The organism is Flavobacterium glycines (genome assembly GCF_900100165.1).
Lineage (GTDB): Bacteria > Bacteroidota > Bacteroidia > Flavobacteriales > Flavobacteriaceae > Flavobacterium > Flavobacterium glycines.
In genome coordinates this window covers 1-57,671 of sequence record NZ_FNEO01000005.1, presented here as the reverse complement: position 1 = coordinate 57,671, position 57,671 = coordinate 1, and the positions used below count along the sequence as shown (strand labels likewise).

General features: G+C 34.4%; 47 protein-coding genes (1 of these 47 running past the window's edge). 20 read left to right on the top strand and 27 right to left on the bottom strand.

Annotation, left to right across the window (positions count from 1 at the left end; genetic code table 11):
• Together serC and BLR17_RS12105 are read right to left on the bottom strand one after the other, a co-directional pair.
• Positions 1 to 891: the 5' portion of a 3-phosphoserine/phosphohydroxythreonine transaminase gene (serC, locus tag BLR17_RS12110; protein ID WP_066330059.1), read on the bottom strand. It extends 180 nt beyond the left edge of the window; only the first 891 of its 1,071 coding nucleotides appear in the window; the start codon lies at positions 889 to 891; the stop codon falls past the left edge of the window.
• Positions 892 to 983: 92 nt separating this feature from the next.
• A complete protein-coding gene (locus BLR17_RS12105; RefSeq protein WP_066330058.1) occupies positions 984 to 2,042 on the bottom strand; it encodes an acyl-CoA reductase in 1,059 nt (352 codons plus the stop codon).
• A gap of 135 nt (positions 2,043 to 2,177) precedes the next feature.
• Here BLR17_RS12105 and BLR17_RS12100 point away from each other — a divergent pair, with 135 nt between their 5' ends.
• On the top strand, positions 2,178 to 2,528 hold the full coding sequence (locus BLR17_RS12100; RefSeq protein WP_066330057.1) for a 4Fe-4S dicluster domain-containing protein: 351 nt from the start codon (positions 2,178 to 2,180) through the stop codon (positions 2,526 to 2,528).
• Between the two features lie 43 nt (positions 2,529 to 2,571).
• Here BLR17_RS12100 and BLR17_RS12095 read toward each other — a convergent pair whose 3' ends face one another.
• Entirely contained in the window at positions 2,572 to 3,315 is a 744-nt protein-coding gene (locus BLR17_RS12095) for a class I SAM-dependent DNA methyltransferase (RefSeq protein WP_066330056.1), read from the bottom strand.
• A gap of 324 nt (positions 3,316 to 3,639) precedes the next feature.
• On the opposite strand from BLR17_RS12095, the gene ychF reads away from it, so the two are divergent.
• The 12 genes from ychF to BLR17_RS12035 all read left to right on the top strand — a co-directional run bounded on the left by ychF (position 3,640) and on the right by BLR17_RS12035 (position 18,592).
• A complete protein-coding gene (gene ychF, locus BLR17_RS12090; protein ID WP_066330055.1) occupies positions 3,640 to 4,734 on the top strand; it encodes a redox-regulated ATPase YchF in 1,095 nt (364 codons plus the stop codon).
• Positions 4,735 to 4,737: 3 nt separating this feature from the next.
• Complete coding sequence (locus BLR17_RS12085; protein WP_066330053.1) at positions 4,738 to 5,445, top strand: porin family protein; 708 nt, start codon at positions 4,738 to 4,740, stop codon at positions 5,443 to 5,445.
• An 88-nt stretch (positions 5,446 to 5,533) separates the two neighbouring features.
• Positions 5,534 to 6,061 (top strand): NADPH-dependent FMN reductase, encoded by a 528-nt coding sequence (locus BLR17_RS12080; protein WP_066330051.1) that lies wholly within the window; start codon positions 5,534 to 5,536, stop codon positions 6,059 to 6,061.
• Positions 6,062 to 6,212: 151 nt separating this feature from the next.
• On the top strand, positions 6,213 to 8,720 hold the full coding sequence (locus BLR17_RS12075) for a PAS domain S-box protein (protein WP_074517189.1): 2,508 nt from the start codon (positions 6,213 to 6,215) through the stop codon (positions 8,718 to 8,720).
• Between the two features lie 4 nt (positions 8,721 to 8,724).
• Positions 8,725 to 9,126, top strand: a complete 402-nt coding sequence (locus BLR17_RS12070) for a response regulator (protein WP_066330047.1) — start codon at positions 8,725 to 8,727, stop codon at positions 9,124 to 9,126.
• Positions 9,127 to 9,243: 117 nt separating this feature from the next.
• Positions 9,244 to 11,106 carry a DNA topoisomerase IV subunit B gene (locus BLR17_RS12065; protein ID WP_066330046.1) on the top strand — a complete coding sequence of 621 codons (1,863 nt, stop codon included), beginning with the start codon at positions 9,244 to 9,246 and terminating at the stop codon, positions 11,104 to 11,106.
• A gap of 18 nt (positions 11,107 to 11,124) precedes the next feature.
• On the top strand, positions 11,125 to 11,535 hold the full coding sequence (locus BLR17_RS12060; protein WP_066330045.1) for a nucleotidyltransferase substrate binding protein: 411 nt from the start codon (positions 11,125 to 11,127) through the stop codon (positions 11,533 to 11,535).
• Positions 11,535 to 11,837, top strand: a complete 303-nt coding sequence (locus BLR17_RS12055; RefSeq protein ID WP_066330044.1) for a nucleotidyltransferase family protein — start codon at positions 11,535 to 11,537, stop codon at positions 11,835 to 11,837. Before BLR17_RS12060 ends, BLR17_RS12055 begins: the two co-directional genes overlap by 1 nt.
• A 16-nt stretch (positions 11,838 to 11,853) precedes the next feature.
• Positions 11,854 to 14,586, top strand: a complete 2,733-nt coding sequence (locus BLR17_RS12050) for a DNA gyrase/topoisomerase IV subunit A (protein WP_066330042.1) — start codon at positions 11,854 to 11,856, stop codon at positions 14,584 to 14,586.
• A 155-nt stretch (positions 14,587 to 14,741) separates the two neighbouring features.
• The gene (locus tag BLR17_RS12045) at positions 14,742 to 15,854 is read left to right on the top strand and encodes a sensor histidine kinase (protein ID WP_066330040.1); all 1,113 of its coding nucleotides are present in this window, start codon (positions 14,742 to 14,744) and stop codon (positions 15,852 to 15,854) included.
• Positions 15,847 to 16,533 (top strand): response regulator, encoded by a 687-nt coding sequence (locus BLR17_RS12040; RefSeq protein WP_066330038.1) that lies wholly within the window; start codon positions 15,847 to 15,849, stop codon positions 16,531 to 16,533. The genes BLR17_RS12045 and BLR17_RS12040 overlap by 8 nt, the downstream gene beginning before the upstream one ends.
• A gap of 112 nt (positions 16,534 to 16,645) precedes the next feature.
• Positions 16,646 to 18,592, top strand: a complete 1,947-nt coding sequence (locus tag BLR17_RS12035; protein ID WP_066330219.1) for a KUP/HAK/KT family potassium transporter — start codon at positions 16,646 to 16,648, stop codon at positions 18,590 to 18,592.
• Between the two features lie 50 nt (positions 18,593 to 18,642).
• On the opposite strand, the gene BLR17_RS12030 is transcribed toward BLR17_RS12035, so the two are convergent.
• The 10 genes from BLR17_RS12030 to BLR17_RS11985 form a co-directional block, all read right to left on the bottom strand.
• Entirely contained in the window at positions 18,643 to 19,299 is a 657-nt protein-coding gene (locus BLR17_RS12030) for a 3'-5' exonuclease (RefSeq protein ID WP_083189596.1), read from the bottom strand.
• Positions 19,299 to 21,236 carry a DUF294 nucleotidyltransferase-like domain-containing protein gene (locus BLR17_RS12025; protein WP_066330036.1) on the bottom strand — a complete coding sequence of 646 codons (1,938 nt, stop codon included), beginning with the start codon at positions 21,234 to 21,236 and terminating at the stop codon, positions 19,299 to 19,301. The genes BLR17_RS12030 and BLR17_RS12025 overlap by 1 nt, the downstream gene beginning before the upstream one ends.
• Positions 21,237 to 21,384: 148 nt before the next feature.
• On the bottom strand, positions 21,385 to 22,155 hold the full coding sequence (locus tag BLR17_RS12020; RefSeq protein ID WP_066330035.1) for a TerC family protein: 771 nt from the start codon (positions 22,153 to 22,155) through the stop codon (positions 21,385 to 21,387).
• A 42-nt stretch (positions 22,156 to 22,197) separates the two neighbouring features.
• Positions 22,198 to 22,572: a DNA topoisomerase IV gene (locus tag BLR17_RS12015; RefSeq protein ID WP_066330034.1), complete on the bottom strand. Its 375-nt coding sequence runs from the start codon at positions 22,570 to 22,572 to the stop codon at positions 22,198 to 22,200.
• 48 nt (positions 22,573 to 22,620) lie between these two features.
• Positions 22,621 to 23,193 (bottom strand): pentapeptide repeat-containing protein, encoded by a 573-nt coding sequence (locus BLR17_RS12010; RefSeq protein WP_066330033.1) that lies wholly within the window; start codon positions 23,191 to 23,193, stop codon positions 22,621 to 22,623.
• Entirely contained in the window at positions 23,194 to 23,415 is a 222-nt protein-coding gene (locus BLR17_RS12005; RefSeq protein ID WP_066330032.1) for a DUF6095 family protein, read from the bottom strand.
• A 61-nt stretch (positions 23,416 to 23,476) separates the two neighbouring features.
• Positions 23,477 to 24,295 (bottom strand): N-acetylmuramic acid 6-phosphate etherase, encoded by an 819-nt coding sequence (murQ, locus tag BLR17_RS12000; protein WP_066330027.1) that lies wholly within the window; start codon positions 24,293 to 24,295, stop codon positions 23,477 to 23,479.
• 67 nt (positions 24,296 to 24,362) lie between these two features.
• A complete protein-coding gene (locus tag BLR17_RS11995) occupies positions 24,363 to 25,280 on the bottom strand; it encodes a hypothetical protein (RefSeq protein ID WP_066330026.1) in 918 nt (305 codons plus the stop codon).
• Positions 25,281 to 25,283: 3 nt separating this feature from the next.
• Positions 25,284 to 25,979, bottom strand: coding sequence for a ZIP family metal transporter (locus BLR17_RS11990; protein ID WP_066330217.1), 696 nt, complete (start codon positions 25,977 to 25,979; stop codon positions 25,284 to 25,286).
• A 70-nt stretch (positions 25,980 to 26,049) separates the two neighbouring features.
• Positions 26,050 to 26,814 (bottom strand): class I SAM-dependent methyltransferase, encoded by a 765-nt coding sequence (locus BLR17_RS11985; RefSeq protein ID WP_066330025.1) that lies wholly within the window; start codon positions 26,812 to 26,814, stop codon positions 26,050 to 26,052.
• 159 nt (positions 26,815 to 26,973) lie between these two features.
• On the opposite strand from BLR17_RS11985, the gene BLR17_RS11980 reads away from it, so the two are divergent.
• Positions 26,974 to 28,131: a THUMP domain-containing class I SAM-dependent RNA methyltransferase gene (locus tag BLR17_RS11980; RefSeq protein ID WP_066330020.1), complete on the top strand. Its 1,158-nt coding sequence runs from the start codon at positions 26,974 to 26,976 to the stop codon at positions 28,129 to 28,131.
• 118 nt (positions 28,132 to 28,249) lie between these two features.
• Positions 28,250 to 28,486, top strand: coding sequence for a hypothetical protein (locus tag BLR17_RS11975; RefSeq protein ID WP_066330019.1), 237 nt, complete (start codon positions 28,250 to 28,252; stop codon positions 28,484 to 28,486).
• Between the two features lie 170 nt (positions 28,487 to 28,656).
• Here BLR17_RS11975 and BLR17_RS11970 read toward each other — a convergent pair whose 3' ends face one another.
• The 12 genes from BLR17_RS11970 to ilvD form a co-directional block, all read right to left on the bottom strand.
• Complete coding sequence (locus BLR17_RS11970) at positions 28,657 to 29,484, bottom strand: DUF6048 family protein (protein WP_066330017.1); 828 nt, start codon at positions 29,482 to 29,484, stop codon at positions 28,657 to 28,659.
• Positions 29,456 to 29,980 (bottom strand): DUF6452 family protein, encoded by a 525-nt coding sequence (locus BLR17_RS11965; protein WP_066330016.1) that lies wholly within the window; start codon positions 29,978 to 29,980, stop codon positions 29,456 to 29,458. Before BLR17_RS11965 ends, BLR17_RS11970 begins: the two co-directional genes overlap by 29 nt.
• Positions 29,981 to 30,074: 94 nt before the next feature.
• On the bottom strand, positions 30,075 to 31,487 hold the full coding sequence (gene rlmD, locus BLR17_RS11960; protein WP_066330014.1) for a 23S rRNA (uracil(1939)-C(5))-methyltransferase RlmD: 1,413 nt from the start codon (positions 31,485 to 31,487) through the stop codon (positions 30,075 to 30,077).
• Between the two features lie 255 nt (positions 31,488 to 31,742).
• Positions 31,743 to 32,471: a superoxide dismutase gene (locus BLR17_RS11955; protein WP_066330013.1), complete on the bottom strand. Its 729-nt coding sequence runs from the start codon at positions 32,469 to 32,471 to the stop codon at positions 31,743 to 31,745.
• Complete coding sequence (locus BLR17_RS11950; RefSeq protein ID WP_066330012.1) at positions 32,468 to 33,634, bottom strand: chromate transporter; 1,167 nt, start codon at positions 33,632 to 33,634, stop codon at positions 32,468 to 32,470. Before BLR17_RS11950 ends, BLR17_RS11955 begins: the two co-directional genes overlap by 4 nt.
• Positions 33,635 to 33,714: 80 nt before the next feature.
• The gene (locus tag BLR17_RS11945) at positions 33,715 to 34,563 is read right to left on the bottom strand and encodes a chromate resistance protein ChrB domain-containing protein (RefSeq protein ID WP_066330011.1); all 849 of its coding nucleotides are present in this window, start codon (positions 34,561 to 34,563) and stop codon (positions 33,715 to 33,717) included.
• Between the two features lie 164 nt (positions 34,564 to 34,727).
• On the bottom strand, positions 34,728 to 35,855 hold the full coding sequence (locus tag BLR17_RS11940; protein ID WP_066330216.1) for an efflux RND transporter periplasmic adaptor subunit: 1,128 nt from the start codon (positions 35,853 to 35,855) through the stop codon (positions 34,728 to 34,730).
• A gap of 67 nt (positions 35,856 to 35,922) precedes the next feature.
• Positions 35,923 to 40,251 (bottom strand): CusA/CzcA family heavy metal efflux RND transporter, encoded by a 4,329-nt coding sequence (locus BLR17_RS11935; protein ID WP_066330009.1) that lies wholly within the window; start codon positions 40,249 to 40,251, stop codon positions 35,923 to 35,925.
• Positions 40,252 to 40,373: 122 nt separating this feature from the next.
• Complete coding sequence (locus BLR17_RS11930; protein ID WP_066330008.1) at positions 40,374 to 40,766, bottom strand: hypothetical protein; 393 nt, start codon at positions 40,764 to 40,766, stop codon at positions 40,374 to 40,376.
• A gap of 255 nt (positions 40,767 to 41,021) precedes the next feature.
• A complete protein-coding gene (locus tag BLR17_RS11925; protein WP_066330006.1) occupies positions 41,022 to 41,519 on the bottom strand; it encodes a YdeI/OmpD-associated family protein in 498 nt (165 codons plus the stop codon).
• A gap of 30 nt (positions 41,520 to 41,549) precedes the next feature.
• The gene (locus tag BLR17_RS11920; RefSeq protein ID WP_066330004.1) at positions 41,550 to 42,872 is read right to left on the bottom strand and encodes a serine hydrolase domain-containing protein; all 1,323 of its coding nucleotides are present in this window, start codon (positions 42,870 to 42,872) and stop codon (positions 41,550 to 41,552) included.
• A gap of 187 nt (positions 42,873 to 43,059) precedes the next feature.
• Positions 43,060 to 44,748: a dihydroxy-acid dehydratase gene (gene ilvD / locus BLR17_RS11915; protein WP_066330002.1), complete on the bottom strand. Its 1,689-nt coding sequence runs from the start codon at positions 44,746 to 44,748 to the stop codon at positions 43,060 to 43,062.
• A gap of 195 nt (positions 44,749 to 44,943) precedes the next feature.
• Here ilvD and BLR17_RS11910 point away from each other — a divergent pair, with 195 nt between their 5' ends.
• The 3 genes from BLR17_RS11910 to BLR17_RS11900 all read left to right on the top strand — a co-directional run bounded on the left by BLR17_RS11910 (position 44,944) and on the right by BLR17_RS11900 (position 52,688).
• Entirely contained in the window at positions 44,944 to 45,393 is a 450-nt protein-coding gene (locus tag BLR17_RS11910) for a hypothetical protein (protein ID WP_083189594.1), read from the top strand.
• Between the two features lie 222 nt (positions 45,394 to 45,615).
• A complete protein-coding gene (locus tag BLR17_RS11905; protein WP_066330000.1) occupies positions 45,616 to 51,678 on the top strand; it encodes a PKD domain-containing protein in 6,063 nt (2,020 codons plus the stop codon).
• Positions 51,679 to 51,683: 5 nt separating this feature from the next.
• Positions 51,684 to 52,688, top strand: a complete 1,005-nt coding sequence (locus BLR17_RS11900; protein WP_066329998.1) for a PorP/SprF family type IX secretion system membrane protein — start codon at positions 51,684 to 51,686, stop codon at positions 52,686 to 52,688.
• A gap of 101 nt (positions 52,689 to 52,789) precedes the next feature.
• On the opposite strand, the gene BLR17_RS11895 is transcribed toward BLR17_RS11900, so the two are convergent.
• Both BLR17_RS11895 and BLR17_RS11890 read right to left on the bottom strand, forming a co-directional pair.
• Positions 52,790 to 53,776 carry an aldo/keto reductase gene (locus tag BLR17_RS11895; RefSeq protein WP_066329997.1) on the bottom strand — a complete coding sequence of 329 codons (987 nt, stop codon included), beginning with the start codon at positions 53,774 to 53,776 and terminating at the stop codon, positions 52,790 to 52,792.
• A gap of 10 nt (positions 53,777 to 53,786) precedes the next feature.
• Positions 53,787 to 54,431: an SGNH/GDSL hydrolase family protein gene (locus BLR17_RS11890; RefSeq protein ID WP_066329996.1), complete on the bottom strand. Its 645-nt coding sequence runs from the start codon at positions 54,429 to 54,431 to the stop codon at positions 53,787 to 53,789.
• A 150-nt stretch (positions 54,432 to 54,581) separates the two neighbouring features.
• On the opposite strand from BLR17_RS11890, the gene BLR17_RS11885 reads away from it, so the two are divergent.
• The gene (locus BLR17_RS11885) at positions 54,582 to 55,643 is read left to right on the top strand and encodes a sensor histidine kinase (RefSeq protein WP_066329995.1); all 1,062 of its coding nucleotides are present in this window, start codon (positions 54,582 to 54,584) and stop codon (positions 55,641 to 55,643) included.
• A gap of 200 nt (positions 55,644 to 55,843) precedes the next feature.
• Positions 55,844 to 57,671, top strand: a 1,828-nt coding sequence (locus tag BLR17_RS11880) for an Ig-like domain-containing protein (RefSeq protein ID WP_175444413.1), incomplete at its 3' end; no start/stop codon positions are given.

Here is a 57,671-nt window from a genome sequence, read left to right as displayed (position 1 = left end):
GAAAGTAACATTCATATTAGAACGGTCTTCAACAACAGCAGCACCTTTAAATAATGGATTTCTGTCGATTTCTCCGTAAAGTAATTCCGCTTTTGCGTTGTTTAATTTTTCAACAGCTGCAACTCCGCCTTTTTCTTTAATCCATTTCATAGTCAATAAAGAAGCGTAAACAGAGAAAACAGGTGGTGTATTGTACATACTGTCTGCTTTGATATGTTTAGCGTAGTCTAACATACTTGGAATAACACGGCCGTTTTTACCAAGGATTTCTTCTTTAACAACTACTAAAGTTGTTCCTGCAGGTCCCATGTTTTTTTGAGCTCCGGCATAGATAATGTCAAATTGAGAAAAATCAATTACTCTTGAAAAGATATCTGAACTCATATCGCAAACCATTGGAATATTAGTTTTTGGGAATGATTTCATTTGTGTGCCAAAAATGGTATTGTTAGAAGTACAGTGGAAATAATCTGCATCAGCAGGAATTTCATAATCTTTAGGTACATAAGTGTAGTTGTCTTCTTTTGATGAAGCAACAATTACAGTTTCTCCAAAGAATTTAGCTTCTTTAATAGCTGCAGTAGCCCAAGTTCCTGAATCTAAATAAGCGGCTTTCCCGTTTTCTTTCATCAAGTTGTAAGGAACCATTAAAAATTCAAGGCTTGCTCCACCTCCAAGAAAAAGAGCTTTGTATCCTTTTCCTTCTAATCCTAGTAATTCAAGAGCCAAAGCTCTTGCTTCGTCCATAACAGCAACAAAGTCTTTGCTGCGGTGCGAAATTTCTAAGATAGATAATCCTGAATTATTGAAGTTTAAAACAGCTTGTGCTGATTTTTCAAAAACTTCTTGTGGTAAGATAGATGGTCCTGCGCTGTAGTTGTGTTTTTTCATGGTGTATTTAAGTCCAAAAAATTAAAATGCAAATTTCGGTAATAGGAGTTGAATAAGCATTAAAATATTCGTAATAATTATTAAAATTTTTTCTATGTTATTAACAAAAACGATATAGTATCGACATTATCGGCATAATCCCATAATTTAGGCTGTTGTGTTTGTCCGAAAGCAATGCTGTTTTTAATTAAATTATTGCTAACTATACATTGGATATTATCAGTGTTTTGTTCTAGTTTTTTTTCAACCTCTGATAGGTCATCGTAATATTCATAAAAAATACTCGAAATAGGAGAGGCATGGCTATTATCTTCTTTGATAGTTAAAAAACCATTGTCAAGTAATTTGAAATTACTCATTAAAAAAACCGCTTTGTTATAGTCGTAATTGTTAGCGTATTTTTCATATTTGATGATATCCTGATATTCAAACATAGCTTCGAAAAAAGCATCAAAGTTATATCCTTTTGGAACAAAAAGTTTGGATACATTGCGGCAACCTAAGCCAAAATACCTGAAAATATCTTCTCCTAAAGCAATTAATTGCTCTTTGGTTTCTTCACCGTTTAATACAGCTACTGAATTGCGGCTTTTACGAATAATAGACGGTTTGTCTTTAAAATAATATTCAAAATAACGGGCGGTATTGTTGCTTCCAGTGGCAATTACAGCATCAAAATTTTCTAATTTTCCTTCAGTGAAAGTAATTTTATTTTCTAATTCAGGAGCAATATGAATCAAATATTTTGCTAAAAAAGGCAATAAATGTTGATCATTTGATGAGGTTTTTGCTAAAACATCATGACCGGTGATTAATACCGACAGGAAATCGTGAAAACCAACTAACGGAATGTTTCCGGCTAATATTAGTGCAATTTTCTTTGGTTTTACATTCGTAAAATCATAAGTGTTTAACCAGATGTTCAGGTTTTCTTCAGTCAGGGCATTTGCCCAGGATTGAATTGCATAATACACTTGTTCAGGTGTGTACCAGCCATTATGAGATTGAGATAAGTGAATTAAATCAACAAAGGAATCAAAAAAAACAGCATTGCCTAAAACGTCTTTTTTGGGACTATTTTCGGCTTCGGAAAATTGACTTAAAAATTTTCCCAATTCGATAAACGCATTTTTTTTATTTTCTAATGTCATAATGTTTGTTTATGAAATGTTTTGATTGTAATTTTGCACAAAAGTAAGATTTAATAAGTCGAAAGTCAAAAGTCTTCTATCAAATGTTTTTTTGGTTGTGTGATTTTAACTTTTAAAAAATAAATACAGAATAAAATGGCAATTATCATAACAGACGAATGTATCAATTGTGGTGCATGTGAACCGGAATGTCCAAATACAGCAATCTATGAAGGAGCTGACGATTGGAGATATAAAGATGGTACAACATTAAAAGGAAAAGTAGTGCTTCCTGACGGAACTGAAGTAGATGCTGATGAGGCTCAAACTCCAATTTCTGATGAGGTGTATTATATTGTTCCGGGTAAATGTACAGAGTGTAAAGGGTTTCATGACGAGCCACAATGTGCTGCTGTATGTCCTGTGGATTGTTGTGTTCCTGATGATAATCATGTAGAGGATGAAGAAACCTTGTTAAACAGACAGGCTTTCTTGCATAATGAATAGTTGATTATATATAATTTCAATTTAAAAATCCTGAGTGAACCACTCAGGATTTTTTTTGCGCTACAATTACAAAAGTATCGTAAGCATAAGTTTTTCTGTCAATAATTTCAATGATTTCAAAGTGGTTGAGATAGAGAAATAGCTGCATTTCGTTTAGTGTAAAGACTCTTACGGTGGCGTAGTCATTTGCAATTATTTTAGTATCGTCTATTGTATCACTATAATATTTAGCGGTCCATTCGAGTAAAAAATTGTCGTGCAGGCTTACTTCCCAGCTGCTTTTTCGACTATAATTAACACCTTTGTGTTGGGCTGAGTGAACAATAGGGCTGTTTTCTTTGATATATGGAATGAACCTGTTGGCGTCTATGAAATCAAAAATTATCACACCATCTGTATTAAGATTGTTATGCAGACAGTTAAAAGTATCATTGATGTCGTTGTTTGAAATTAAGTAACTCGTAGAACGACTGGTGATAATTATAGCATCAACTTTCTTTTCGAGATTAAAATCGCGCATATCGGCGTGAATAAAGTGACATCCGGGATTCCTTTTTTGTGCAATGCTAATCATGCTTTTGCTGTAATCAAGACCGATGTAGTTTTGTTTGTTTTCGATAAAGCGTTGAGCCAGATTCCCGGTTCCGCTGCCTATTTCTAAGATGTTTTTAGGTTTGTTTTTTTGCAGTAAGTTGTTGTAAAAAGTATATTCCCTGTCGTAGTCTATGAAGCTTTGATACATAGCGTCATATATTTCGGCCATTTTATCAGGATAAAGATTAGTCATAAATTATACAATTAATATTGTTGATAGCTTTGCTATAAAATCTTTAAATAAATCGAAGTTAATTCGGTTGAAAAAGGCAATTGCAAGATAAGATTTTTTGCTGAAAGCATTGGTTTTATAATCTTAAAATATCCGGCTCTGAATTAGAAAAAGAGATAAGAAAAAAGTGTTTGGACAGCTTGTTTTGCAGTCTTGAAAGTAGTGTTGGATTAATTTTGCAAATATGCTATCTATAGATTTTTATATCTTATATTTGCAACCGTTTAAATTAAAAAACTAAAAAAAAGTCTGGCTATAAAAAGTCCGGCTGTAAACAATACGATCATGAAAGCAGGAATTGTAGGATTACCAAATGTAGGGAAATCAACTTTATTTAATTGTTTGTCAAATGCTAAGGCGCAAAGTGCCAATTTTCCATTTTGTACTATCGAGCCTAATATTGGTGTGGTAAATGTGCCGGATCCAAGAATCGCAAGGTTAGAAGAATTAGTAAAACCGGAGCGTGTTCAGATGGCTACTGTTGATATTGTTGATATTGCAGGTTTGGTAAAAGGGGCTAGTAAAGGTGAAGGTCTTGGAAATCAGTTTCTTGGAAATATTCGTGAGTGTAATGCTATTATTCATGTGTTGCGTTGTTTTGATAATGATAATATTGTACACGTTGACGGAAATGTGAATCCTATTCGTGATAAAGAAACAATAGATATCGAATTGCAGTTGAAAGACTTAGAAACGGTTGAAAAACGTTTGGAAAAAGTAAATCGTGCGGCTAAAACCGGAAATAAGGAAGCGCAGACTGAAAAAGCGCTTTTGGACCGAATTAAAGACGCTTTATTACAGGCAAAATCTGCCAGAACAGTTGTTCCGCAATCGAATGAAGAAGAGGTTTTGATGGAAGAATTCCAATTGATTACTACCAAACCGGTTTTATATGTTTGTAATGTAGATGAAGCTTCGGCGGTAAACGGAAATAAATATGTAGATCAGGTACGTGAATTAGTAAAAGATGAAAATGCAGAGGTAATTGTGCTTTCTGTTGGTGCTGAGGCTGATATTACCGAATTAGAAAGTTACGAAGAGCGTCAGGTTTTCCTGGAAGATTTAGGATTAACTGAGCCAGGTTCGGCAGTATTGATTCGTGCGGCTTATAAATTATTGAATTTACAAACTTATTTTACTGCCGGAGTTAAAGAAGTTCGTGCCTGGACAATCAACATTGGGGATACTGCTCCCAAAGCGGCTGGAGTTATCCACACCGATTTTGAAAAAGGTTTTATTCGTGCGGAGGTAATTGCTTATGAAGATTTTTCGAACTATGGTTCGGAATCTAAAGTGAAGGAAGCTGGAAAATTGCGTGTGGAAGGAAAAGAATACATTGTAAAGGATGGTGACGTAATGCACTTTAGGTTTAATGTTTAATCTATGAAAAAAGCTTTATTGACTGTTTTCCTTGTTGTCGTTTTTAATGTCGTAGGTTTAGCTCAAAGTAACTATAGTGTAGGGGTGAATTTTGGTTCCAATTATACAAGTTTTAGGGGAAGCGATATTTTAGATCACACAGATTCAGGATTTGGTTATTTAGCAGGTCTTTTTGTTGAGTATAGGATTAATAAAAATTTTTCTATTAATTCAGGTTTAAACTTGGAGCAAAAGTCAATAAAATACGAAACAGATTATACTATAAGTTATTTTGATAATCAGACTTTTGAATATTTTGTTGAAGATATTAATGTAAAAACAATCAATAAGTATAAATATTTGACTATTCCTTTGTTGGTGAAGTATAGCTTCGGGAAAAGCAAATCTTTTTTTGTAAATGGAGGTGGTTTTATCTCGTTTTGGCAAAGTCATAAACAAAAATCACATTTCGTTAATAAGAATGGAGGTAGTATAGTGTATTCACCTTCAGGAATAAATTTTCCTTTAGCAAATGATGTTTCGAGTGATTATGGTGTGTCGTTGGGACTAGGGAAAATATTTGAGTTGGATAATAGAAATACAATTTTGATAGAACTAAGGGATAATTTAGGTTTGTGTAATACTATTGATGGGACTTTTAATCAAGGTGTGTCAGGGGGTATTAAAACTAATTCTTTGAGTTTAATTACTAGTTGGTCATTTAATTTGTAATACATATTTGTTTTTTTGTAGAAAGCTACTAAAGAGATTTAGTGGCTTTTTTTGTTTTCAAATTTTACTACATTTATAAAAAAAAAACATGAAAATAATCGCTTTTGGCGGAAGCCCAAGTAAAAACTCTATCAATAAAAAATTAGCGACTTATGCAGCTTCACTTTTTGAAAATGCCGAAGTAGAAATTTTGGATTTAAATAATTATCAAATGCCATTGTTTAGTGTGGACGTTGAAGCAGAAATTGGTCAGCATGAGTTAGCAAAAGCCTTTTTGGCTAAAATTGAATCAGCTGATTTTTTAGTGGTTTCTTTGGCAGAAAATAACGGGAATTATTCTGCCGCTTTTAAAAATGTATATGATTGGTGTTCTCGAATCACGGGGAAAGTATTTCAAAATAAGCCAATGTTATTAATGGCTACATCGCCGGGAGCCAGAGGAGGTGCTTCGGTATTGGAAATAGCCAAAAATGCTTTTCCGCGATATGGTGCGGATATTAAAGCAACTTTTTCTTTGCCAAGTTTTGATGCAAATTTTGATGTTGAAAACGGCAAAATAGCTAATCCGGAATTTGATAATCAGTTGAGGGAGATTGTTAAGAGTCTGGGAAGTTAAAAGTGTAAATTAATAGGTATTAATTAATTTAATGTTTCTATCTGATAGTTTTAGGTTTAGTATGGATAATTTTTATATTTGCTACACTATCTCTTTATAGTCTTTTAAATATAGAAAATAGTCTAAATATTGATTTAGCTAATGGGTAAATATGGTAAATAGCAAGCAATTATCTTTAGAACTGACTTTGTTGGTGTTTATCATGTCTCTATTTGTTATTGGGGTCGGAATTTTTGGTTTTATAAAGATTAGAGAATCAAATAATAGTTCAAAAGAATTATATACTGATAGGATATTGCCAATGGACCAATTGGCGGATATTCGTTTTTACACTTCTAATATTATAGCAACTGCTCGTCAAATTGATGGAAAAAAAATTGCCTACAATGATGCTTTGCGAAAGATTGTTCAATCACAGGATAGTATCAGAATAAACTGGAAAAAATATCAAAAAAGTTACCTTACAGATCAAGAAAAACAATTGGCTTTAAATGCCAAAATACAAATTGATAAATCAGATAGGGCTATTGAAAGATTGAAATTGGCGTTGAAAAAAGAAGATGCCAATTTGCTTGATTCCATTCTTAAAAATGAGTTATATCCTAATTTGAATTTGGTTGTTATTGAAGTGAGTAATTTGCTTCGTTTGCAAGTTAAAATTGGCGAAGCAATTAATCAAAATAATGATAGTAATTATAAAACCTATACTTCTGAAATTATTTGGATTATACTAATTGCTTTTGGATTTGCAGTTCCGTTTTTGTATTACCTGATAAAGAAAAATAGTGCTATTGTAAATAATTTAAAATTAAATAAGGCTAAATTGTTTCTTACCGAGAAGAATTATCGCAACTTAATTGAATATGCCGGGGAAGCTATTTTAATTCTAAATGAAGAGACTGAAATTATTGATTTGAATGAAGAAGCTTGCACTTTGTTTGGTTACACGCGGGAAGAATTACTTAATATTAATATATCCGAATTAGTACCTTCCGACGAAATTGAAAAACAAGCAGAAGATGTTGCTTTAATAAGAAAGGACAAATTTGCACAAATAAGCAGAAAAATAAAAAGAAAAGACGGTTCTTTTATTCAGACAGAAATCAGTAATAGATCGATGGATGGAAAAGGTTTTTTTGCCATTTTAAGAGATGTTACTGCTCGAAAAAATGCTGAAGAAGTAATAAAAAAATCAGAAGAAAAGTATCGTTATCTGTTTGATAATAACCCTGCTTATATTATAATTTGGGATTTAGAAACACTGGAAGTTTTAGAAATTAATAATGCTGTATTGTGTAAGTATGGCTATAGTAAAGAAGAGTGGTCGAGAATGTCAGTCTTGGATTATCGTCCAAAAGAAGATTATTCTAAAATAGAAGAATTTGCAAAATATATGTTGGTACATGATGATCCAATTGTAACAAGAAACTGGTCGCATTATAAGAAGAATGGAGATAAAATGATAATGGAAATTGCTTCTCATAAAATTGATTATAATAATCGAAAGGCCATATTGTCATTAGCGAATGATGTTACAATGCAAATCAAAGCCGAAGAGAAACTAAAACAAAGTGAGGAAAAACATCGCGTTTTGACCGAAAATATAAGTGATGCTATTTTGCTTTTAGACAAAGAAGGTAAAATTTTGTATCAAAGTCCCTCGGCCGAACGAATTTCAGGATATAGTTTTGAAGATGTCAAAGAAAAAAGTATTACCGAATTTTTAGTTTCAGATGAGTTGTTTCGTGGGCAACTTTTTTTGAAAGAAATTTTAGAAAATCCTAATATGCCTAAACAAAACCAATTTAGGATTAATCATAAAAAAGGACATGAAATCTGGATTGAAGGAACAGCTATTAATTTATTAGAAAATGAAAGTGTTAAAGCAATCATTCTAAATTATAGAGATGTTACTGATAATAAAATATTTGAAAATGAATTAATTCGCTATAATTCAGAATTGAAAAAAACAAATGCCGAATTGGATCGTTTTGTTTACAGTGCTTCTCATGATTTGCGTGCACCGTTAAAATCGATGTTGGGTCTTATTTATGTGACTAAAGAATGTGCTGATCCGGAAGATAGTGAGTTACATGAAAGGCTGGCAATGCTTAATAATAGTGTGGGGAAATTGGATGATTTTATTGAAGATATACTCCATTATTCCAGAAATGCCCGTATGGGGTTAGATAAAGATGAAATTAATTTTGGAAAAATAATTGAAGAAATTAAAGGAAGTCATAAATTTATAGAAGGGATAAAAGGGGTGCAATTCCATGTAGAGATCAGTTCGAGTGGATTGTTTGTTTCTGATTATCGAAGGTTAGGTGTGGTTTTGAATAATCTTCTTTCTAATGCTTTGAAATACAGAGATGTTTCTAAAGAAAAGTCTTTTGTGAATATTATCATTCGTAGCGATAAAACCAATGCAGTTATTGTTGTTGAAGATAATGGAGTAGGTATTGCTAATAATGACAAAGAGAAAATATTTGAAATGTTTTATAGAGCAACCACGCTTTCTTCGGGTTCAGGTCTTGGTTTGTATATTGTAAAAGAAGCTCTGGAAAAACTAGAAGGGACAATTAATGTAGAGTCTGAGCAGGATAAAGGAACTAAGTTTATTGTTGAAATTCCTAATCAAATTAGTAATTTAAATTAATTTTATGAAAGTCAAAAATATTCTCCTGATAGATGATAATGAGATAGATAATTATGTAAACAATCATATTATTACTAAAAGTAAAATTGCTGAAAAAATTACTGTAAAAAAATCTGCTATGGCGGCATTGGAATATTTAAAAAACACAGAAGGAGGTACCGTGGAATTTCCTGAATTAATTTTTTTAGACATATCAATGCCTGTAATGGATGGATTCGGATTTCTGGAAGAAATAATAAAGTTCCCTCAGACTATTGAAAAACAATGCGCTGTGGTTATGCTAAGTTCGTCAGATAATCCAAACGATATTAAAAGAGCAATGAATTTTGAAGTTGTGATTGATTTTTTTACCAAACCGTTGCGAATTGAAATGATTGAAAAATTAGCAGAGAAAGGAAATTTATAAAGCCTGTAATTTAAAATCCAATTTTCTTTTGTCAATATCATTTTTGATAACTTTGTTCGTTAGCCTTTTTAAAATAGGGTGATATATGCTATATTAGCAAAAAATCCACAAAATTTAATGTCAGATCAAAGTAAATATACCGAAGATAATATTCGGTCATTAGACTGGAAAGAGCATATTCGTATGCGTCCCGGTATGTATATCGGGAAATTAGGTGATGGTTCTTCACCGGATGATGGTATCTATATTTTATTGAAAGAAGTACTCGATAACTGTATCGATGAGTTTGTTATGGGCTCAGGAAAAACTATCGAAGTGACTATCAAGGACAAAACCGTGGCTGTTCGTGATTATGGTCGTGGAATTCCATTAGGAAAAGTGGTTGATGTGGTTTCTAAAATGAATACCGGAGGTAAGTATGATTCCCTGGCATTTAAGAAATCTGTGGGTTTGAATGGGGTGGGTACTAAGGCGGTGAATGCCTTGTCTAATTATTTCCGTGTAGAATCGGTGAGAGAAGACAAACAAAAAGCAGCCGAATTTTCAGCCGGGAATTTGGTTCTGGAAGAAGATATTATTGAAACGACCAAACGTAAAGGAACCAAAGTTACTTTTACTCCCGATGAGGCTATTTTTAAAAACTACAAATTTCGTAATGAATATGTAGTGAAAATGCTCAAAAATTATTGTTATCTGAATACCGGATTAACAATTATCTACAACGGTGAAAAATTCTTCTCAGATTACGGATTAAAAGATTTATTAAACGAAAATATAGCCGAAGAAGACAAAGTTTATGATATCATTCATCTAAAAGGAGATGATATCGAAATTGCGATGACGCATAGTAAATCACAATACAGTGAGGAATACCACTCTTTTGTAAACGGACAAAATACGACTCAGGGAGGAACACACTTGGTTGCTTTTCGTGAAGCTATTGTAAAAACAGTCAGAGAGTTTTACAACAAAGGTTTCGAACCTTCAGATATTCGAAAATCTATTGTAGGGGCGGTGAGTATTAAGGTGATGGAACCGGTTTTTGAATCGCAAACCAAAACCAAATTAGGTTCTACCGAAGTAGGTTCTGAGCCGGGAATGCCGTCGGTGCGAACTTTTGTAAATGATTTTGTCAAAAATAATTTAGACAATTATTTGCACAAAAATCCGGAAACTGCCGATTTGTTGCTGCGTAAAATTTTACAAGCTGAAAGAGAGCGTAAAGAACTTTCTGGTATTCGAAAATTAGCTAAAGACAGAGCTAAGAAAGCCAGTTTGCATAATAAAAAGTTGCGTGATTGTCGTGTGCATTTACCGGATATTAAAAATCCAAGATATTTAGAAAGTACTTTGTTTATTACCGAGGGGGATTCGGCTTCCGGATCGATTACCAAGTCGCGCGATGTGAACACACAGGCTGTTTTTAGTTTGCGTGGAAAACCGTTGAATTCGTATGGTATGAGCAAGAAAATTGTTTATGAAAATGAGGAATTCAACTTGTTACAGGCGGCTTTGGATATTGAGGATGATATGGAAAACCTGCGTTACAACAACATTGTTATCGCTACCGATGCCGATGTCGACGGAATGCACATTCGATTATTGTTAATTACCTTTTTCCTGCAATTTTTCCCGGAATTAATCAAAGAAGGGCATTTGTACATATTGCAAACACCTTTGTTTAGGGTTCGAAATAAAAAAGAAACGATTTATTGCTATTCGGAAGAAGAACGAAAAGCAGCTATCGAGAAATTAAAACCTAAACCTGAAATCACCCGATTCAAGGGATTGGGAGAGATTTCGCCAAATGAATTTCAGTTTTTTATTGGTGAAGATATTAGACTGGATCCTGTTATGATGGACAAACATACATCGGTAGAGCAATTATTATCTTTTTATATGGGTAAAAATACGCCGGACCGACAAGAGTTTATCATCAAGAATCTGAAGGTGGAATTGGATACCATTGAAGAAGCTTAATTTTAAAAATAATTAAGTATGGAGAATCAGGATATTCGTTGGAAACAGAGGTTTGAACATTTTGTAAATGCGTTTAAGCAATTAAAAAATGCTAAGCAACTTAAAGAAGAAAGAGACTTTACCGAATTAGAACTTCAAGGGGTAATTCAGGCATTTGAGGTTTCTCAGGAATTGTCTTGGAAAGTAATGAAAGATTTTCTGGAGGAGCAAGGAAAAACAGACTTGTTTGGTAGTAAAAATGCAGTTAAAGAAGCTTTTAATGTAGGACTTATTTCTAAAGGAGATATTTGGTTAGACATGATTAAAAGTAGAAATCTAACTTCTCATATTTATGATGAAAAAGAGGTTTTGGCCATTTTAGAAATTATTTTGAATGATTATTTTCCTGTTTTCATCGATTTTGAAAATAAAATGAAAAGCCTTTTATAATGTTTGGAATCTATCCTAAAAGTTATCAGGAAATTTTGGTGATTTTTGAAGATTGCCTTTCTATTGATGAGGTAGTAATCTATGGTTCCAGAGCGAAGGGAAATTACAGGGAAGGTTCAGACATTGATATTACGTTAAAAGGTGATGTGACAAAAGAAGATTTAAATAAGTTATGGCATAAATTAGATGATAGTTTTATCCCTTATAAATTTGACATATCCATTTATAAGGATTTAAAATCTCAAAGTTTAATAGAGCATATTGAAAGAGTTGGTAAAACTTTTTATAAAAGAGAAAACTGAAATAAATTCAGCATAAATGAAAGACGAAGAAGACGATAACATCATTCCAAACAACGAAGAAAATAATTCAGAAGAGAATCCTATTGATGAAAATCAGGATGGGGAAGAAGCTGATGAAATTATTGATGTAGAGGCTAAACATTTTGAAGGGGAGCATTTTTACGATAATGAAGAAGAAGATGCAAATGATACCATTACCAAAGTTACCGGTATGTATAAAGACTGGTTTTTGGATTATGCTTCTTATGTAATTTTAGAGCGTGCTGTTCCTGCTATCGAGGACGGATTTAAGCCCGTTCAACGCCGAATCATGCACTCTTTGAAAGAGTTGGATGATGGTCGTTATAATAAAGTTGCCAATGTTGTAGGTCACACTATGCAGTATCATCCGCACGGAGATGCGAGTATTGCTGATGCGATGGTGCAGATAGGGCAAAAAGATTTATTGATTGACTGTCAGGGAAACTGGGGGAATATTTTAACCGGAGACGGAGCTGCAGCTTCCCGTTATATCGAAGCACGTTTGTCAAAATTTGCTTTGGAGGTTTTGTATTCTCCAAAAATCACCGATTGGGGAGTTTCTTATGATGGTCGTCGTGCTGAACCCAACAATCTTCCGGTAAAGTTTCCGTTGCTTTTAGCACAGGGGGCAGAAGGTATCGCGGTAGGTTTATCGACTAAAGTTTTACCTCATAATTTTAACGAATTAATCGATGCTTCGATTAAAATATTAAAAGGAAAGCCGTTTACGTTGTATCCGGATTTTATGACTGCCGGTATTGCCGACGTTTCTAATTATAATGACGGAATGCGTGGCGGGCGTGTGCGTGTGCGTGCTAAAATTGCCCAGATAGACAAAAATACACTGGCAATTACTCAAATTCCGTTTTCGACCAATACTTCGACTTTGATTGACAGTATTTTGAAAGCCAATGATAAAGGCAAAATCAAAATCAAGAAAATTGAAGACAATACCGCCGCCGATGTTGAGATTTTAATTCACTTATATCCGGGAGTTTCTCCGGATAAAACTATTGATGCATTGTTTGCTTTCACTGCCTGTGAAACTTCGGTAGCACCTTTGGGCTGTGTGATTGAAGACAATAAGCCTTTGTTTATTGGGGTTTCGGCGATGTTGAAAATTTCGACTAACAGAACAGTCGATTTGCTTCGTCAGGAATTAGAGATTCACTTAGAGGAATTAAAAAACAAATGGCATTTTTCTACTTTGGAAAAAATCTTCATCCGTGAAGAAATGTACATTGATTTCAAATTGTATCATGATAAAGAATCTTTGTTCCAATACATGTACGATAGATTTGAGCCTTTCAAAAAATCCTTTGTTCGAGAAATCAACGACGACGATTTACAGCGATTGACTCAAATTCCGATGATTCGTATTACCCGTTTTGATTCTGATAAGGCCGATGAATTTATCGCTAAGTTGGAAGATGAAATGAAGGAGGTAGAATACAATTTGGAACATATTATTGATTTTGCCATTACCTATTTTACCAAGTTAAAAGAGAAATATGGTAAAGGACGCGAGCGTCAAACGGAACTGCGTATTTTTGATGATATCGAAGCTACAAAAGTAGTGTTGCGAAATACTAAATTATATGTGGACAGAGCAGAAGGTTTTGTAGGAACCAATTTGAAAAAAGACGAATATGTTACCGATTGCTCGGATATCGATGATGTGATTGTTTTTCTTCGTGACGGAAGTATGATGGTGACTAAAGTCGATGCTAAAACTTTTGTTGGGAAAGACATTATTCATGTAGCTGTTTTTGACAAAAGTGATAAACGTACTATTTATAATCTGGTGTATCGCGATGGAAAATCAGGACCATCTTATATTAAACGATTTAATGTTTCCGGAGTTACCAGAGATAAATTGTATGATTTGACCAATGGAACCAAAGGTTCTCAGGTATTGTATTTTACCTGTAATCCAAATGGAGAAGCTGAGGTTATTACAATTCTTTTACGTCAAATAAGCAGTATTAAGAAGTTAAAATTCGATTTGGATTTTGCTAAATTGGCTATTAAAGGTCGTGCTTCCAAAGGAAATTTAGTAACCAAATATCCAATTAAGAAAATCGAAATTAAGGAGAAAGGAATTTCTACTTTGTTACCAAGAAAAATTTGGTATGATGATACCGTACAACGTTTGAATGTTGATGCCAGAGGAGAATTATTAGGTGAATTCAGGCCAAGTGATAAAATTTTGATTATTCAGCAATCTGGAAAATTAAAAGTAATCATTCCTGAATTGTCTACTCACTTTGACGAAGATATGATCGTTTTGGAGAAATGGATTCCTAAAAAACCTATTTCAGCCATTTATTATGATGGAGAAAAAGAGCGCTACTATTTGAAGCGATTTTTAGTAGAGAATGAAGGTAAAGAAGAAAGTTTTATTACCGAACATCCTAATTCGCAACTGGAATTGGTATCTACCGATTACAGACCTTTGGTGGAATTGGTTTTTCCTAAAGTCAAAGGAGTTCAAAAAGAGAGTATTACGGTAGATGTTGAAAATTTTATAGCAATAAAAGGATTTAAAGCGTTAGGTAATCAACTAACTACGGATAAATTAAAACAGGTAAACGCTTTAGCACCGTTGCCTTATGAAGAGCCGGAAGAAGTTATAGCCGAAGAATTGGAAGTTAGAGGCGAATTAAATGCCGACGATAGTTCTATTCAACTCGAAGATGATGGCCAAATTGGTCTGGTTTTAGAATAAAAATCCCTGTCTTTTAGGGTAAATTGTAATGACTGTGCTGGTTTTACAGGCAGTCATTACAATCTTTATAAAATCTTTATATCCGGTTTGTTTTTATTATAAAATACTTATAACATATCATTTAACTTTGTCTTGTAAATAATCAGAGAATTAAAATGAAAAGTATTTTAAGACAAATAAAGATTAAAAATCAATACTTGATAAGCTTATGTTCTGTAAGCATTGTGTCGCTATTGTGTTTATTTACAAGAGATTATTTAGACTATAAAATAGCAGCTTATATATTGCTTGTAGTGGTGTCTTTATTGGCCATGTTTTTAGATATTTTTCCGGTTTTACTGAGTGCTTTTCTGAGCGCATTGATTTTGAATTTCTTATTCATCAAGCCTTATTATACCTTCCATATCAGTAATGCCGAAGATACTTTATTGTTTGTCTTATTTTTTGTTATTGCTTTTCTTAATGGCGTTTTGACTCATAAAATTAGAAAGACAGAGAAAATGCTTCAAATTAAGCAAGTTCGGTCTAATACAATGAAATTGTATAACGCATTATTAGATTCATTATCACATGAATTGCGAACACCTATTTCTGCAATTATGGGAGCAATTGATACGATTCAGAGTCAAAATGTAACTATTTCTGAAGAGAATAAATTACAATTGTATTCAGAAATTGAGAAGGCTTCTTTACGACTCAATCATCAGGTAGAAAATTTACTCAATATGTCTCGATTAGAATCGGGGGTTGTTGAACCTAAGATGGATTGGTGTGATATAAACGAGTTGTTTTATAATGTTTTAGATAATCTCAAAGAAGATTTGAAATTTCATAAAGTTAAGGTCAGTACCGATGAGAATTTGCCGCTTTTTAAATTGGATTATGGTTTGATGGAGCAAATTATTTACAATTTGGTTTTTAATGCCTCCCAATATACGCCCAAAGGAGCCAAGATAGAATTGAGTGCAGTTTATAATCCTGATGTAGATTTTGATTATAATTCAGAAAAATTAGAATCATGTGTTATAACAGTTTCTGATGATGGTTTGGGCTTCCCAGAGGAAGAAATCGATCAGGTTTTTGATAAATTTTACCGACTTCATAATTCAAAAACAGGAGGGACAGGACTCGGACTATCTATTGTAAAAGGTTTTGTCGAAGCTCAAAACGGTATGGTAACTCTGGAAAATAAAGAAGATGGAGGTTCTGTTTTTACATTATCTTTTCCGGCATTAGTAATGAACCCTAAAGAAATTTCAAATGAGTAATCCGGTAGAAATATTAATTGTAGATGATGAAGTCCAAATTAGAAAATTGCTCGAAATTGCTTTGGATTCCAATGGATACAAAACTTTTTTTGCAGTAAATGCTAAAGAAGGATTATCTCTTACTGCAAATCATCAGCCTGATTTAATTATTCTGGATTTAGGATTGCCTGACGAGGACGGACAACAGGTTTTGAAACGATTAAGAGAATGGTATAAAAAACCGATTATCATTTTAACGGTTAAAAATACTGAAGAAGAAATCGTAAAAGCCCTTGATAATGGAGCGAATGATTATTTGACAAAGCCGTTCAGAACACAGGAATTGCTTGCCAGAATCCGTACAGCATTAAGAAATACAAATGAGAATGCAATTGAACCCATTATTGAATTTGGTGACATTTCAATTGATTTTACTTCCAGGATTGTTAAGCAAAAAGAGGAGATTTTAAAATTAACTACTACCGAATATAATTTGCTTTCTATTTTGGTGAAAAATGAAGGCAGGGTACTCACACACCAGTATTTACTTAAAGAAGTTTGGGGGAATAGCTATTCCGATCAAACGCAATACTTACGTGTTTTTGTGGCGCAGCTTCGCAAAAAAATAGAAGAAGACTCTAATCATCCCAAATTTATCATTACAGAATCGGGTGTAGGATACCGATTTAATACGGGCTAAAATCTAAAAAAAAATAGCTGAAAAAACTTGTATTACGAGAACTTATGTTATTGCGATGGGGATATCTATGCTCAAAAATGAACTTATTTTAAAATTAAAAACTATAATAAAAATGAATAAATCTGTAATAGAAAAAGTAACGGCTGCCTCACTTTTGGTCGCTCTCGGGATCATTTATGGTGATATCGGAACGAGTCCGTTATATGTTATGAAATCAATAATAGGCACCAAAGAGATATCCGAATTATTGGTATATGGTGGGATTTCCTGTGTTTTTTGGACGCTTACCTTTCAAACAACAATTAAATATATCTTTTTAACACTCTCGGCAGATAATCATGGCGAAGGTGGTGTTTTTTCTCTTTATGCACTAGTAAAACGTTTTGGAAAGGGAAGATTAGTAATTCCTACAATTCTGGGTGCAACAACACTATTGGCGGATGGTATTATTACACCACCCATTTCAGTAGCTTCGGCAGTAGAAGGTATCGAAGTTGTTTTTCCGCATATCCCAACTTTACCCATTGTGATTGTAATTTTATCGGCATTGTTCTTTTTTCAGCGCTTTGGAACACAAAAAGTAGGTTCTTTTTTTGGTCCCGCAATGGTCGTTTGGTTTTCTATGCTATTCATATTGGGATTTGTACAAATTTTAGAACATCCTTCCATTTTAAAAGCGTTGAATCCAATGTACGCTTATGAATTATTAGTTGAATATCCTCATGGATTTTGGTTATTGGGAGGTGTTTTTCTTTGTACAACAGGGGCAGAAGCTTTGTATTCTGATTTGGGACATTGTGGTAAAAAGAACATCCGGATTACCTGGATTTTTGTCAAAACCGCATTGGTGGTTAACTATTTAGGACAGGCAGCCTGGCTTATGACACAAGGGAAATCATTTCTGGAGGACAGGAATCCTTTTTACCAGATTATGCCTCATTGGTTCCTTTTTTCGGGTATCATTATCGCAACTTTGGCAGCAATTATCGCTTCTCAGGCATTGATTAGTGGCTCTTATACATTGATAAATGAAGCGGTTTCGCTTAATTTCTGGCCAAGAGTTTCCATGCGAAATCCCACCAATCTTAAAGGGCAAATCTATATTCCGTCGGTCAACACTATTCTTTGGATAGGCTGTATTTTAATGATTTTGTATTTTAAAAATTCAACTCACATGGAGGCAGCTTATGGATTTTCGATAACCATAGCCATGCTGATGACAACGGTGCTTTTAAATTATTATTTGATTTACATCAAAAAGCTAAACCGTATTTTAATAGCCGGTATTATAGCAGTTTTTGCTGTTATTGAGATTGCTTTTTTTGTTGCCAACATTGTTAAAATCAAAGAAAGATGGATGTTTTTGTTCTTTGAGCTGTTTATTTTTATGACCATGTATGTGTGGTTCTTTTCCAGAAAAATCAATAATAAATTTTTAAAATTTACGAATCTTGTGGAGCACACACAGCAATTTCAGGAATTGAGTAATGATGACAGTATTCCAAAATATGCTACCCATTTAATTTATTTGTCTAAAGCGGATAGAAATTATGAAATTGAAGAAAAAATATTAAAATCTATTTTTTCGAAAAAACCAAAAAGAGCTGATGTTTACTGGTTTTTTCATATCAACAGGACGAATGAACCCTTTACATTGAATTATGAAGTAATAGAATTATTAGACGATAAAGTAATCAAAATTGTGTTGAATATTGGGTTTAGAATTCAGCCTAAAGTGGAATTGTATTTCAAAAAAATCGTTCAGGATTTGGTAAATAAAAAAGAGTTGAATTTACATATTCGTCCTGATGGATCCACAAAATACAATCCTGAACCTGATTTTAAATTTGTTATTCTGGAGAAATTCTTATCTGTTGAAAATGAATTTACCGTTAAAGATGCACTTTTAATGAACTCTTATTATATGCTTAAAAATTGTTCGCTTTCGGATATAAGAGCTTTCGGATTGGATAAAAGTGATGTTGAAATTGAAGAGATTCCTATCGTCTATCAGCCGATTGTGAATTTAGAATTAGAAAGAAAAATAGCAGCAAACTAATAATCAAAAAAATACCCCAAAAGTAAGTTACACTTTTGGGGTATTTTATTTTATCTGAAAAGATGATACAACATAATTGCAGGATCTTTTCCTTTCAATTTTTTTATGATTTTAAGAAACGCAATTGCTGTGATGTAAGCATCTCCCACAGCGGTATGACGATCGGTTTTTGCTATATCAAATTTGTCAGCCAAGTCGTCTAAGCTGTAATGATCCTTATGCTGTATCAGGTTGGATTTTATTAAAGTTCTTTTATACAACGTGGCTGTGTCCAAAGTTCGATTTTTAATTTTATCTAAACCGTTTCTTGCCAAAGCATTATTAATCATTGTCATGTCAAACAAGGTATGATGTGCAATAATAATTGAATCGCCAATATAGTCTAAAAACAGTTGTAAAACCTGAATTTCAGACTTATGATCCAATACATCACTACGGATAATTCCATGAATTTGTACGCTGGATTTATCAAAATGTTCCTGATCTATATAATGTTCGAAAACATTTTCTAAATTAATGACTCCATTTTCTAATGTTAATGCACCAATGCAAAGAATACGGTCATTGTTGTAATCAAAACCCGTAGTTTCGGTATCCAGCACAACAAAACGTTCGGATTCGATTGTTCTGTTTAATTTTTCATCAATGGGTTCTTTTAGGATTCCCAATATCTGAAGTGATTCTATAATTCTTTCTTTGAGAGTCATTATATAGTAATTTTTCCGGGATTAAAACGTATTGAAATCACTTCCTGTAATTCTTTGATGGTTTTAAAAGTAGCTTTAAGTTTTACTTTTTCTAATTTGGTTAGCGCTTCTAATTCGATAAATTGTCCTGAATCATGGTGTAATAGGCCTTGTTTTGTTCGGAATTTGAGTAAGGTTTTATACGAATAAGCACAAGATAAATACAAATCTTTGTTTTGAGGTTCGAGTTCGGCCAGTTTTTCAAATCGTTCCGGAGTATTACTAATTCCTTTAACAGAATGTGATAGAATTAAAACTCTTGCGGCATCTGCCAGCGGCATTAAAGCTCTTCGTTTAATATCAAAGAAATCTTTATGCGCACCGTCTTGTTCTACTAAAAACTGTCTGAAAAAACCTGTTGGCGAAGGACTTTGCAAAGCACCACTCACCAAATGAACATAAAAAATTGGATTAGCATCAATATCTCCAAAAATATAATCCGATAATTGGTTAGCAAGATCTCTGTCTCCGTAGGATAAACTATAATCAAAAAAGATGAAAGAAAGTAATACTTCATCTTTTCCGGGTTTACTAATCCAGTTATGAACTAATTCTTTCCATTGTTTTAAACTTAAGCACCATTTAGGGTTAGAAGCCATCATTTCGGCAGGACAATATTCATAACCAATTTCAAAAAGTCCTTTGTTAACTTCTGAGGCTAATTCCAGAAAATATTTTCTGGTTTTTTCTTGAATTATTTCTGGTACATCTTCATAAATAAGCGCATTATCCTGATCCGTATGTAATAATTGTTCACTACGTCCCTGACTGCCTAAGGCTAACCACGAAAAGCGGGCAGGAGGAGAGGTCTTCATTTTTGCCAATGATAACTCTATTACTCTTTGAATACAGGTGTCATTTAATTCGGTAATTATTTTAGAAGTAAGGGTTATAGGAATGTTTTGATCTAAATAGCCCTGCAATAATTGCATGATTTTAGCCCGAATGGGTTTTATTTCTTTTACTTTTTTTACTCTTTTCAGGGCTTTGATTAAAACCGCAGGATTGTTTCCTAAGGCAACCATGACATCGTGTTTGGATAAAATCCCTACAACTTTGGTGTTTGGCGTTCCGTCTTTAGTAAGACATAAATGGCTGATATTACTTTTCATCATCGCCATTTGTGCCTGAGTAATGGTCATTTTTTTAGAATAGGTAATTACGGGCGAATTCATAATTACATCTGCTGTGGTATTGATAGAATAATCTCCGGTGACAATTTTATTCCTTAAATCTTTATCGGTAATGATACCTATTGGTAACATATCTTCAACAACCAGCATGGCTCCCACGTTTTTCTTTGTCATGGTTTTTGCAATTTCCTTAGCCGTAGCAACTCTGGAGCAGGTAATGATTTTTTTGGAATATTTAATAGGTTGTAAGTCTAAAATCTTGTTATCAGTATCAATAACATCAGCTCCCATGTTTTCGTCTTCAAGAAACTCTCCGTAAAGCTTTTTACTATGACTTTTGGAAAAAGGATTTTGGGTATTTGAAGCAAAGCTATCAATAATAAAACCGCCTACATTATGATTTTTAATAGCATAAGGTTTAAAAATAGCAATCGGGATTGCGTACAAAATGCTTTCTTCGTGAGCGATGGCTTCCATCTTATAATTTTCGTGTGCAATTAAGGGACGTAAACCAAAAATATCACCTTCATCACACATGTCCAGAATGTTGTTTTGTGATTTTCTGCGTAATTCTACTGCTCCTTTATGAACCACGTAAAAAGAGTCATGCGTTTCTTCGTTTTCTTCAAAAATAATAGCACCTTTTTCCTTGTAGATAATGGAAACTTTTTCAGATAGTTTTTCAATATCATATTGATCTAAAAAGTTAAAAGGTGGAAAGTGTTTTAAAAAGTCGGCTACTCTTTGCGAAATGGTATTTTTCATTAAAAAAATATTTTGGGCTATATTGGTATCTGTTTGAGAAAAGAAAGCTAGTTGCTCGTTTTCTTAGTACGCTAATTTATTAATTTTTATGTTTTATAAAGCAAAAAAGCCCCTAATTAAGGAGCTTCTTTGATATTATTTAGAGAATTTATTTCTTTTTTGAAACTTTCATGTTCAATACTTCTACCAGTAATGAGAATGAAATAGCAAAATACAAATAGCCTTTAGGAATCGGGGTTACATGACTGCCAAAAATTAAGGCGTTTGATAAATGAGCACTTTCGGTCAATAACATCAAACCAATTAATATTAAGAAAGACAATCCTAAGATTTGAATAGAAGGATGTTTATTGACAAAAGTTCCAACAGGAACGGCAAATTGCATCATGATTAAAACCGAGACAACTACCGCAGCAATCATAATGTATAAGGCACCGGTAACTCCGTTAGTCATTCCTACTGCTGTTAAAATACTATCGAATGAGAATACAATGTCAATTAAAATGATTTGTACAATAACACTGCTGAACGATTTGGTCGCCGACTTTTTAATTTCTTGTTCTTCTTCACCTTTATGGTCTACTTTTTCTCTGATTTCGTTAGTGCTTTTGTAAATCAGGAACAATCCTCCTAATAAAAGAATAATACTTTGCCCGGAAACTTCTGCGTGCATCCAACTAAAATTAAACGTAAACCAAGGCTCTTTCATTGCAATTAAAACAGTAATTCCAAAAAGAAGAACGATACGCATGAACATGGCTAAAAACATTCCTATTTTGGTGGCTTTTTTACGGCTTTCTTCGGGTAATTTTCCTGTGGCTATCGATATGAAAATGATGTTGTCAATCCCTAGTACAATTTCTAGAAAAGTTAATGTTAACAAAGCAATCCAGGCATCGGGATTTAAAAATACTTCCATTTTGAGTTATGAGTTATGGGTTATGAGTTATAGGTTTTTTGTTTAATCTGAAATTTTAGTTACGGTTCCTTTTTGTTTTTGGTCAGAGCCTACTATACCAAATTCAAAGGTATAGGATTTTCCCGAAGTCGTCAAGATTTTCATATTAATTGATTTTTCTTCGGCCATATTTTTAGGGTGGAGTTTTCTCAGAATGTATTCACAATCACTTACCCATCTTATCGAAGCAGTATCTGTTTTTCCTTCGAAAGTTTCAATTTCTATGCTGTCGTTACGTTCAAAAAGTGTTACTTTTTTTTCACCATTTACTTCATATTCAAAACGAAATTTACCGGTTTTAAAATCTTTGCAATTGTGTTCGGCTTGATAGCAGGAAGCAAAAAGCAAGAGTAGTGGAAGTAGTATGATTTTTTTCATTCGATTTATCAGTTTAGATTCCTCTCTAAGGGAGTAGGGGGTGTGCATTTATTGAATTTTAATATCGTATTTGTCTAAAAGTCCCGGAATTCCTTGCATCGAAAACTTTGCTTTTCGCATTGGGTTGAATTCGGGATCAATTTTATAGTTGTATGCTGTCAGGAAATTGACTTCTTTTAATTGGGTATCATTAAAAACCGCATTGTCTAAATTGCAATTATCAAAAACCGAATTCGAAAGATTGCTCCCAATAAAACTCACTTCTTTCATTGAACAGCAACGGAAAATGCTTTTAGGCATTTTTTTATTCGAAAAAGAAGCATAATCCAAAATGCAGTCATTGAAACTCACGGCAAACATAAAATCAGCGCATAGGTTAAATTGAATTCCCAATAGTTTACAATTGGAGAAATGCACGGTTTTTAAGCTTGTTTCTCCCAAAGAAGTCATCGAAAGATTGCAGTTGATAAACTCGCAATCCATAAAAGTATTGTTTGAAAAATCGCTGTTAGAGAAATCACAGTTTTTAAAAACACAATCTTCAAATTCGCGATTGCTTACTTTTTTATTAATGAAAACTACTTTTTCAAATGTCTTTTGGATGTGAATTAAATCTTCCATTTAATCGTTAAATAAAGCTTTCATCATGAATTGTAAGCCTTTAAAAGCTAAAATTACTGCAGTAATACAAAATGCTATTCCGAATCCCAAAACCAGATAATGCCACACATTTTGCTGGTTCATAAAAGCATTGTGAATGAATGAAGGTCCTATAAAAAGCAAAGGCAAAGCCCCTGCTAAGTATTTTACGCCTTTGGATAATAATTCTTTGTTTGTAGCCATGGCTAAAGTTAGAAGTTAGAAGTTAGAAGTAGGGAGAGACATATAACGCATAACGTTCAACTCACAACTTGGAATTATAAAAATCAACAGCTTTGCGCACGCTGCCGTGTTCTTTTAATAATTGAGCGGCTTCCTCGTAGCTTACGGGAATTTCGCCCATAATCATTTTGGTTCCGCGATCAACGAGTTTGTTGTTGCTCAATTGCATATCGACCATTTTGTTGCCTTTAACTTTTCCTAATTGGATCATTGTGGCAGTCGAAATCATGTTTAAAACCAATTTTTGAGCTGTTCCGGCTTTCATTCTCGAACTTCCCGTTACAAACTCCGGTCCTACGACCACATCAATAGGGAATTGTGCTTTTTGTGAAAGCGGACTCGCTGCATTGCAGGAAATGCTTCCCGTGATAATATTATTTTTGTTACAAGCCTCTAATCCGCCAATAACATAAGGCGTTGTTCCCGAAGCGGCAATTCCTACCACCACATCATTTTCGTTAATATTGAATTCCTGTAAATCAATCCAGGCCTGAGTTGCATTGTCCTCGGCGTTTTCCACCGCTTTGCGAATGGCTTTGTCGCCTCCGGCTATTATTCCTACAACCAAATCAAAAGGAACTCCAAAAGTAGGAGGACATTCCGAAGCATCCACCACCCCTAAACGTCCCGAAGTTCCGGCGCCAATGTAAAATAAACGTCCGCCTTGTTTCATTTTAGCAACAATCTGAGTGACTAAAGTTTCAATTTGGGGTAAAGCTTTTTCTACAGCAAGCGGAACGGTTTTGTCTTCGTTATTGATATTGGTCAATAATTCAGTAACCGACATTTTTTCTAAATGTTCGTATTTCGAGGATTGTTCGGTGGTTTTTATGAAGGTCATTTTTATTTTTGAGTTTCTGAGTTGCAAAGATTCAAAGGTACTAAGTTAAATCGAAGTTTAACTTAATTCAGTTTTCTGGAATACAATGATTTCTTACTGATATGTTTTTACTTTCTAGTTCTTGTTTCATTTCTAGCCAAGTTTTATCGGTTAAGGAACCGGCAAAGTAAGTTTTAGTATTAAAATCTTTTGAAATTATTCTTAAATTATTAGGCTGTTTATGTTGTCTGTCATAAACAACTTCTCTGATGTCTGAAATATTGTAAATGTCTTTTACCCAAAAGTAATAATGATTTCTTATGATAAAAAAGTTTTCAGATATTTCAAAAAAATACATTGCTCTTGAGTTCAATAAGAACCAAATCAAGCTAATCAAACTTATAAAAGTAAGCCCAGTAGAATTGTTGGGTTTTTTTGAAAAAAAAGGAATAAGAATGAAAAACAAGATTACTCCCCATGTCATAATTCCTCTGAATGAAAAAACAGGATTTCCTTTGTAAGGAATAAAGAATTCCTGATTAATATCTATGAAAGATTGTTTTTCTGTTGAGATTTCTGTTTGTTCATTCTTGTCTACGACGTTTTTTTGGATATAACATTTTATATCAGAGATATTAGAATAGAAATCATCGAATATTTCAATTTTTTTATTGTCTTTAAAAATTAAAGTAGCGCATTCACCAGTGGTGAATACCATATCACCTTTCCCCGTTAATTTTACAGTGGTTAAATCTTCCCAGGGATAAAAAATATTTTTAAAAAATAAGCCTTTTGTATTTAGTACAAAATTTGATGCATTTTTTATAAATCCAATTGTTATTGAAATTGCGATTCCGAAAATAAATAAAGTTCCAAGACCATATTTGCCATTATTTAATTCTAGACTTTTTATTAATAAAAAAGAAGCGAATATAGTTAGAACTATATTACACAAAATTAAAGTTAAATAGAACTTATAAGGATGTCTTTTTGAAGTGATTTCCATCTTTTATAAAAAATAAGCCAGCGCGATTCCTAACACAATCATCGAAACTTTGGCAATATTAAATTTATGTCCTTCGCTGCTTTCGAAAATAATAGTTGACGAAATATGGAATAATATCCCGATTACTACAGCGGTAATTTCGCTATGGTATTCATTTAATCCTGTCAGATAATCAGAGGCGAAAGTTCCCAGCGGTGTCATCAAAGCAAAAGTAAGCATGAAAGCAAAAATAGCCTGTTTGTTCAGGTGTGAATTGATGAAAAATGTAGTCAAAATAATCGCAATAGGAAGGTGATGAATGGCAATTCCCAGTGCTAAATTATCATGATTATGACCTACAGGAAATCCTTCCAGAAAAGCGTGGATACACAAACTGATGAACAATAACCACGGAATATGTGACATATTTGGATGTCCGTGAACGTGACCATGTTCGGCACCTTTAGAGAAAAATTCCAGAATAATCTGGAACAAAATCCCCATCATGATAAAAATTCCCGCATTCTGTTCATGACTTTCACCAAGAGCATGTTCGTGACTTTCGTAGATTTCAGGTAATAAATGCATTACCGTCAAAGAAAGTAAAAACGAACCACTAAAAGCTAATAGCAGTTTGAGGTTGCTTTTGTTTTTTGGTTTCAAAACCAATGCAATCAGGTAGCCTAAGAGTACAGAAAGTAAGGGTAAAAGGTAATTCATTTTTTTTGTTGAATCGGTTAATAGGTTAATCGTAGAATCGGTTAAACAATTCAACGATTAAACAAGTAAACTATTTAAAGATAAGAATAAGTCGTTCACTTTCTGTTTTATGAAACTTCTTTAATTTATAATCGCCAAAGATGTCTAAAAGATAAATCCCCGCTTCTTCCATCATGGCTTCAAAATCCTGTAAAGTCAGGGCTTTTACTTTTTCGGTGAAATGGTATTTCTGACCTTTATCTTCAAAATCAATTTCTTTAAAAATATGACCGTCGGCTACATAACGTTTCAGGTGAAAATCGATGCCATCCACGGTTTTTACTTCTTCGGGAACCAGAGTGTCAATTACCTGATGTACATTCATAAAGTCAATAACCGCAAATCCGTAGTCGGACAGGCTGTTTTTGATGGCTTTTAATGTTGTAAGATTGTCATCGTCGTTTTCGAAATAACCAAAACTGGTAAACAAATTAAAAATAGCATCGTATTTTTCTTCGAATTCCTCACGCATGTCGTGTACTTTAAAATGCAGGGTTTCATTCGCATTTTTGCTGGCTTCGGCAATACTGTTTTCAGATAAATCAGCACCAATAACATCAAACCCCAATTGGTTCAGATAAATCGCGTGACGACCTTTGCCACAGGCTAAATCCAAAACCTTAGCGTTTTCAGGAAGATTTAAATAATGGGTTAAATTATCCATGAAAAGCTGCGCTTCTTTGTCATTGCGTTCTTTGTAAAGAATGTGATAATAAGGAGTGTCAAACCAAGAGCTAAACCATGTTTCGTTTGTTTGGTCTTGATTTGGTATAGTTGTTTTTTGTGCTGCAGACATTTATGTTGTTCAATTAATTCTATCCCGCAAATTTAGTGTATTTTTGCGGAAAAATAGCCAAACAGAGTCGATACAACACGATTCAATTGGTAAAAAAAAGATAAATTTTATTACAGATTGTATTTCCTGCAAAGCAATCTGTTTGAATAGACGCAAAAGATGGAAGAAAATTTTAAGATGATAGCCAAAACCTTTTTTGGTTTTGAAGAAATATTAGCAACTGAATTACGAAATTTAGGAGCACAGGACGTAGATCAGGGAGTGAGAATGGTGAGTTTTAAAGGGGACAAAGGTTTTATGTACAAGGCCAATTTGTCTTTACGAACTGCTTTAAAAATCTTAAAACCGATTTATTCTTTCAGAGCCAATAATGAAAAAGCATTGTACAAAGGAGTTTCCAGTGTAAACTGGTCTAAGTTTATCAATGCCAATCAGACTTTTGTGATTGATGCGACAGTGCATTCGGAATATTTCAATCACACCGAATTTGTTTCTCAAAAATGTAAAGATGCCATTGTGGATCAGTTTAGAGAAAGAACCGGACAGCGTCCAAGTATTGATAAAGTACATCCTGATTTAAGAATCAACATTCATATCGATAAAGACCAGGTTTCGGTAGCTTTAGATACTTCCGGAAAGCCTTTGAATCAAAGAGGTTATCGAAGTTCGACTAATATCGCTCCGATAAACGAAGTTTTGGCAGCGGGAATTTTATTGCTTTCAGGTTGGGACGGACAAACGGATTTTTTAGATCCTATGTGTGGTTCGGGAACTTTCCTTGCTGAAGCAGCGATGATTGCCTGCAATATTCCGGCTAACATTAACCGTAAAGAATTTGCTTTCGAAAAATGGAAAGACTGGGATAATGATTTGTTTGACAAAATCACCGATAGCTTGCTTGGGAAGGTGCGTGAGTTTCATCATACGATAAAAGGTTATGACAAAGCGCCATCGGCAGTGAGTAAGGCGAAGGAAAATATCCGAAATGCAAATCTGGAAGAATATGTGAGTATTGAAGGCAATAATTTCTTTGATACCGAAAAAACATCGGAAGGGAAATTGCATATTGTATTTAATCCGCCTTATGATGAGCGTTTGGATATCCACATGGAAGAATTCTATAAAAATATAGGCGATACTTTGAAGCAAAGTTATCCGGGAACCAATGCCTGGTTTATTACAGGAAATCTGGATGCATTGAAGTTTGTAGGTTTGCGACCATCGCGAAAAATAAAATTATTCAACGCCGGATTGGAAGCACGTTTGGTAAAATACGAAATGTACGAAGGTAGCAAGAGAACGAAATTTCAACAGTAGTTTCTAAGTTACTAAGCTTCTAAGTAGCTAAGAAAAGTTAGTAATAAATATTAATTAAGGAGTCAGGATAAAATTCTCAGGAACTTAGTATCTCAGAGCCTTAGCAACATTAAAAACAATGACAAAATTACAATTAAGAGCATTTTTATATCAGCTGGGAACTTTTGCCTGTTTGTTTATTTTATTCCGTTATTTAATACACTCTTATAGCGGACTTAGCGGCTTTTGGGAACCGTTTACGGCTTTTGTAGTAGCAACATTAATTGGTCCAAAATTTCAGGCTGTAAAAACTAAGGATGGCGAAAAATTATTTATGAAATGGATTTTTCTAAAAGGGATTAGGGAAATAGGATAATAAGTGTTCAGTTTTCAGTCTGCAGAAGGCATTGATCAGAAAGCAAAAAACAGTTTCAGTATTCAGAAATGTCAACATAACGAAAAACCGCAAATTCGCAAATTATATAATTTGCGAATTTGCGGTTTTTATTTTTACACTAAGTCTGCTTTCTGAAGACTGAAAACTGCTTACTTTTTCTCTGTTTTTTTAGTTTCAGGAGCTTTTACCACTTTTTTAAAGATAGGAACAAAATAAGTTACCGTGTAATTGAAACCTACTCCAAAATCGCCGTTATAAGTCCTGTTAAAGCCCGGAATATATAGGTTTTCAAAATTAGCAGGTTGTTTGTTATTGATTAACCTATTAAAGCGAAGACTGAAACCTACAAATATATTGTTGAAAACTTTGGCTTTCATTCCGGCGACTACTTCAATCCAGCTGGCGGTTAAACCATTGTATTTTTGTCCGGATGTTAAAGGAGGAATTTCTCCAAAATACTGATTGGTATTGTAAATTTTAAAAGTATTCAATTCTTGGTTGAAAGTACTAAAACCGTAACGTAAACCAATAGAAATGATATTTTCCATGTCCAGCCAGTTTTCGTAGCCGTTATAGTCAAAACCTACTTTTAGATAAGAACCTTTGGTGGTGAAATTTAAACGTTCGTCGTCGGTAGTTTTATTTTCGTTACCCACTTCGGCGGCGATATAGTGTTTTTTATCCCAACGATAATCACCCACTAATTCGATTCCTTTATAATCTTTGTCATAAAAACTACGGCTAAGTTTGAATAAATCGACACCTACACGCACTCCGTAACGGTCTTTTTTTACAGGAGTAATGATAGAATCGGTTTTGGGAGTAGTTGCTGTGTTTTTTTTGGCTACAGGAGCATTTTTAGGTATGCTACCTTCGTTCAAATTCTCTTTTACGGGTGCTTTGGTTTCTTGAGCATTTGCAAAAAGCAAAAACAAAAACAGAAAGCTACTAAAAATAGATTTCAAGGTGTGTTTCATTTTCGTTAGCTATAAGACTATTTTTTACGGCAACATATTGCATCCATTTCAAATCAGGAGTGGCTGCATCGGTGTGAACAAATGGATTGTCTGATTTTAAGGTATAATTAGTTTTAAAACCACAGGCACGTGACACATAAATGTTTTCGGTTGTGTAATTAAAAGTAATAATGTCTTCGTTTGCGGGTACTATTACATTGGTACTTCCATAATTCAAAATAAAATGAAATTTGGTAGTTTCAGCATTTACTTTTAATGGGATGGAAACCGTACTTCCATTGATTAAAGTGCTTCCACTAAAGGTAACAGCTTCTTCCATTCCGTCAGCAAAGATGCTCAGATTGGTTACGTTTTTTTCAACAGAAGCATTGTTGTAATCGTAAAAAGTAATCACCAATCGGGGAGTAGTTACTGTGTTAGCGTCACAAATATCGTCTTTCTCACAACCGGAGAAGGAGAGGCAGCTAATCAATAAGAGTACTATTATTTTCTTCATGTAATAATTATTCAGTGTTCAGTTTTGAGTGTTCAGTTTTGAGTGTTCAGCATGGTTAATACTGATTACTGCTACTGCATACTGCCAACTTTTTTTATCGTCTTTCTAACAATACCACATTCTCCACGTGATGCGTTTGCGGGAACATGTCTACAGGACGCACTTTAGTTACCTTGTATTTTTCGTCCATTAAAGCTAAATCACGGGCTTGTGTAGCCGAATTACAGCTTACATATACCACTTTTTCAGGAGCAATTTTCAGGATTTGTTCAATCACATCTTTGTGCATTCCGTCACGTGGCGGATCGGTGATAATTACGTCCGGTTGTCCGTGTTGTGCAATGAAAGCATCGTTGAAAACTACTTTCATATCACCAACAAAAAACTCACAATTGTCAATGTTATTGCGTTCAGCATTGGCTTTAGCATCCTTAATTGCGTCAGGAACGCTTTCTACACCAATAACTTTTTTAGCTTTTTTAGAAACAAACTGTGCAATAGTTCCCGTTCCGGTATATAAATCGTAAACAGTTTCATTTCCGGTTAATCCGGCAAAATCTCGGGTAATTTTGTATAATTCGTAAGCCTGATCCGAGTTGGTTTGGTAAAAAGATTTCGCATTAATGCTAAATTTCAAACCTTCCATTTCTTCCAGGATGTAATCGCGTCCTTTGTATAATTTAATGTCCTGATCATACAGCGTATCATTCGCCTTATTGTTCACCACATATTGCAACGAAGTAATTTGCGGGAATTTGGCATACATATGATCCAATAACAATTCTCTATTAGCTTTATCATCTTCGAAAAACTGAATCAAAAGCATGATTTCACCAGTCGAAGCCGTACGTAACATCACCGTTCTTAACAAACCGGAATGTTCTCTTGGATTAAAGAAAGTCAGATTATTTGCATTAGCAAAATCACGAATTTCGTTTCTAATCGCGTTCGATGGATCTTCCTGTAAATGACATTTTTTGATGTCCAGGATTTTGTCCCACATTTTTGGAATATGAAAACCAAGGGCATTTCTGTTTCCTAAATCTTCATCGCTTCCAATTTCAGCTTCGGTTAACCAACGGCTGTTTGAAAACGAAAATTCCATTTTATTTCTGTAGAAAAACTTTTTCTCCGAACCTAAGATTGGTTCAAACTCAGGAAGTTCAATTTTTCCAATGCGTTGCAGGTGGTTTTTTACCTCATTGTGTTTGTAAAACAACTGTTGGTCGTAGTTCATGTTTTGCCATTTGCAACCGCCGCAAACTCCAAAGTGCTCACAAATTGGATCCACACGGTGTTCTGAAAGTTCGTGAAATTTCACTGCTTTTCCCTCGTAATACGCCTTGCGTTTCTTGAATGTTTGCACATCCACCACATCACCCGGAACCACATTCGGGATAAACACTACTTTACCATCGGGAGCTTTCGCTACCGAAACGCCTTTTGCACCTGCATCAAGGACTTTTATCTGATGAAAGACAACTTTGTCTGTATTTTTTCTACCCATGGCGCAAAAATAAGTTTTTGTACGCTTTTATAAATTCAATTTGGGAAATATTTTTGAAAACAGATGTTTTTTGTAGCTAATTCACTTTTAGAACAAATATTTGTTAGCAAGGAACTACTCTTTTTATCGTGACTGTGCTGTGTTTGTGGAAAGGAGAGAGACACAAACAATAGAAATAAAACAAATAACTGTGGAGAGATAGCTTGATTGTCTTTTAATAATTTCAGAATCAGGCTATAGAGTTAACTTTAAAGTTTACAATGTTAATTTTAAGGCATCATTTAATCGCAACGCTACATTGTCCCAATTAATAATATTGAAGAGAGCATCTACAAAATCGGTACGTTTGTTTTTGTATTTTAAATAATAAGCATGTTCCCAAACATCAATGACTAATATTGGAATCGCACCCCATTGTGTTAATTTTTCGTGGTTTTCGCATTGTAAAACTACAAGACTATCACTATAAGGCTGGTATGCCACAATACCCCAACCATTGCCATCAACATTTTTGGCAGTTGCAGCAATTAATACTTTTAATCTTTCGAAACTGCCAAAGCTTTTTTCAATTCGCTTTAATAAATCACCTTTCGGCAAATTACTTTTATTGGTTAGATTTGTCCAAAAAATTGAATGCAAAATATGAGATGAAAAATGATAAGATAGTTTTTTTGTCCAAAAATCAACAGTCTCCAGATTATTTTCATCCAAAGCTTTTTTTATCATTTGTAAATCTTTGTTAGCTCCTTTCACTGCTCCGCCGTGATGAAAAGTATAATGGAGATGCAAGGTTTCTGCATCCATATAAGGTTCTAAAAAACTTTCGCTATAAGGTAAGGTTTGTTGAATATAATTACCATTGGCATCTACTAATTTGTCAATCGAATTATCTGTTAAATTTTCAGCAAACGCATTGGTAGTTGGAAGCACTAACGCAGCTGCACCAAACAATGTACCCGATTTTAAAAAATCTTTTCTGTTCATAGTAGTAATTTTATAACAACCCCTACAACTGCCGCAACAGCAATAATATAAGGTTCTTGGATTTTCTTGATATAAAGTAAAGCAAAAATTGTTGCAATAGCTATAAGTGTTGTTGGAATATCTAAAATACTTCTGGAAGCAATTACTCCTACAGCTCCAACCAAAGCCCCCACAACAGCGGCTGTAATACCATCTACAAAAGCTTTGATAGATTGATTTTGTGCAATTTTTTTAAAGGATGGTGCTAAAGCAATTGTAAATAAATAACAAGGTAAAAATGTGGCTAAAGCAGCAACCATAGCACCTGGAAAACCAGCAACTAAATAACCAATAAAACCAACTGTAATAACAACAGGACCAGGAGTAATCATTGCAACGGCAACGGCATCTACAAATTGATGTTCTGACAGCCATTGATTTTCTACCACAACTCCCGAATGCAAAAAGGGTACAATTGCCAGTCCGCTACCAAATACAAATGCTCCGGCTTCCGCAAAAAAGAGGGCAATTTTTATTAGGGTTGAATTATCATAGCTCCAAAAGCCCATTTGCAAGAGAACAACAGAATTGGCGGTTTTGTTATTGAACCATTTTGGAGGAGCTTTGAAAAACATATACAAAAGTCCGGCAAATACAAATAATAAAACCTGTTCCTGTTGTGTAACCAATGTTATCACTACCGCAACTATAAAAAACAGCCATAATAACCAATTGGTTTTAAAAGAGGATAAATTAAATTTTCCAATAGATTTTGTAGTAAGTTTATAAGAACTCATTACAATAATACCAATAACGGCGGCACCTACACCATAAAAGACAGCTTGTATCCAAGACAATCCTCCGTATAATTTATAAACGATTCCCAATAATACAACCATTATAAAAGATGGTAGAATAAAGGCAAATCCCACTAAAGTTGCTCCCAGAAAACTGTAATGTACAAAACCAAGATAAATTGCTAATTGTGCGGCTAATGGACCAGGAGCCAATTGTGCTAAAGCTAAACCTTCTTTGTATTCTTCTTCTGATATCCACTTTCGATCTTCGACTAAATTCTTATGCATATAGCCGACTAAAGCAACTGGACCACCAAATCCAATTGTTCCTAACTTTAGGAAATACAATACTAATTCTTTTAACGAGTATGTTGGAGTATGTTTCATTTCTGTTTTCTATTAAAGAAAACAAAACTATAAATGCTAATAAAATAGAAATAGTATGCTGTTTACTTTTTGTATCTGAATTACTTTTTTGTGTTTTTTTTACGGTAAGAAGATGGATTTTTTCCTGTATGTATTTTGAAAATTCTCGTAAAATGACTTTGGTCTGAAAATCCGGTCATATAGGCTATTTCCGTTAGCGTGTAGGATGAGTTCTCAATTAGATTAATTGCCTTTTCGATTCGTAATTTTCTAACATAATCACCAAAATTAAGATCATCAAAATACTTGGAAAACTCTCTTGATAAATAAGAGGGGTTGATTTCTAAATCATTAGAAATTTTTTTTAAATCAAAAGTAAATTGAGTATCAATCTGATCCTGAATAATTGCTTTTAAATCTTTGACCCAAGCCGGTGCTTTTTTATTAGTTGTTTTTTTCTCCTTTAAAAATTTAAGATACACTTCGTGCAACAGATTTTCGAAAGGGCTATTTTGTAAATGATTTTGTTTGTATAAATGTGTTGCCCAACTGTATAATGCATCGTAAATAATTATTCCGTTTTCTAATAACTTATAATCATCGGTAATGTTATAGGAAAGTCCCGCTGAAATTGCCCAAAGTCCCGCCGATTCTTTTGCAATATCGTGTCTGTCGGTGTCTGCGCCACGAACAATGTCAGCAATAATCAGGATAGCAGGGTCTGTGATTTGATATTTTTTCACAATGTAATCAAACGTGCTTTTTTCCTCATAGTGTGTAAATTCGACATTAGGAATGTCAAATGGGATGGCATTTAATTCTTTTGCTTTATCCAAAACTTCGCTAAATGGAACATAAATAAATTCAGCATCTTTATCGACAAAAGTTTTTATTAGCCAAGGAGAGGCTATTCGGTCAATTTTTGGACGTTCTCTGGTAATCCATTTCATGTTGTAAGTTTTTAATATTGTTTTCTAATTTACTGATATATCTTAAAATCAACAGCCTTTCATTTGAAAGGCTGTTTAATAAACTGAATTAAAAATTACAATTACAGTATTTTGGTAATTTTATAGCAATAATTACATTATAATTGGTAACAAATATATACCAATTATTCTTCCACATTCTTCATTTTCATCAATAAAGAATAAGCTCCTTTTGTCACTATTGTGGCTTCATTCAAATCATTTGAAAGAATTTCTGTAAAACCATTTTCGGTATTTCCTGTTGTTACTTTTTTCATTTCAAATTCTTTGTCTGACTTTGCTACAAAAATATAGTTTTTATTTTCATAAGTAACAATGGCATCAGAAGGCAAAACATTCGATTGCTGATTTTTCACTTCAACTTCGGCATTCATATACATTCCCGGTAAAAGTGTTTTGTCATAATTGGTAAAATAACAGTGTATTTCAGTGCTTCGGTTTTCGGTAAAATCCTTACCAATTAATATTATTTTGCAAGGATGTTTTTTCTCCGGGTCAGTATTGGTGTAAGCCAATAACGATTGGCCAATGGCTAATTTATCGATGTCTTTTTCAAAAACAGTCAATGCCAAATGAATGTCGGCCGGATTTACGATTTCAAATAAAATATCACTTGGGTTTACATATTTACCCGTATTTACGTTTACTTTAGAAATATAACCGCTTATTGGCGAATAGACATTAATACTTTTTGAAATGTTTTTTGCCGATATATTGTTTGGATTTATTCCTGCAAACTTTAATTTTTCACCATAGGATTGCACCATTACAGCCAATGAATTGTACTCAGCTTGTGCTTGCTGATAGACTTTATCACTACTCGCTTTGCTTTGATTGAGTTCTTTTTGACGTTCAAATTCTGCTTTGGCATAACCAATTTTTGCTTTGGCTAATAAATAATCTTCTTGCAATTGTATGTATTGTTGATCTTCGACAATGCATAAAACCTGTCCTTTGGTAACATGCATTCCTTCTAAAAGTTTAGTGCTTTTTAAATAACCACCCATAGGCACACTTATAGAAACTAAATTTTGAGGCGGTACATCTATTTTACCATTTAGTTTTAATGTTGCGGAAATTTCTTTTTGCTCAATTTTTCCTGTTTGAATACCTGCATTTTTTATCTGTGCATCGGTAAGTGTTGTTGTGTTTTCAATCGTTGCTTTTTCTGTTGTTTCCTCCTCTGCTTTTTTGTTTCCGCAAGAAGTAAGGAATAGAAGAGCTGTAATTGTTATCAATATATTTTTGCTCATAGCTTTTATATTTTGTTTTCGATTTTTTGCAAATGTTTGATGTTTTTTTGAATTCATTTCGCTGGCATTATTTAGTTAATGAATTGAGTTCAATAATGCTATTGTTCAACTTTCTGACAGCTTCAATATAATTACTTTGAATTTCGATATTCTGATTGTTTAGCATCACCCATTCTAAATAATTGATATCACCATTGATGAATTTTTTATTGGCAGCATTAGTTACTATATCTACATTTTTCAATGCCTGGTTTTCATAGTAAGTAATTGTTCCTTTGTTTTTTTTGTACTCCTGAAGCAATTCCTGATATTGAGTTTGCAGTTTCAATTTTTCGCTATTCAAATTATTTTCGGCAATTTGAGTATTGATTTCTAATGCCTTTTGTCTGTTTTTTATAGACGAATTGAATAAGGGCAAAGCAACACCAAACTGACCATAAACACCATTGTAGCTGTCTTGTAAAGCAGTATTGGTTTTGAAAGTCTGCCAATATACACCACCGATAAGTTCAGGCATTTTTTTTGATTTTTCTAATGCAATTTCGGCTTTGCTACTATTTACTTCCTGCTCTTTTAGTTTTATGCCTGGCAGATTTGAAATGCTATTTTTATCTGCATTTTCTTCAAAAGTCATTTTGTATTGATTCCAAACAGGCACAAAATCTTTGTCGTCATTTAATAAATACCTGAATTGAGCCTGAAGCATTTTATAATCGCTCACGACTTCCTGCAATTGTATTTTGATTTGAGCTGATTGGTTTTCGGCAGTTGCTTTTTCTAAAACATTGCTTTCTCCTCTGTCAAAACGAAGTGTTGATTTTCTTAAAAATTCGGAGTAAATACTGTCGCTTTTAAGCAGTAATCTTTCTTTTTCTTTTAAGTAAACCATTTCATAAAATACGGTTGTAACCTGCTTGGTCAGTTCCTTTTTTTGCAAAGCTTCGTTCCATTCCCCAGCTTTGGCTTGTTCTGCCAAAAGCTGTTTTTGTCTTTTGTAAACTGTCGGGAATTTTATGCTTTGGGAAACACCAATTTTTATATCATTCATATTGGTGTTAAACTGACCGTATTCGCTGACAATTCCTGTATTGGGAATATCATAAGCTGTTTTAGCCATTTTTTGCAAATAATCTGAATTGAGTTTTTGGTTTTTGACTTTCAAATTGTTTTGCAATGCTGTTTCAACGGCTTTGTCAATTGTAATTTTTTCCTGAGCATTTGTATTTTGAAAGGAGAGAAACAATCCCAACACAATGATAGAAGTAATCGATTTTATTTTTCCCGGTTTTAATTTAATTCCTTTTTCAAACATAATGTATAAGATAGGTAAAACAAATAAGGTTAGGAATGTAGCAACAATAAGTCCTCCAATAACAACAGTTGCTAATGGCTTTTGTACTTCTGCTCCTGAACCGTTACTTATTGCCATTGGTAAAAATCCTAATGATGCTACAAGTGCTGTCATTAACACAGGTCGCAAACGTATTTTTGTTCCCTGTAATACAATTGCTTTTAAGTCGGTTTCGCCTGATTTTTTTATACGGTTGAATTCGGCTATTAAAACCAAGCCATTTAAAACCGCCACACCAAATAAAGCAATAAATCCAACTCCCGCACTGATACTGAAAGGCATTCCACGCAATGCTAAAAAGAATATTCCACCAATCATTGACAAAGGAATTGCAGAGTAAATCAATAATCCTTGTTTAAGAGATTTGAAAGCGAAATACAACAAAATAAAAATTAATAATAATGAAATAGGAACAGCAATCATTAATCGTTGTTTGGCTGCATTTAAGTTTTCAAAAGCACCGCCATAAGTAGGGTAATAGCCTGCCGGGAACTTAATTTGTGCGCCTACTTTGTCCTGTAATTCTTTTACGATACTTTGCACATCACGACCACGCACATTAAACCCAACTACAATTCTGCGTTTGGCATCTTCTCTTTGTATTTGATTTGGCCCTTCTGTAATGGCTACTTTTGCCAATTGCGATAAAGGAATTTGTGAACCGTTTGGCGTAGGAATCAATAAATTTTGAACGTCTGCTAAATCCTTTCTTTTTTCTCCTGCCAGACGAACCACTAAGTCAAAACGCTTTTCATCTTCATAAATTAATCCTGTGCTTTGTCCTGCAAATGCTGTGTTTACAATTCGATTAATATCTTCGATATTGAGATTGTATTGAGCAATGGCAGCCCGGTTATAATCAATTACAATCTGAGGCATTCCGGTAACGCTTTCTATATAAAGGTCGGAAGTACCTTTGACGGTATTTACAATTTTTCCTAATTTGTTAGCATATAACGCTAAAGTATCGAGGTTTTCGCCAAATATTTTACAAACTACATCCTGTCTGGCACCGGTCATTAATTCGTTGAAACGCATTTGAACAGGATATTGAAAACCATAAGAAACACCCGGAACAGCTTCAAGCTCCTTTGCCATTTTTTCTGATAATTCATCGAAAGTTGCTGCAGATGTCCATTCGGATTTATCTTTTAGAATAACCATCATATCGCTGGCATCAATTGGCATTGGGTCAGTAGGTACTTCGGAACTTCCTGTTTTACCTACTACTTTTTCTACTTCCGGAAATTTCTCTAATAATATTTTTGCACCCTGTGAGATGGCTGTCATTGAAGTCTGTAAATTACTTCCGGGCAAAACACGGGTTTCTACCGCAAAATCTCCTTCCTCTAGTGACGGAATAAACTCCCCACCCATAAACGAAAGTGTAATGATAGCCAAAACGAATAATGTTAGTGTGACTCCAATTATTTTTCTTGGGATCGCTAATGCTTTTTCTAAAAGCGGCTGATAGAAATTTTCCAATTTTTCCACCATTCTGTCTGAAAAAGTTTGTTTATGAATGATCTTTTTATTCAAAAATAAAGATGTCATCATAGGAACATAAGTCAATGATAAAACGAAAGCACCAAACAGAGCAAAAGCAATTGTTTGCGCCATTGGCAAAAACATTTTTCCTTCGATACCTCTTAATGTGAAGATTGGAATGTAAACAATTAAGATAATTAACTCGCCAAAAACGGCAACATTTCGCATTCGTGTTGAAGTTTCTAAAACAACGTCATCCATTTGATTTTGTGTAATTTCTCCCTGCTTTCGGCTGTGTAAACTAAACAAACAGGCTTCGACAATAATTACAGCGCCATCGACAATTAAACCAAAATCTAATGCGCCTAAACTCATTAAGTTTCCGCTTACGCCAAATATATTCATCAGTATTACAGCAAATAACATTGCCAATGGAATTACAGAAGCCACAATTAAACCGGCTCTTACATTTCCTAAAAAGAATATTAAAACAAACAGAACAATTAAGGCTCCTTCAATTAAGTTTTTACCAACGGTAGCAATCGAATTATTAACCATTTTGGTACGATCTAAAAACGGTTCTATTATCACTCCGTCAGGTAATGTTTTTTCAATTTGTGCAATTCTTTCTTTAATATTTTGAATAACAACATTACTGTTAGCACCTTTTAACATCATTACTACAGCACCGGAAACTTCTCCTTTACCGTTATAGGTCATTGCTCCGTAACGAATAGCACTGCCAATACGTACATCTGCAACATCACGGATAAATAAAGGACTTCCGTTATTGGTGTTTTTTATAGCAATGTCTTTTATATTTTCGATTGTATTGATTAGCCCTTCGCTTCGGATATATAAAACAGTTGGACCTTTTTCGATATAGGCACCTCCTGTATTTTGGTTGTTTTTTTCTAAAGCGGTGAAAACATCAGCAATGGTAATATTGTAAGATTGTAGTTTGTTTGGGTCAATTGCAATTTCAAATTGCTTTAGTTTTCCGCCAAAACTGCTCACTTCGGCAACACCTTCAACACTTAACAATTGACGGCGTACAATCCAGTCCTGTATCGTTCTTAATTCGGTTTCATTGTATTTTTTCTCAAATCCGGGTTTGGCTCTTATCGCATATTGATAAATTTCGCCTAAACCTGTGGTTACGGGTGCCAGAAAGGGTTCTCCAATTCCGTTTGGAATTTGGTCTTTTACAGTACTCAGTCTTTCGGCTACTTGTTGTCTTGCCCAATAAACATCGGTTGCGTCATCAAAAACGATGGTAACTACTGATAAACCAAAACGGGAGAAACTTCTAATTTCTTTTAGCCCCGGAATATTACTATTAGCCTGTTCAATTGGAAATGTGATTAAACGTTCAATATCGGTGGCACCCAAAGATGGGGCAGAAGTGATTAGTTGTACCTGATTGTCTGTGATATCGGGAACTGCATCAATCGGTAATTTGGTAAATTGATAGATACCATAACCAATAAGCGCAAGGGTAAATAAAGCTACTATGAGTTTATTTTTTATAGAAAATTCTATGATTTTATTCAACATAATTTTGAAATTAATGAAATTGATAAAACGGCCATATCGCTACAAATAAATAGCAAACAGCATTCTAACATCTAATTAGTATTTTTATGAAAATTACTAATTAGCTATTATAAAAAAAATCATTAACTCAATTTAGGAGGAAGCCAAATACAAGTAAAAACGTTAGAGGTATAAAACTCTTTGTAAAGAGGAACAGTATTTTTTATGCTAATATTGATTGGTTTTTTGAAAAAAATATAAGGTTGATTCTCAAAAGCAATAACCGTATTGATGTTTGTATTGATTGTTTTGAAAGGTAAGTTTTTATGCTCGTCGTGTTTGTCAGTATCAGAATGTTGACAATTATCACTATAATGACTTTTTACGAAATCAAGAAATGTTACATTGTTTTCGCCTTTGTGATTGCGATGTTCTGCGAAGTGTTCAATTAAGTTGGGTAATTTCAATAACTGTCCTAACTCTGTATTGGCAGAGAGAAATACAAATAGGAATGATATCGCAATTATTTTTTTCACAAAGACAAAAGTAAGATATTATTTGATTCTCTGCATCGTTTTGAAAAATATTTGTAATATGAAATTGATATTAGAAAGCTGTTTTTTATGATAATTGTAATTGTACAACTGTTAGTTTGAGTGTTTTATTCCCAAAAGCTGTCAAGTCTTCGTGTTGTTGATAAGCTTTATAATTGCTCAATTTTATGGGCATGGAATATATAATTCCGCACTATCTTTAAATAATTGAGGATATTCCTTAAATAAGAGGTTTTTTTAAGGCTTTTCTCTCCCCACAAATTTTCCTTTGCCTAATAAAAAATCAATCGCTTTTAAAATGTTTTTATCGATACTTTCTTCGGTTTTTAAGTGGGCAATATAACGGATGATTTCATGCTGTAAGGATGGACGTAATTTTTGGAAAACGCTATTGGCAGCTTCGTCGTCGTTTAGAGCTTTTAAAAGTTTCGGGTGAATGGGGATTGCTCTTTTTTCAGCATTGTAGTCAATGCTTATTGTTATTTGTTCGCCAATTCGTTTCGGGGAATTTTTAAGCATTTTGGTGTTGATATACAGTCGCCATTCGCTTTTAAATTTCATTAAGGTTTGGGTGTAAGGAATGGAGTTTACAGCACCTTTTACAGGAATCGGACCTTTGGATTTAGATGCTTTTTCAAAGATGTGGTTCAGTATTTCTTCGGGTACAAAAACAAAAGGATTGATACCTATAATTTCAATGGTTGCTGTAAAAGTATAGGCTGTTGCTGTTGTCATAAAGCAGGTATTAAAATATTGGAATTAAAGTTAATTCACTTTTTTTAGGAAATAAATATTGTCGGTTTCTTTAATTTGCAGGCTTCTTTTTTCGGGATGAAACTCAAAAAAATAGCCTAATTCTTTATTCATGAAATAATTATCAGCAATGGCTTCAACTTCAAATGTTTTACCTTTTGATTCAATCAATAATTTAGTGTTGTTTTTGGTACAATTCACCACTATTTGATCGGAAGAATATTGGCCAAGGTATTTGTCTAAATCTTCGGATTTTAAATTGGTGTTTTTAGAAAAAGGAATTGTAAAGGGCTGGTTGAAACAAATTTTCAGAATCCCTTCAATCAAGTCGACTCTTGGATAATCGATTCCGTTAGTGCAATAGACTAATGACAATTTTTGCTTGGGGAAATACCAGGCTGCGGTGTAAAATTCTTCGACTCTTCCGTTGTGTCCAAAACTGTTTTCGGAACCGTATTTATCTGAAAATAGTCCCATACCGTATTCATTAATAATGGTTTTCATCTTAGATAAGCTGGATTTATTGACCAATTTATTAGAAAATAAAGCATCAATAAACCGAACCATATCCGTTGGTGTCGAGATAAGCGCACCAGCTCCTCCATGAGTATCCAAATTTGTTTTTGCAACCGGATTCCATTTGTTTTCAGCATATTTATAAGAACTGATGCTGTTGTTTTTTAAATTTGAAATGCTTCCGTAATAGGTGTCATTAAGTTTGAGTTTAGAGCTAATTCTTTTCTCAACCGCATTGGCATAAGGCATTTTGAAGTTAATTTCGATGATATAACCTAATAAAAGATAGTTGCTGTTAGAGTAATCGTTTTTTGTTCTGGGTTCAAAATCACTGCCTTTTTCTTTTATAATCTCCAGAAGTTCGTCAGGAGTTTTGGATTTATCCATCCAATCAGAATAATTAGTGTCTTTAGTATAATCATGCAAACCGCTTCGGTGGTAAAGCATATCGGCAATGCTAATTTTATTTGCATTAGGAAGTTGGGGATAGAAATCACTTAATTTTTGTTCCAGTTTGATTTTTCCTTCTTCTATAAGTTGGAATATCAGGACGGCTGTAAACATTTTGGTAGTGGAACCAATTCGGTATTGTGTTGCAATGGTCGTGGCAGTTTTTTTATTATTGTCAATAGAAGAGTAGCCAATTGCTTTTTGATAGCTTATTTTTCCATTTTGAAAAATACTCAAACTGCCCATTGCTAAGTTTTGTGAAGCAAGCACATCAAGAAACTGGTCAATTTTCTTTTTGTTTATTTTTTGGCTATAACAGGAAAAATGGAAAAAAGTACATAAAAATAGAAGAGTAATTATTTTGTTCATTGTATCTGCAAGCTTCGAATTGACAATATTGGTGAGAAAAGAGCAAAAGTTTGATTTCAAATATAGTGAAAGAATGATTGATAATAAAAAACCTCGTTTTATCTCATAGTGAGTAAAACGAGGTTTGGTATTTTAAAAAGATTGAATTTTTAAATCCTTCAATCTTTTAATCTTTCAATCTAAAAAACTACAAATCCGATCTTAAGATAGCTCCGTTACTAGCGTTAGTAACTAAAGAACGGTATTGTCCTAACCATCTTGAAGTTAATTCTTTTTTCAACGGAACAAATTCTGTTTTTCTTTTTGCAATTTCTTCGTCAGATAAGTTTACTGATAAGATGTATTGGTCAACATCAATGTGGATTTCGTCACCGTCTTTCAATAAACCAATCATTCCGCCTTCGGCAGCTTCCGGAGAAACGTGACCAATAGAAGCTCCACGAGTGGCTCCACTAAAACGACCATCAGTAATTAAAGCTACTTTGCTTCCTAATCCCATTCCCATGATTAAAGAAGTAGGAGCAAGCATTTCCTGCATTCCAGGTCCTCCTTTTGGACCTTCGTAACGGATAACTACCACATCACCTGCTTTTACTTTTCCGCCTAAAATTCCTTCGATAGCTTCCGGTTGTCCGTCAAAACAAACTGCTTTACCTGTGAAAACTCGGTCTCCGGTAATTCCGGCAGTTTTGATAACAGCTCCCTGCTCGGCTAAATTTCCGTATAAAACAGCTAATCCACCTACCTCAGAATAAGGATTGTCAATAGTGTGAATGATATTAGTATCTTTGATGTAAGCGTCTTTGATTTTTTCTAATAAAGTTTCTCCTGTTATCGTTAAGTTGTCTAACAAGATATCATCACCACGTTTTGTCATTTCTTTCATCACTGCATTTACACCTCCTGCAGTGTTGATGTCTTCCATGTGAACGGTTGATAAACTCGGAGAGATTTTAGCAATATGCGAAACTCTTTTAGAGATGCTGTTGATGTCTTCTAAGTTGAAGTCAACGTTAGCTTCTTTGGCGATAGCCAACATGTGTAAAACAGTATTTGAACTTCCACCCATAGCCATGTCTACAGCAAATGCATTTCGAACAGCTTTTTCGTTAAGGATGTTTTTCAATTTAAATTTTTCAGTTTGTGCAGCGTCTTTTGCAATTTCGCAAATTCTTCTTGCAGCCTGACGGTATAATTCTTCACGCTCTTTTGTTAAAGCTAAGATAGTTCCGTTTCCAGGAAGAGCAATTCCCATTGCTTCCATCAACGTATTCATCGAGTTAGCTGTAAACATTCCGGAACAACTTCCTCCTGAAGGACAGGCATTACACTCGATATCTTTTAATTCCTCATCAGTGATTTCACCTAATTCGTGTTTTCCAACGGCTTCAAAAGCGGTAGCCAAATCGATAGGCACTCCGTCTTTAGTATGTCCTTTTTTCATTGGTCCACCACTCACAAAAATAGTAGGAACGTCTACACGTAAAGCCCCCATAATCATACCCGGAACAATTTTGTCACAGTTAGGAATCGCAATCATAGCATCCAGTTTATGAGCATTCATTACCGATTCGATTGAGTTAGCAATGATTTCTCTTGAAGGCAATGAAAAAAGCATTCCGTCATGTCCCATAGCAATCCCATCATCTACTCCGATAGTGTTGAATTCAAAAGGTACACAGCCGTTAGCTTTAATTTCTTCTTTGATAATTCTTGAAACACGATCTAAAAAGAAATGTCCGGGAATAATTTCGATATAAGAATTGGCAACTCCAATGAATGGTTTGTCAAAATCTTCATCCACTAATCCTGTTGCTCTGAATAATGATCTGTGCGGTGTTCTTTGATGTCCTTTTTTTACTTCATCACTTCTCATAATACGCCGTTTTTATATGCTTTTAAAATTTGTATGTTTTATTTTTTTTCGGTGGCAAAGATAAGTAATCTTTTAGGTTTATTTCTTACCGTTTTTGGAAAAAGCTGTGATAATATAAAGTTAAACCGGCTTATTTGGAAAAGTTTTGACTAATTTAAAAGAGCGATTAATATCTTTGTTTTAAGATTTATAAAAATGAACAGTTTCTTAAAACCCAAAAAAGCAGTAATTCAGATAGGAATTATTTTTTGTGTCGTATTTTCTAGTTGTGATAACAGCATAAAAAATGGTAAGCAGTATTTTTATCGTGCTATTAATAATAAAGATACAGCACTGCTTCGTTTTACCAAATTAGAGAATAATAGTTTTTTTGGCCAGTATGAAATTCGATACGAAGGAGTCAGAAAAGATTCGGGTGAGGTAAGAGGTATTATCGTTGGCGATACCATCAAGGGCAGTTTTTATTACTCGCCTTATGGCGGTGGGGTTTTAAAAAGGTATCCTATTGCTTTGTTGAAACGGAAAAATAAATTGTTATTAGGCAAAGGTGTAATTTCGGTTTATATGGGGATTCCTTCTTTTTTAAAAGGGGATACAATTGATTATTCTAAACCGGAGTTTGTATTTGAGGAAATAAAGAAATAGCTTCTTTTCTGAAATATAGAATTTGATATATTGATAATGCTTTTCTTTTTGTTTGATTGTTAGTGTTTTATTTTGTTGTCAGCTTGGTAACCAAAGAGTGTTTTTATGTTATAAAAATGGTTTTGATGATACAAATCATCGAAATAATAAAGTACTGAAAAGGATATAGAGTATATTTGTGGACTTTAAAAATTTTCCCCCAAGAAATTTAAAAGAAGCATTATGAAACAACTCTACACGATTATTTTATTTTCAATTTTATTTACTTCGATTACTAAATTAAATGCTGAAAATAGAAAGCTTTCTCCGGATTCCTATCATAATGCCGAATATGAAAAATCAGCTGCTTTATCTTCAGCAACCGCAACCATAACAGGTACTACATCAGTTTGTCAGGGAGCAACAAGTCCGGTAATTACTTTTACGGGTGCAGGAGGAACAGCACCCTATACTTTCACCTATACATTAAATGGTGTTTCACAAACAATTTCAACTTCAGGAACAAACGACTCCGTAACATTGGCAGTTAGTACGGCAACAGCAGGTACATTTGTTTATGATTTAGTAAGTGTCCACGATACAGCGACTCCTGTGGATGAAATGACACAATCAGGAACGGCAACGGTAATAGTAGGTTCACCAACTACGGTCGATTTTACATTTAATAATGATAATACATGTTCTGAGACAGCCATTCAGTTTAATTCATCAATTTCAGGAATGGGAACTGCAATTTATTCCTGGGACTTTGGGGATGGAACGGCAGTGTCAAATTTGCAAAATCCAATTCATCAATTTACAGCCTTAGGTTGTGGTACTTCAACATTTACGGTAGTATTGACAGTTGTAGTAAATGGTTGTACTGCTACAAAAGCAAAAACAATTACTGTAAAACAAAAACCGGATATTAGTTTTAATGATGCAAATAATCCTTTTGCAGTAGATATGTTTAACAACTGTTCGAACGCAGCAACCAATCCTGTATTTGCAATTAAGGTTGGAAATACGACGACTTCAACTTGTGTAAGTTCGTATTCGATAGATTGGGGAGACGGAAGTGCTGTAACTCCCAATGCTACCTTTCCGGCTTCTCATACTTATAATTTAGTGGGAGCTTATAATATGGTTATAACAGCTTTGGGAACAAATGGCTGTAGTAATTCGGTAACCTATGTTATTAAAAACGTAACCAATCCTTCGGGTGGAATTGTTAGCCCCGGAACTACCCAAAATTTATGCGCCCCAACGACTCCTATCAATTTTACAATTTCAAATTGGGGAGCCAATTCATTAGGAACTGTTTACGATATCGATTATGGAGATGGTTCTGCTGTTGTACGTTATACTCAAACCAATTTAGAAAGTTCTGTTTATTTTAATGCATCCAATCCTTCGGCTTCGCTTAACTTCCCAATTCCTCATTCTTATACAATAACAAATTGTCCTAAGTCAGAATTCACAGCTGTTTTAAATGTTTCGAATGCTTGTGGAAAAACCAAGAGTTCGGTTTCTAACATCACCGTTTATTCTAAACCGATAGCTAATTTTACTTCAGTACCTAAAGCTTGTTTGAATGCGAATGTTACATTTACGAACACTTCAACAACAGGTTATGGTCAAAGTTGTACTCAAAATGTAATTTATGCCTGGGATTTTGGTGACGGTACAACGTCTTCTGCAATTAGTCCAACACATGCTTATGCAACAGCAGGAACTTATACTGTAACCTTAGTCGCTCAAGGATATTGCGGTTTTTCAAATCCAGTTACAAAAACGATTTGTATTGAAGGACCTTTAACACCTTCATTTACCCTGAGTAATTCTTCAGGTTGTACGCCTTTGGCAATTACAACAACCAATACAACGGATGAAACCAACGCTTGTTTGTCTCCAACTTATCTTTGGACCGTTACTTATGCAGCTGCAAATTGCGGAACAACTACAACTATTGCAAGTCAGGCAACTAAAAATGCTTCGTATAACTTTACAATGCCGGGTATTTATACCATTAAATTAACAGCTACTAATTCCTGTGGAAGTGTAAATACAACAAAAACTGTTGAAGTTAAAAAACCGCCAACAGCAACTATTGCGGCAATTCCAAATAGCTGCGGCACGGCATCTATAAACCCAACAGCAACAATTACTAGTTGTGCACCGGCATCGAGTACGTTAACTTATGCCTGGAGTTTTCCTGGAGGTTCACCATCTACAGTAACTACTGCTATTCCCGGAACAATTACTTATAGTACTACAGGTACTTATACCGTTTCATTAATAGTCACCAATGAATGTGGTGCCTCGGCTACTGCAACTCAAACTTTTTCGGTTAATAAAACCCCAACAATTACCAATACCGATTTAAGTCAGACGATATGCTCAGGGACATCCTCTGCAGCAATTAATATAACATCAGATGATCCTTCAACAACGTTTTCCTGGACGGCTACGGCAACAGCAGGAATTTCAGGTTTTGCAGCTTCGGGAACTACAAGTATAATACCCGCCAGAATTATAACCACTACTAATGCATCGGCAGGAACAATTACTTATGTGGTAACTCCTAAAATAGGGACTTGTGCGGGGACTCCGGTAAATTTTACAATCAATGTTAATCCGGCGCCTGTTTTTACTACGCAGCCTGTATCCAGCAGCGTTTGTCTGGGAGGTACGCCAACTCAGTTAGCAGTAGCATTAGGTGGAAGTGTAGGAACCCCAACATACCAATGGTATTCTAATACATCTAATTCAACAACAGGGAGCACTTTGATTTCTGGTGCAACTAATAGCACTTTTGATCCGCCTGCCAGTGCAGTAGGAACTTTGTATTATTATTGTGTGGTTACTTTAACTTCAGGAGGTTGTTCTAATTTGACTTCGACTATTGCTGTAGTAACGGTTACACCACAGCCTACAATATCACAGCCGGTAGCATCACAAACATTATGTACCGGGGCAACAATTAGTACTCCTTTATCGGTTTCTCCTTCGGGGGGGACAGGAACTGCAACTTATCAGTGGTATACAAATACTGCTAATTCTAATGCAGGAGGAACTTTAATTTCAGGAGCGACAAATAGTAATTATACACCAGCAGTTTATACTGTTGCTGGAAATTATTATTACTATGTTGAGGTTAGTATCAGCGGTAGTGGTTGTGGTTCTGTTACCAGTAATGTGGCACAAGTAACGGTTTTAGACAAGCCTGTAATAACTTCACAGCCAATAGCTAATCAGGTATTGTGTCAGGGTGAAACTCCTGCTCCGTTGGTAGTGGCAGGTGCGGGAGGAAATGGTGCTTTTTCATACCAATGGTATAAAAATAATGAGAATAATACAACTACAGGTACGGCTATTTCAGGTGAAACGAATGCAGCTTATACGCCATTAACAACTACTTCAGGAACTCAATATTATTATTGTATATTGTCAAGCGGTGCGGGTTGCAGTGTTACGAGTGCTATAGCTGCAGTACAGGTAAGTGTGTCGCCGACAATAACAGCACAGCCGCTTTCAAGTACGGTTTGCTTAGGTGGGACTCCAACAACCTTATCTTTCACAGTAAGTAACGGTGTTGGAACGCCTACTTATCAATGGTGGACCAATACAACAAATTCGAATACAGGAGGAACAGTTATAACGGGACAAACGGGTGCTACTTATTCTCCTCCTGCTACTGTTGCTGGAACAGTGTATTATTATTGTGTAATTACTTTTCCTTCTTTGTCAGGTGGTTGCTCTGTTGTAACTACTAATCCTGCGACTGTGGTTGTTAATGAGAAACCAAGTATTGCAGCTGAAAGTACGATTATCTGTAGTTCCGCCACATTTACAGTTACTCCTGCTAATTCAGGAGGGAATAGTATTCCGTCTGGCACTACGTATACCTGGACAACTCCATCGATTAGTCCATCCGGAACTATTACCGGGGCAAGTGCTCAATCAACTCCGCAAACAAATATTAGCCAGACATTAATCAATACATCTGTAAGTCCTTCTGTAGTAACATATACTGTGACTCCTAAGTCAGGAACTTGTGTTGGAAGCCCTTTTACAGTAAAAGTAACTGTAAATCCTGCTATTAATGCCAATGTTGTTATTAATGATAATAAATGTTTTGGAGCAAATAATGCTTCTATTTCGACTAATATTACCGGAGGAATTCCTTTTACATCAGGAGCGCCATATACGATATCGTGGGTAGGACCAAATAGTTTTACTTCTTCAGCAACAACTATTTCAAATTTGCAACCGGGAAATTATGATTTAACCATTACTGACAATGGGAATTGTCCTTTTTTCAAAACGTATACAATTACGGAACCCACTGATATTGTTGTTTCTGTAATTAGTAAAAAAGACATCAGTTGTTTGGGTAGTAATAATGGAAGCGTAGATATTAATGTAGCAGGAGGAACGGGAAATTATACTTATTCCTGGACAAAAAACGGAGCTCCTTTTGCCATAACACAAGACATTTCAAATTTAGCTCCTGGGAATTATCAGGTGTCTGTTAAAGATGCTAATAATTGCGGTCCTAAAACAGCTTCTTTCACCATAACAGAACCACCACTTTTGGTTGTGAGTTTAATTAATAAAACAGATGTTATTTGTTTTGGAGATGCAACAGGAGCCATTAACGTGAATGTTTCAGGAGGAGTGCCTTCGGCTTCGGGATATAATTTTGTCTGGGCAGGACCTAATGGATTCAGCAGTAATATTCAAAATCTAACTAATCTTGTAGCTGGAACCTACAATTTAACAGTAACCGATAGTCAATTCTGTTCTAAAAATCTGGCCGTTACCATTTTACAATCAACCGAAATTAAAGTTACTTACAGTACAACACCTATATTGTGTTATGGCGCTAACAATGCTTCGATTACAGCTGCTATTTCAGGGGGAATTCCGCCATACCAATATACGTGGAGTAATTTAGCCACAACTTTAAATCAGACGAATTTATCAGCGGGAGATTATACTATTTTGGTAACAGATAATGCAGGATGTAAAAAGTCACAAACCATTACTATTCCTGATGCGCCTATTTTTACGGTTAATCCGGTAAAGAAAGATATCAGTTGTTTTGGCGCTCATGACGGAAGTATTGCTTTGAATTTGGTTGGAGGAAAAGCACCGATTACTTTAGTCTGGAGTGATGGCAGTACTTCAGGGTTGACAAGGAATAATTTAGGAGCGGGAACTTATACCGCTACTATTTCTGATGGGACTCCCTGCCAAATTGTTCGAACATTTGTAATTCAGGAGCCTCAACTTTTGGTACTTTCAGCCAATGTTACCAATGCATTTGATTGTGATAACGCTAATAGCGGAGCCATCAATCTTTTGGTTTCAGGAGGAACGGCTCCATTTACGTATTCATGGTCAAATGGTGCAACAACCGAAGATTTAAACAATGTGCCAGCCGGAAATTATTTGGTAACAGTAACTGACGCCAGAGGCTGTGTAAAAACAGCTCAATATTCCATAAACAGACCGCTACCGATTGTTATTGGTGTTACTACAAAAACAGATGTGAATTGTGATACCAAAGAGGTAAAACAAAACTTTACTGCTCAGGTTTCGGGAGGTCTTCCTCCGTATCAGTTAAATTGGTCCAGTGGTACTGTAAGCGGAGCCAACAATCAAATAATGAGCACCAGTCAAAACGGGACTATTGTATTAAATGTTACCGATGCTTTAGGCTGTAAAGCTAATTATACTTTTAATGTTAATATACCTTCATTAGGAACTCCTTCGTTTACAACGAATTCTTATGGTTTTACTACTTATGGTTTTTATTCTATCGAAGATCCGGTTCAATTTACCAATACAGCAACGGATGGTTTTATTGCTGTTTCATGGGATTTTGGTGATGGTTCTTTGTCAGATGAAATTAATCCGGTTCATATTTTTAAAAAAGAAGGAAGCTATATTGTAACCCAAAGAGTAACTTATCCTCTGGGCTGTGCTTATAATTATACGCTAAAACTGGAAATTAAAAAAGGATATAATTTAATGTATCCTAATGCTTTTACGCCTAATAAAGATGGATTCAATGATTATTTTTCTCCGGTTTTTAAAGGCCTGACAACGATTGTATTTGATGTTTATGATACCTGGGGAGGTTTGATCTATTCAGAAACAGGAGAAACCATCAAGGGGTGGGATGGAATGATAAAAAATCAGGAGGCTGAAAATGGTAATTATTATTTTAAAGTTACGGCTAAAACATTTTACGGAGCAATTATTAAAGATCAGGGTGCATTTGTACTTATAAAATAATAAAGATGAAATTTAGAATACTATTTACAATATGCATTTGTTTCTTTTTCTCAAAAGTTACAGCACAAGATCCCATATTTACACAATATTTTATTGTACCCACAACATTAAATCCCGCTTATTCCGGTTTTCAGGAAACTACTTCTGCGGGTATCATTCATCGTTCCCAATGGCCTGATTTAGATTTAAAAATTGATACCGATTATGCTTTTCTCAACACCTGGAGTGAGAATATGAAAAGTGGTATAGGAGGTAGTATTTTAAGTCACAGAGAGAATAATACACATTATAATTTTACTCAGTTAAATCTTAATTATGCTTATAAAGTAACTTTAAATGACAGATGGAGTTTTAGACCGGCAATAGAAGTTGGTTTTGGGACAAAATCTTTTGGGTTTAAGAATTTGATTTTAGGAGATCAGATTAATATTGATACAGGAACTATTAATCCAATATCTAATGACCCTTCCAATTTTCATGATAAATTTACTTTTTTCGATTTTTCAGCCGGAATGTTGTTTAATAGTGATGAAGCCTGGTTTGGATTGTCATTAAAACATATTAACAAACCCAATATTTCTTTGGTTGATGAAAAAAATCTGCCGCTGAATCTGTTCTTTTCGGCAAGTGCAGGATATGAATTTTTAGTGGTTGATTATTTGGATGTGGTTAGTTTTCCTTATGAAACAAAGTTTATGGTGTCGGCCAATTATATGAATCAGGGACAATTTAACCGATTGGATTTAGGTTCTTCCATTATGTTCAGAACACTTTTTTTAGGGGTATCTACCGCGATGAATCCTTTAGCAAAGGCACAGGATAGTCATTTGGTTAGCTCTGTTAATGTTTACGGAGGTTTGCAATATGAAAATCTAAAATTTGGTATTTCTCATGATTTTACAACTTCTAAAATGGGGAAAACAGGAGGGATTTATGAGTTGTCTTTAACCTATCAATTTGATTTCGGAGTCAAATGTTTTGGCTGTCCAAACTATGAAAGTAAGTATTAAAAGGATATTCTTTTTAGAGAGCTAAAAATAAAAATTCAACACAGACAATTGTTATTACCTATGTTGAATTTTCTATTTGTTATTCATGTGATAACTAAATTTTACCACAAATTGTGCACTTCTTTTTTGATGTAATGATTGTAAATTTCATTCATTGCAGCAATTTTTTCAGGAGTCAATGCCGGTAAATCTAAAGTGGAAAGATTAGAAACTACATGACTTTCAGTTGAAGCTCCAGGAATAATACAGCTTACTTCTTTAAAATTCAAAATCCATTGCAGGGCAATAGGAGCTAAATTTTGAACTTCAGGGAATAATTTTTTAAGTTCGTTTACAGCAATTAAGCCCAATTCGTAGTTAATTCCGGAGAAAGTTTCTCCCTTGTCAAAAGCAGTACCTTCACGGTTAAAAAAACGATGGTCTTTGCTGTCAAAAATTGATTTTTCAGAGAATTTTCCCGTTAGTAAACCACTTGCTAAAGGAACTCGGGCAATAATCCCGACATCTTTTTTCTTTGCCTGTTCGAAAAGTAATTCTGAAGGACGTTGTCTGAAAAGATTGAAAATAATCTGAATCGAAGTCACATTTTCAAATTCCATTGCTTTTAGTCCTTCTTCTACTTTTTCGACACTTACACCCAGATTTTGAATTTTTCCTTCTTGTTTTAATTTGTCAAAAAGTTCAAAAATTTCCGGACGATAAAAAACCTCAGTTGGAGGGCAGTGCAATTGAATTAAATCCAGTGTTTCCAATCCTAATCTTTGTAAACTGTCTTCTACATATTTTTGTAAAACCTTAGGTTGGTAACCTTCGTTAACATGCGGATTGATATGACGACCACATTTAGTAGCTACATAAATGCGCTCTGAACGGGAACGAAGCAATCGGCCTACAGCTTTTTCGCTGAGTCCATTTTCGTATACATCGGCAGTGTCAATAAAATTGATGCCTTTGTCAATGGCTGTATTTAGCAGTTCGTCAGCAGTTTTATCATTAAAAGGCGAACCCCATTTTCCGCCCACCTGCCAGGTACCAAGGGCGATTTCGGATATTTCAAAGTTTGTTTTTCCTAGTTTACGATAGTTCATTTTATAAGTTTTATAGAGTTTTTAAAGTAAGTTGAATTGCTTTTTCAATTAACGGACTCATGGTTTCATAACCAGCCGCATTGGGATGTACCCGGTCTTCTGAAAATTCGGTTTTTAAGCCTTTTTCTTCGTCTGCCATTGGCGAATAATAGTCAACAAATAGAATGCCGTTCGAAAGCGCATACTTTTTTAAAATAGCATTTAATTCAATAATTCGCTCAGCAGGTTTTTCTTTGGGATTCCAATAGAAAAAATTGGCTGGCAATACCGAACAAAGAATCACTTTTATCTGGTGAATTTGAGCTAATTCAATCATCGAAAAAATATTGTCAGTAATCATTTCGATGGTTGAAGCTCCTGTATTTCCTGCAATATCGTTTCCGCCGGCTAAAATAACAACTATTTTGGGTTGCAATGCAATCACATCGGCTCTGAAACGAAGTAACATTTGTGGTGTGGTTTGTCCGCTAATTCCCCGATTGATGTAACTTTTATTCTGAAAAAATAAAGGCTGTTCGTTACTCCAAAATTCAGTTATCGAATCACCTAAAAAAACTACACGATTTTCACCGGATTCCGGAAGCGGAAGTTTTGCATTTTCTTGTCGGTATTTTGCTAAATAAGGCCAGTCCTGCATTGTTGTGCTCCCACTCATTAAACTATTTTTGATATTGTGAATCTTAGAAACAAAGCTAACAAAATTATTTTGAAGTTATTCTAAAGTAATTGTTAGTGATACAATGTTTTTTTATAAGAAAAATGTTATTTTTACTACATTTGAATTCGTCATTAAATCTAATTGTTTATGCAGTTTTATCAAAAGTTATCGTCTATTGGATTCTTAAGAAATAGTTATGTGTTCAAGTTTCTTTTCGTTGCTTTCATAGGTATTCACATTCCATTGATAGGGATTTTGTTTTTTGTACTTTTTGCTAAAGCAAATTTTACTACCACAAGCTTACTTATTTTTTCTTTAGTGATGACCCTGATAGCTACAGCAGTTACTTTATTGGTTTTGAAAAAATTAATTCAGCCAATTGAATTAGCTTCCAAAGCGTTGAATGAATATAAATTAAAAAGAATCATCACAGATTTACCAATTCATTTTTCGGATGAAGCGGGTTTATTGTTGTCAAATATTCATAATTCTATTTTAGAAAGCGAAACTTTTATGAATGAGAAGCAAAACCTGATTTATTTGCTTTCTCATGATTTAAAAACTTTTGCCGGAAATCCCAAATCGTTGGCAACGATGATTTTAGAAACCAATCCATCAAACGAAGTAAAAGAATTAGCTGAAATGATTTGTGAATCAACGACTGAGCAATTTCAATATATAGAAAATTTTATTAAGATGCTGAAAGAACAGGATGAAATGTTGAAAACAAGTTGTGAAGTTAAAACAATTGATTTGGAAAAAATTATTCATGCTGTAGAAAATCAGACGATACAATGTACTCATGCAAAGAAAATTAAATTTGTGGAGCAATTTGATTTGAAATCTGCCGATTTAATAATTAATCCGGAATTATTAACCCGGGTGATTTATAATTTGGTTAGTAATGCTGTCAAGTTTTCTTTTTCAGATTCTGAAATTAAAATTCATACTTACAGCGATGAAAAGTGTGTTTTCATAAAAGTAATCGATCAAGGTATTGGATTTGATAGTGATGATAGTCAAAAAATATTTGACAAATTCACAAAAATGAGCAGATTGGGTACTTTTAAAGAAGCTTCTACAGGAATTGGAATGTATTTGTGTAAGCAAATTATTGAAAGAAATAATGGTTTGTTAATAGCAAGTAGTGAAGGAAAAAATAAAGGAGCAATTTTTACGATTGTTTTTCAAAAAACCTTACATAATTAATTAAAAAACATAGTCCTATGTAGTTTGTAGTCTTTTTTGTGCTTTCATCGGAAATGTAATATAAATAAGATTGGAGTGTATAAATTAGCAATAAATTAATGAAATGGTAGCAAAACCTAATGCTTTTTTTAGGTAAACAGAGTTGTTTCTAAGCATTTCATTTACTATTCTTCAATACATTTTATTTAAAATCATTGCGTATGAAAACAATTCTACCCCAATCTCGTTTTTTAGTTTTTGTTTTTTTGCTGGCCAATTTGTTTTTTGTAAATGTTTCTTTTGGGCAAATTGTAATGCTTGATCAGGCTGATTTGGATTATGCTCCCGGAGAAACAGTTCACATAACGGGTTCTGGCTGGCAGCCTGGAGAAACAGTAATGCTCGAAGTGGCTAATCTCACGAATCCCGATGTAGATTGCGGACCTGTAAACCCTCAGCCGCATGAATCTTGGACAATAGTTGCCGATAATGAAGGTAATTTTACAGCTTCCTGGTATGTAAATGATTGTGAGTTAGGCGCTGATTTATTGCTTGGTGCTTTAGGTCAAACATCTGGATTTACATATGAGGTGTTTTTTACGGATGCAATAAGTTTAACACCTTTTACGATAGGTAGTCAAACTGGTGTTTTGACTTCAGGAACGGCGGGTACCGTTACTTATAATAGCTCAATGAAAATTTCTGGAGCTGGTTCTCCGGTTACTATAAATCTAGGAATAACAGGGCTTCCAACAGGGGTGTCATTTAGCCCTGCTTCAGTAGTTTCTAGTAATGCAAATCCATATAATTTTACATTAACATTAACAACAACTGCTTTAACTCCATCAGGAACTTTCCCATTTGTAGTAACAGCTTCGGGTACTGATGTAAATACAGCAACTCAAACAGGTACTTTAGTTGTTAATGCTTCATGTATTCCACCAGCAGCACCTTCAGTAAATACTCCTTTGACATATTGTCAAGGTTCGTCTGCTGATGTATTATCAGCAACAGGGGCTAATTTATTATGGTATACTACTGCAACTGGAGGAACAGGCAGTGCTACAGCGCCAACACCTTCTACTGCTTTACAGGGAACAGTAAGTTATTATGTAAGCCAAACAATAGATTGTGAAAGTCTAAGGGCAAAAATAGACGTAGTGGTGAATGGAATCAATCCAGGAACTATTGGAAAAGGTGCTGTGCAACCAGGTCCCGGTTGTGGAACTTTGGATCCGGGAATAACTTCTATTTCGACTGCCGCCAGCGGTTCAGGTGCTCTTAGTTATATATGGCAGCAAAGTACAAATGGTGGTACTGACTGGTCAACGATTTCTTCAGAAACATCAAGTCAATATAATCCTCCTTCCTTAACGACAACGACTTATTATAAGCGCATTGTTACTTCACTACTTAATGGTGTTAGTTGTTCTGCGGAATCGAATGTTTTAATATATGAAGTGAATCCTTTACCTATTGTAGCATCAATTTTGCCGGGGGGGACTACTAATGTTTGCGTTGGTGGAACTTTGCAATTAACAAATGCAACTTCAGGAGGAGTATGGAGTAGCGCAAATACGGGAATTGCAACTGTCGATACTAATGGATTAGTTACAGGTATAACTTTTGGAGATGTTAGTATTAGTTATACTATCACTGATGTAAATACAGGTTGTTCAAAATCAGCAAATAAAACAGTTCATGTCCTTGCATTACCATATGCTCCAATCGCAATTGACTATTCCGGTATTTACGATGGAGTTTCTCATAGTGGTTCTGCTACAATCAATTCAGGAGAAACGATAGATTGGTATACAACAGCTACTGGTCAGACTGCAACAGTGGCTCCTGTAGGAACTAATGTTGGAACTTATTCAGCATATGCTGAAGCCCGAAACATTACAACGGGATGTAAAAGTACTACGAGAACACTGGTTACGGTAACAATCAGCAAAGCCAATCCAACAGTTGTTGTTACTCCGTACAATGTTACTTATGATGGTGCTGCGCATACAGCAACGTATACAATTAGTGGAGTGAATGGAGAAA

Bases quoted from the DNA above. Each gene is read 5' to 3' on its own strand.
- BLR17_RS12105 (WP_066330058.1), bottom strand. From the start codon at position 2,042: ATGACATTAGAAAATAAAAAAAATGCGTTTATCGAATTGGGAAAATTT.
- BLR17_RS12100 (WP_066330057.1), top strand. From the start codon at position 2,178: ATGGCAATTATCATAACAGACGAATGTATCAATTGTGGTGCATGTGAA.
- BLR17_RS12095 (WP_066330056.1), bottom strand. From the start codon at position 3,315: ATGACTAATCTTTATCCTGATAAAATGGCCGAAATATATGACGCTATG.
- ychF (WP_066330055.1), top strand. From the start codon at position 3,640: ATGAAAGCAGGAATTGTAGGATTACCAAATGTAGGGAAATCAACTTTA.
- BLR17_RS12085 (WP_066330053.1), top strand. From the start codon at position 4,738: ATGAAAAAAGCTTTATTGACTGTTTTCCTTGTTGTCGTTTTTAATGTC.
- BLR17_RS12080 (WP_066330051.1), top strand. From the start codon at position 5,534: ATGAAAATAATCGCTTTTGGCGGAAGCCCAAGTAAAAACTCTATCAAT.
- BLR17_RS12075 (WP_074517189.1), top strand. From the start codon at position 6,213: ATGGTAAATAGCAAGCAATTATCTTTAGAACTGACTTTGTTGGTGTTT.
- BLR17_RS12070 (WP_066330047.1), top strand. From the start codon at position 8,725: ATGAAAGTCAAAAATATTCTCCTGATAGATGATAATGAGATAGATAAT.
- BLR17_RS12065 (WP_066330046.1), top strand. From the start codon at position 9,244: ATGTCAGATCAAAGTAAATATACCGAAGATAATATTCGGTCATTAGAC.
- BLR17_RS12060 (WP_066330045.1), top strand. From the start codon at position 11,125: ATGGAGAATCAGGATATTCGTTGGAAACAGAGGTTTGAACATTTTGTA.
- BLR17_RS12055 (WP_066330044.1), top strand. From the start codon at position 11,535: ATGTTTGGAATCTATCCTAAAAGTTATCAGGAAATTTTGGTGATTTTT.
- BLR17_RS12050 (WP_066330042.1), top strand. From the start codon at position 11,854: ATGAAAGACGAAGAAGACGATAACATCATTCCAAACAACGAAGAAAAT.
- BLR17_RS12045 (WP_066330040.1), top strand. From the start codon at position 14,742: ATGAAAAGTATTTTAAGACAAATAAAGATTAAAAATCAATACTTGATA.
- BLR17_RS12040 (WP_066330038.1), top strand. From the start codon at position 15,847: ATGAGTAATCCGGTAGAAATATTAATTGTAGATGATGAAGTCCAAATT.
- BLR17_RS12035 (WP_066330219.1), top strand. From the start codon at position 16,646: ATGAATAAATCTGTAATAGAAAAAGTAACGGCTGCCTCACTTTTGGTC.
- BLR17_RS12030 (WP_083189596.1), bottom strand. From the start codon at position 19,299: ATGACTCTCAAAGAAAGAATTATAGAATCACTTCAGATATTGGGAATC.
- BLR17_RS12025 (WP_066330036.1), bottom strand. From the start codon at position 21,236: ATGAAAAATACCATTTCGCAAAGAGTAGCCGACTTTTTAAAACACTTT.
- BLR17_RS12020 (WP_066330035.1), bottom strand. From the start codon at position 22,155: ATGGAAGTATTTTTAAATCCCGATGCCTGGATTGCTTTGTTAACATTA.
- BLR17_RS12015 (WP_066330034.1), bottom strand. From the start codon at position 22,572: ATGAAAAAAATCATACTACTTCCACTACTCTTGCTTTTTGCTTCCTGC.
- BLR17_RS12010 (WP_066330033.1), bottom strand. From the start codon at position 23,193: ATGGAAGATTTAATTCACATCCAAAAGACATTTGAAAAAGTAGTTTTC.
- BLR17_RS12005 (WP_066330032.1), bottom strand. From the start codon at position 23,415: ATGGCTACAAACAAAGAATTATTATCCAAAGGCGTAAAATACTTAGCA.
- murQ (WP_066330027.1), bottom strand. From the start codon at position 24,295: ATGACCTTCATAAAAACCACCGAACAATCCTCGAAATACGAACATTTA.
- BLR17_RS11995 (WP_066330026.1), bottom strand. From the start codon at position 25,280: ATGGAAATCACTTCAAAAAGACATCCTTATAAGTTCTATTTAACTTTA.
- BLR17_RS11990 (WP_066330217.1), bottom strand. From the start codon at position 25,979: ATGAATTACCTTTTACCCTTACTTTCTGTACTCTTAGGCTACCTGATT.
- BLR17_RS11985 (WP_066330025.1), bottom strand. From the start codon at position 26,814: ATGTCTGCAGCACAAAAAACAACTATACCAAATCAAGACCAAACAAAC.
- BLR17_RS11980 (WP_066330020.1), top strand. From the start codon at position 26,974: ATGGAAGAAAATTTTAAGATGATAGCCAAAACCTTTTTTGGTTTTGAA.
- BLR17_RS11975 (WP_066330019.1), top strand. From the start codon at position 28,250: ATGACAAAATTACAATTAAGAGCATTTTTATATCAGCTGGGAACTTTT.
- BLR17_RS11970 (WP_066330017.1), bottom strand. From the start codon at position 29,484: ATGAAACACACCTTGAAATCTATTTTTAGTAGCTTTCTGTTTTTGTTT.
- BLR17_RS11965 (WP_066330016.1), bottom strand. From the start codon at position 29,980: ATGAAGAAAATAATAGTACTCTTATTGATTAGCTGCCTCTCCTTCTCC.
- rlmD (WP_066330014.1), bottom strand. From the start codon at position 31,487: ATGGGTAGAAAAAATACAGACAAAGTTGTCTTTCATCAGATAAAAGTC.
- BLR17_RS11955 (WP_066330013.1), bottom strand. From the start codon at position 32,471: ATGAACAGAAAAGATTTTTTAAAATCGGGTACATTGTTTGGTGCAGCT.
- BLR17_RS11950 (WP_066330012.1), bottom strand. From the start codon at position 33,634: ATGAAACATACTCCAACATACTCGTTAAAAGAATTAGTATTGTATTTC.
- BLR17_RS11945 (WP_066330011.1), bottom strand. From the start codon at position 34,563: ATGAAATGGATTACCAGAGAACGTCCAAAAATTGACCGAATAGCCTCT.
- BLR17_RS11940 (WP_066330216.1), bottom strand. From the start codon at position 35,855: ATGAGCAAAAATATATTGATAACAATTACAGCTCTTCTATTCCTTACT.
- BLR17_RS11935 (WP_066330009.1), bottom strand. From the start codon at position 40,251: ATGTTGAATAAAATCATAGAATTTTCTATAAAAAATAAACTCATAGTA.
- BLR17_RS11925 (WP_066330006.1), bottom strand. From the start codon at position 41,519: ATGACAACAGCAACAGCCTATACTTTTACAGCAACCATTGAAATTATA.
- BLR17_RS11920 (WP_066330004.1), bottom strand. From the start codon at position 42,872: ATGAACAAAATAATTACTCTTCTATTTTTATGTACTTTTTTCCATTTT.
- ilvD (WP_066330002.1), bottom strand. From the start codon at position 44,748: ATGAGAAGTGATGAAGTAAAAAAAGGACATCAAAGAACACCGCACAGA.
- BLR17_RS11910 (WP_083189594.1), top strand. From the start codon at position 44,944: ATGAACAGTTTCTTAAAACCCAAAAAAGCAGTAATTCAGATAGGAATT.
- BLR17_RS11905 (WP_066330000.1), top strand. From the start codon at position 45,616: ATGAAACAACTCTACACGATTATTTTATTTTCAATTTTATTTACTTCG.
- BLR17_RS11900 (WP_066329998.1), top strand. From the start codon at position 51,684: ATGAAATTTAGAATACTATTTACAATATGCATTTGTTTCTTTTTCTCA.
- BLR17_RS11895 (WP_066329997.1), bottom strand. From the start codon at position 53,776: ATGAACTATCGTAAACTAGGAAAAACAAACTTTGAAATATCCGAAATC.
- BLR17_RS11890 (WP_066329996.1), bottom strand. From the start codon at position 54,431: ATGAGTGGGAGCACAACAATGCAGGACTGGCCTTATTTAGCAAAATAC.
- BLR17_RS11885 (WP_066329995.1), top strand. From the start codon at position 54,582: ATGCAGTTTTATCAAAAGTTATCGTCTATTGGATTCTTAAGAAATAGT.